The organism is Verrucomicrobiota bacterium (assembly GCA_016200005.1).
Lineage (GTDB): Bacteria > Verrucomicrobiota > Verrucomicrobiia > Limisphaerales > PALSA-1396 > PALSA-1396.
The window spans coordinates 57,672-104,164 of record JACQFP010000066.1; the positions used below are offsets into that span (position 1 = coordinate 57,672).

A 46,493-nucleotide genomic window follows, 5' to 3' on the forward strand; every position below is an offset into this window, starting at 1 on the left:
GTGAGATTGTCACCCGGCACGCGGACCTCGTCTATGCCTCGGCGTTGCGGCAGGTAAGCTCACCGGAGCTGGCGCGCGACATCGCCCAAACCGTTTTCTCCCATCTCGTGCGCAAAGCTCCGGCGCTGGGGAAGACCCTGGCAGACAATGCCTCACTCGTCGGCTGGCTTTACCGCACCACCCGCTACGAGGCGAACACGCAGATGCGGGACAACCGCCGGCGTCAGGCGCGCGAAAGGCAGGCTATGGAAAATTTCGATTCCAATTCCGAAACCGCGACCGAATGGGAACGGATCGCCCCCATGCTTGATGAAGCAATGGCCGACTTAAGCGACGAAGACCGCGACGCGCTGCTGCTGCGCTTCTTCAAGAACCATGATTTCCGCGCCATCGGCGTGACTCTCGGTGTGAGTGATGATGCCGCGCAGAAACGGGTCAGCCGCGCGCTGGAACGGCTGCGCGCCGAGTTCAACCGCCGGGGCGTGACCACCACCGCCGTCGCGCTTGCGACCGCAGTTTCCGCCAATGCGGTTGCCGTGGGACCGGCCGGTCTGGCCACCACACTTTCGACCGCCGCCCTTGCCGGAACCACGATCGCTATCAACACAACTGCAACCGTAACCAAGGCCATCGTTATGACTACACTGCAAAAGACTTTGATCGCGGCAACCGTCGTTGCCGCCGTCGGCACGGGAATCAACGAAGCCCGCCAAGCTTCAACGTTGCGAAGCCAAGTTCAAACGCTCCAGCAACAACGCGCCCCAATCGCGGAGCAAATCCAGCAACTGACCAAAGACCGCGACGACGCCAAACACCAACTCGCTGCGTCGCGCGACGAGAACGAACGCTTGAACCGCAACACCGCCGAACTGTTGCGGCTGCGCGGTCAGGTCGGAGTACTTCGGCAGGCGGAGCAGGAAAACGCTCGCCTGAAAGCGGAGAGAGACAATCTGGCGAAAAGGCTTCAGCAGGCATCAGGTACCACACAAGCCGGGATGCCCCTGGATGTAATCTCATTCAAAGGGAATTCAATATTCACCGAGGCCGAGCTAGCGAGAATCCTTATTTCGAGAGTGGGAGAGACATTGGACCAGCAAAAGCTGGATACGGACGTCTTGGAGATTTCGAAGTTGTATCGGGGAGCTGGTTACCCCGCCATTCAAGTTCTTGCTGTGGAGAAGCCTGAAGAATCATCAGGAAGAACCACGGTCACGTTTGTGGTGAAGGAAACGCCGCCGAAATGAGTCTTCTCCACCGCCGTATCTTACCCATTTGAAACACATCCGTATTCGGGCCTTTAGCCGATCACGCAGATGCTGGTCACGTCGCTCCATTGGCCGACTTGTTCGTTGTTGAGGCGGTAGATGGCTTTGTATTTCCAGACCGCGCTCGTCCCGGCAGCAGGCAATGCTGCGGTGTCCAGATAATCGGGCACGGTGTCGATGGCCAGGCACGCGAACACGCCATCGCCGCGGTCCACGTGGATTTCGAGAATGTCCCTTCCGAATGATCTCGTTGAACTGCGCTTGCATCTCACCTATTAAACGTCCGCGCCCCGCGTAATCCGACAAAGTATTTTCAAAAAGCAGCAGAGGACTGCCGCACTCCACGACGCTTCGCGCGGTTCGTGCGTCGCAGGCAATCGCTTTGCGTTCTGGAGTGCGGCAGTCCTCTGCCGCTATTGGCTGCGACCTGGGTTGCGTTGACCGCCACTTCGTGTCTCACCTGTTTCCCGCCCGCTCGTTGACACTCCTCCATCAGCCGACTAGCCTCCGCGCATGTCACGGTTGCCGTTCGAGTTGCTTTTGGCGCTGCGTTATTTGCGGCCCAAGCGGACGTTCGTCTCAATCATCACGCTCATCTCGATCATCGGCGTCATGCTCGGCGTCGCGGTCCTTATCATCGTCATCAGCGTGATGAGCGGGTTCGACCACGACTTGCGGGAAAAGGTTTTTGGCTTCAGCGCGCATCTGAAGATAACGGATCCCGGTAAAACGATGAAGAACTACGCGCTGACGGCGAGCATCGTGGCTTCGAACCGCAACGTCAAAGGAGTGGCGCCATTCTGTCTCGAGCAGGTCATGGTGAAAACGCAGCCAGCTTCCGGCCAGGCACAGATCGCCGCCCCATACATTCGCGGTGTGGACCCGCAAACGGAAAACCGGGTGAGCCGTCTGCCGACGAGCATCGTCAAAGGCGAATTTGACCTGAGCCACCACAGTTTGATTGTAGGAACTGTTTTTGCCGACCACATGAATTTGCGCGTGGGCGATCGTCTGCTGGTTTATTCGCCCGAAGATTTGCGGAAGATGGATGAGAGCCGCGGCAAGGAGAATGCCGTCGCGGTATTGCCAAATGAATATGACATCCGTGGCATTTTCGACGCAGGCTACTTCGAGTTCAACGCGTCCGTCGTCATCGCTTCGCTGGAAGATGCCCAGGAGCTTTACGATCTCGAAGACAGCGTCCACGGACTGCTCGTGGCGTTGGACGATCCTTTTCAAGCGCAGCGCGTGGCTGGCGAATTGCAACGCACGCTCGGCAGCGAATTGCGGGTGACGACCTGGATGGAGGACAGTCCGGTGATGATGGCCGTGATGGTGGAAAAAAACGTGATGCTCTACATCCTCTTCTTCATCGTGGTCGTCGCCGCCTTCGGCATCACGTGCACGCTCATCACCTTCATCGTGATGAAGACGCGGGAAATCGGTTTGATGAAGGCGCTCGGCGCCACCAACCGACAAGTGATGTGGGTCTTCCTCGGGCAAAGTCTCATCGTCAGCGTGCTGGGCGTGGCGGCGGGTTTGGGAATGGGGATGTTGGCAATTTCATATCGCAACGAATTCCTGGGCCTGATGCGCAATCTCACCGGCTTCGAGCTTTTTCCGGCGTCAATTTATGGATTCAGCCAATTGCCCGCGCTCATTGTGCCCGGCGACATCGCGATCATTTGCGGCGGGTCTCTCTTGATCTGTCTGCTTGCAGCGGCGTTTCCGGCGCGGCACGCCAGCCGGCTGAATCCCGTGGAGGCCTTGCGTCATGAATGAACCACTCCTCTCGGCCCGCCAGGTCACCAAAACCTACGCGATGGGGAGGCGCACGCTCGAAGTGCTGCGCGGCGTGGACCTCGAAGTGTTGCGCGGCGATTTTCTCGCGCTGCGCGGCGCCTCCGGCGCGGGCAAGAGCACGCTGCTCCATTTATTCGGCGGACTGGACGTTCCGAACTCCGGAGAAATCTGGTTTGCCGGCGAAAATCTCGCGCGGCTTCCCGAGAGCGCCCAAACGCGGTTGCGCAACCTGAAAATTGGTTTCATTTTTCAGGCCTACCATCTCCTGTCGGAATTGGACGCGCTGGAAAACGTTTGCCTGCCCGCGCGCATGGCGCGCACGCCGGCGGCGGCGGTTGAAGCGCGTGGACGCGAACTGCTGGAGCACGTCGGATTGAAAGAACGAATGGAGCATCGTCCTTACGAACTGTCCGGCGGCGAACAACAACGCGTCGCCATCGCGCGGGCAATGATCAACGCGCCGGATTTGATTCTCGCTGACGAGCCGACCGGCAATCTTGATTCGCATACTGGCGGTGAGATCATTGATTTGCTTTGCAAGTTGCATGAAGAGAAACACACAACCCTCATCATCGCCACGCACGATGGGCACGTCGCCGCCCGCGCGCCCAAAGTGGTGGAGTTGGTGGATGGCCAAATCCAGTAGATCTTAACCGTAATGATCCAGACCGACGAACCCCTCACCCTCACCCTCTCCCCATCGGATGGGGAGAGGGAACGCTTTCGCGCGTATGGACGACACGCACCGTTCGGTGATTCGCCGCGACGTCGCCGGAGTTTCACCCTCTCCCCGTCGGACGGGGAGAGGGCCGGGGTGAGGGGCGTATTCAACTCGATGGTTCCGGCTTAAATGCTATGCCCACCGATTGGGAAGCCCGCTATCAGACCAACGACATGCCTTGGGAAAAGGGCGAGGCGTCGCCGGGACTGGTCGATTTTCTGGCGGCGCATCCAGCCCTCAAACGCGGCACGGTTTGTGTGCCCGGCTGCGGCACCGGCCACGATGTGCGCGCCTGGGCGCGCGCTGGTTTCACGGCGGTGGGTTACGATCTAGCGCCCAGCGCCATCCGGCTCTCCATCGAGCGCACCAAAGCGGCGGGATTATCGGCGCAATTTCAACTCGTCGATTTTCTGCGCGACTCGCCCCGTGGAATAGGCGACGCATCAAGTTCTCTGCGTGCTGTTGCTGGTATTCCACGGGGCAAGCCGCCACAGTTGTTCGATTGGCTGTTTGAACACACACTGTTTTGCGCGATTGATCCGAGTGAGCGCGACGAGTACGTGCGTGCCGTGCTGCGCTGGCTTAAACCCGATGGTCAATACCTGGCGGTGAATTACCTGATTCCAGACAAGGACGGGCCGCCGTTTGGCACGACGCGGGAAGAATTGTGGCAACGATTCTCGCCGCACTTCGATCTGATGCAGGAATGGGTCCCCCGCTCGTATCCCAATCGCACCGGCTTGGAATTGATGCTGTGGTGGCGACGAAAGAAGTCAGCGTAAGCAGTTAGTGATTTACCCGCCGACGGCTGTATGCTAGGGTTTCATTGTTTTCCATGAAAGCGCATCAACCATCGGCGAGTCGCACCACCTCGGGCGGTTTCACGTTAATCGAGTTGCTCGTCGTCATTGCCATCATTGCGATTCTCGCCGGCCTGTTGCTACCGGCACTCGCGCGCGCGAAAGCCCAGGCGTTGAAAACCAAGTGCATCAGCAATCAGAAGCAAATCGGGGTCGCTTACAAACTATACGCCGATGATCACGATGGCTCGTATCCCGCTCACGACGGTTGGGCGTCGGTCGGCGGCAAGTTTTGGACGAATGCGAACGTGTCCGGCAACGCCGCTTATTACGGCGGGCGCGTGACTGAAACCAATCGTCCGTTGAACCAGTACATCGCCAACGTCGAGGTTTTTCACGACCCAGCCGACAATGGCGATTTTCTCAATCCGCAAGTCAAGACCTGTTGGGAAGGCTGGGGCAACAGCTTCCTGGTCGAGTGGGCCGCTGATGCATTTCGGGTGAAGAAGATTACCGGCGATTCGAAGGCCACTCGCGGCAGCCCTGAGGCCACTCCGATCAAGGATTCAGAAATTGCCCGCAAACCAAGCAACAAGATCATCCAGGGCGACTGGCCGTGGCACGCGAATCGCGACGTTAATGCCAAGCAAACCATCTGGCATAATTTCAAAGGCAAGCGGTACGAAGACATGCTCTTTGGCGACAGTCACGTCGAAAGCTATACTTTTCCCAAGGCAATGGACACGTGGATTTCCGTTAACCCCGATCCGAACTTCAGTTGGTGGTAGCCTGTGGTGCGGCTGCCAGAATAAAGTCGTGATTGGAAGTCGGCATGGCTGAATTTCCGTCGGCAGGCTACAATTTGAAGTGTGCAGAAGGCCATTTACAGCGTCCTGCTTTTGCTGCTGGGAATCGTGAGCGTCGGAGTCGCACATCGCATTCCTCCCGCGCGCGAGCCGGTCTATCAAGACAAACCATTGACCACATGGCTGGAGGATTTGAACAGCACGGCGCTATACACGCAGGATTCGGCGAAAGCGGCGATTCGCGAGATGGGGACAAACGCCGTGCCTTCGCTGACGGAAATGCTTAACGCCCATGATTCGCGTTTCAAATTGCTCTTGATGAAACTGGCTGCCAAGCAGTCGCTGATTCGAGTTCGTTTCCGGACGAAGGACGAAAGCCACCTGATGGCCATCAAAGGTTTTCGGGCAATCGGACCGCTGGCCCGGCCAGCCATCCCCCCGTTGATCGGTTTTCTCAACAATGCCGAAACCGCCAATGAAGCTGCGTACTCGCTCGTTGTCATTGACGAAAGCATTTTCCCGTTGACCCGTGCGACCACCAACCAGAACTATGAAGTTGCGGTGCGCTCCGCCGCCATCGCGCGACTGGCTTCCGGTCAATACGACGAACAAGCGGTGTTGGCCGTCCTCCTCAAAGCATTCGAGGACAAGAATCCTGAAATCAGTTCGCAAGCCGCGCGATCCTTGGGCTTACTCAAAAAAGAACCACGACTTGTTGTGCCATCGCTCATCGAAAAACTGAGTAACGCGAACGCGAACGTTCGCCAAGAGTCGGCGTGGGCGCTCGGCAGATTCGGGGCAGAAGCGGCAACGGCAATTCCGTCGCTTTTGAGAACGAGCGAGGATCAAGATCGCCAAGTCCGAAACGAGGCAATCAACGCGTTGAAGAAAATCGGGTCATCGGCGACCGCGAAGGCAGTTGGCGGATAGAACCCGGCCAAGAAACGTTCCGAAAAAAAGCATGGTAGGACGCGCCGATTCATCGGAAAATCTAGTTTGACCGGCCATCACTCAACAGCTTGCACCGTGTAGCCGCCGGATTTTTCATCAGCCTCCAATTTCAGCAGGCCGCGTTTCTGCGCTTCGAGCAGCAAATCGTTGAACGATCGAAACCCAAACGCCCGCTCGTTGAATCCCGGATTCCTTCGCTTGATGGCCTGCTTGATCATCGAACCCCAGATATGTTCGTCCTCCCCACGTTCGGCGGTCACGGCTTCCAATGTTTCCAACACGAGATCAAACCCCTTCTCGGGGGACAGTGATTTGCTCACACCTTCAGCCGGCTTGGCCGCGGATGTGGTGGTGGCAGCAATCCGGCGCCGCACCTTCGATGGCTCCGCGCGCACCAGGTCATCGTAATAAATAAATTGATCGCAGTTGTTGAGGAACAGGTCGGACGTAGAATTCTTCACGCCCACACCGATGACGGTCTTGGCGTTCTCCCGCAACTTGCTCACGAGCGGCGAGAAGTCCGAATCGCCGCTGATGATGACAAAGGTATCGACGTGGCCCTTGGTGTAACAAAGGTCGAGTGCATCCACCACCATGCGGATGTCGGCGGAGTTCTTGCCGGACTGCCGCACATGGGGAATTTCAATAAGTTCGAACGCGGCCTCGTGCAGGTCGCGCTTGAACGCCTTGTAACGGTCGAAGTCGCAGTAGGCTTTCTTGACGACGATGTGCCCCTTGAGCAGCAGGCGTTCGATGACCTTCTGAATGTCAAACTTGGGATAATGGGCATCCAGCGCGCCAAGCGCAATGTTCTCCAGGTCGAGAAACACCGCCATCGTCGCGTCGGAATCTTTCGTGGTCATTGGGTTCGCCATTTCGATATCTCACAGCTAACCTCCACACGCTGGCGGAAGCGAGAGAAAAAAACTGCCTGCCACAACAAAAATCGTGCAACCACGAACAAACCTTTCATATTTAACGAAATGACGATTCCGAAGAACAAGATCTTGCGTGGCGATTGCCTCAAGCTGCTGCGCACGTTACCCGACGAGTGCGTGGACGTTTGCTTTGCTGATCCGCCGTTCAATCTCGAAAAAAAATACGGCAAGTATAAGGACCGCCTCGAACTGGACGAGTATCTGGCGTGGTGCGAAGCGTGGATCACGGAACTCGTGCGCGTCACCAAACCGACGGGCAGCATCTTTCTGCACAACCTCCCGAAGTGGCTGACCTACTACGCCGCCATCCTTAACCGGCTCGCGCATTTTCGACACTGGATCTCCTGGGATGCGATGAGCATGCCGCTGGGCAAGACCCTTTTACCGGCGCATTACGGAATCATTTTCTACACAAAGGCCGCACGCGGTTACAAATTCTTCGAGATTCGCGCGCCGCACAAACGCTGCCGCCTGTGCAACGGCTTTCTCAAGGACTACGGCGGCAAGAAGGATCAGATGCACGCCTTCGGCAATTTGGTGAGCGATGTCTGGACCGACATTCACCGCATCAAGCACAACAAACGGCGCGACGAACACCCCTGCCAGTTGCCCGTTCATCTGCTCGAACGCGTGATTCTCATGAGCACCGACCCCGGTGATGTGGTTCTCGATCCGTTCCTCGGCACCGGCACGACAGCGATCGCGGCGAAGGCGCTTGGTCGTCATTACATCGGAATGGAACTGGACGAAACTTACGTCCGCATCGCGAAACAAAAGCTCAAGCGCGTCACGCGGAGCAAGCACAAGGGCTTCTTCGTTTCCTATTTTCTCAACAAACTGCAAAGCGTGCGAGATATCGACGCCCGGCAAATCTTCCCCGCCCAATTGACCAAGCAACAGAAACGGCAACGGGAACAATTACTGGAAACTGTTCAACCGACGGAATTGGAATTTGCATTTGAAGCGGAACCAGTCGCCAGGCGCACGAACAAACTCCAGGTCGAAACTCGCCCACCCGCAAACCCGGTTTGACTTTCCAACCTCACCGGCTAGGGTGCCAACGAGGTGTCTGGCATGAAACGATTCATCATAGCGTTGCTGTTGGGAATCATTATTGGCGCGGGCGGTTACTGGTATTTCACCGGCGGCCGCAAACAACCGGTGACCAAACAGGTCGAAACCAGCGTGGCCAACGGCGCGGGCCAGGTCAAAGACGCCATACAGGCCAAATTGGAGGCGTTGAATCTGCGCAGCGATGACATCAAAGCGGACCTGGCGCGAACGGGCACGGTCATTCGCCGCAAAGCCCGCGACCTCGGCGCGGTGGTCGCCGATGCCACCGCTGACGCCCGCATCACCGCGGCCATCAAGGCGAAGTTTGTGGCGGACCGCAACCTCCCCGCCTTGAGTATCTCCGTCAACACCACCGCCGGACATGTGACTCTATCCGGCAAGGTGGCGTCGCCGGAACAAATCGGCAGGGCCATTCTGCTGGCGATGGAAACCGACGGCGTCCACGATGTCGTTTCCACCTTGCAGGTGAAATGACCCGGTTTGCCTGTTGGCGTCACAAACACAAGCAATCTTGCGCTTGCTTGCCTTTGCGCGGATTGGGAGTAAGCTCAAGCTATGCTCGATTGGAGTCAGTGTTCGGCGGTAGAACGCGTGCCCGGCAAGGTCAGCGGCGTGTGGCTGTTTCGCGACACACGCGTCCCGGTGAAGGCGCTCTTCGAGAACCTCGAAGATGGCGCGACAGTCGGCCAGTTTCTTGAATGGTTTCCCGGCGTGACGCAGCAACAGGTCGAAATCGTGCTGGAGTTCGCGGGCCAGAGCCTTGCCGTTGCCGAACCACGCTGACCGGGGATGAAAATCCTCTTTGATCAAGGAACGCCTTCCCCATTACGACACTCGCTGGCCAGTCATTCGGTGGTCACCGCCTTCGAAAAGGGCTGGGACAAGTTGGAGAACGGTGATCTCATCCGCGCGGCGGAAGCCGAGAACTTCGATGTCCTGATCACAACCGACCAGAATCTGAGGCATCAGCAAAACCTTCGCGGGCGAACCCTTGCCATCCTGGTCTTGCCCACAACAAGCTGGCCAAAAATCCACCAACACGTGGAGAAAATCTCTGCCGCTGTGATCTCGCTCAAGCCGGGTGAATATCGGGAACTGGACCTTGGATTTTGACGGGTGGGAAAAGAAAAGCACACGCAAGGTCGCTACCCACCGCCTCCCACGCCCGAACCCTGCCCCGGCTCGGTCTGGCTTTTGGGATCGAGCAATTCGTCCAGCTTGGCCTTGTCGAGACCGGACATTTCCAGCGCGACCTGGCGAATCGTGCGCCCACTTTCGTAAGCGACCTTGGCAATCTTCGCCGCCTTGTCGTAGCCAATGACCGGCGCGAGCGACGTGCACATCGCGAGACTCTGTTCGATGTTGCCTTCGCACTTCGCCGCGTCGGCTTCCAAACCGGTCACACATCGTCGCGCAAAAACGCGGCTGCCGCTGGTCAACAGTTCAATGGATTGCAGAAGGTTGTGGGTCATCACCGGCAGCATCACGTTCAATTCAAAATTCCCGAATGTGCCACAGAAAGTGACCACGGCGTCGTTGCCGATGACTTGTGCGCCCACCTGAATCAGCATCTCGCACATCACGGGATTGACTTTGCCCGGCATGATGGATGAACCGGGTTGGGTGGCCGGCAACTTCAATTCACCCAGCCCACAGCGCGGCCCTGAGCCAAGCAGACGGATGTCGTTGGCGATTTTGATCAAGCTGACGGCCACAGTTTTGAGCGCGCCGCTGGTCTCCACACACGCATCAATGCCGCCCTGCGCTTCGAAGTGATTTGGCGCTTCGCGTAACTTGAGGCCGGTTTCGTCAGCAATGCCTTCGATGGTGCGCCGGGCAAACTCAACATGCGTGTTGATGCCCGTGCCGACGGCGGTGCCGCCCAGCGCCAGTTCGCTCAAATGCTCCTCCACTTTCCAAAGCCGATTGATGCCATGTTCGACCTGGCTCGCGTAACCGCTGAATTCCTGGCCAAGCCGGATCGGCGTGGCGTCCTGTAAGTGCGTGCGGCCTATCTTCAGAATATCGGCAAACTCTTGGGCTTTTTTTAACAACGCGCCGTGCAGTTCGTTCAACGCGGGGATAAGTTGATGCACGATTGCTTCCAGCGCCGCGATGTGAATGGCGGTGGGAATCACATCATTGCTCGATTGGCCGCGATTGACGTGGTCGTTGGGATGCACTGATTTATCGCCCCGCTTGCCGCCCAAGATTTCAGCGGCGCGGTTGGCGATCACCTCATTGGCGTTCATGTTGGTCGAAGTGCCGGAGCCCGTCTGGAAAATATCAATTACGAACTGGTGATCCCATTTTCCGTCCGCCACCTCTTGCGCCGCCTTTTGAACTGCATCGGAAATATTTTTCGGCAGGAGACCGAGCGCCGTGTTGGTGATGGCCGCGTGTTTTTTGATCAACCCCAATGCGCGAATGAACTGCCGAGTGAAACGCAGACTGCTGACCGGGAAATTCTCGACGGCCCGCGCCGTCTGTGCGCCGTAATAAGCGTCTGTCGGTACCTGCATTTGTCCCATCGAATCGGCCTCAGTCCGAAACTCGTTTTTCATGGCAACCAGTTTATTGGATTGGTCTGTCGGTTTCCAAATCAATTAGTTTAATCCGCCGTTGATGCCGCCCGCCCTCGAACGGAGTCGCCAGCCAGACCTGCACAAGCTCCAGCGCGGTCTCAATGGTCATCATGCGCTGACCGAGCGAGAGTACGTTGGCGTCGTTGTGTTGTCGGCTGAGCCGGGCGGATTCAACATTCCAACACAGCGCGCAGCGAACGCCTTTGACGCGGTTTGCCACCATCGCTTCCCCGTTGCCGGAACCGCCGAGGATGACGCCGCGCTCGAATTCGCCGCGCGCAACCGCTTCCGCCACCGGCCGGATGAAGAGCGGGTAATCACATGGCTCTTCCGAATGCGTGCCGAAGTCGGTGACGCTGTGCCCCAACTGTTCCAACAGGTCGCGGATCCTCTCCTTGTATTGAAAACCAGCGTGGTCCGATCCGGTGGCAATCTTCATAGGATGAACGGGTTCAAGCTTTGCCTGGACACTGGCAAAAACCCTTTCGCACCGCCAGTCTGGAGTTCGCGAAAAGAAACCACACCGCCACATTGCCGATATTGCTTTTACGGGCGCGTCGGGAGTATTCTGTTTTTGAGCGCAACCCAATGGTTGTGGCCCATTGCCGTAACGTATGGAAAGAGTTGAGTCGCGTCGCGGTGGAACAGAACCGCCAAGAGTCGATTCCAAAGAAAGGAGAACGATATGGCTTACTATCTTGTGCAGGCAACATACACGTCTGAAGCGTGGAAGAACTTGGTCAAGCACCCGCAGGACCGGACCAAAGCGATCCGGCCCGTCATCGAGAAACTCGGTGGAAGCCTCGAATCAATGTGGTTTGCCTTCGGAGATTATGATCTGGTGCTCATCATGCAAATGCCCGACAACGTCAGTGCCGCCGCCTTTTCGCTGGCGGCTACCGCCGGTGGCGCTCTCAAGGCCCTCAAGACGACCGCTTTACTGGCCATCACCGAGGGACTGGACGCGATGAAGAAAGCTGCCAAAGCCGGCTATCGACCACCCGGCAAATAGTTCGTGAAACTTTCGTCCGTGTGTCACGCTTGAAATCGTTGTCCCGGCGGTCGAGTTAGTCAGCCGGTTCTGTGTTCATTCGTGCAATCGCGATGGGTGGAGATGGCGGCGCCAATCGTGACGCCTTGGAACTTATGGTGAACCTGTTCAAGACATTGCTCTTCACGATTCTGGCGCCGGGGACGCTGACGGTGATCGTGCCTTGGTTGTTATTGCCACCGGGCAGCCGGAGGATGCACGGCGAGCTTGCGGATGTCGTTGGTCTGATCGCCATTGTGTTTGGCGCGGCCATTTATTTCTGGTGCGCCTGGGATTTCGCATTCGCCGGCAAAGGCACACCCGCGCCTTACGACCCGCCCAAGCTGCTGGTGACGCAAGGACTCTATCGCCTGGTCAGAAACCCGATTTATGTCGGCCTCATGTTCGTGTTACTGGGTGAAGCGTTGATGTTTGCGTCGCCGACGTTGCTGGTTTACGCGCCGGGGATGTGGCTGGCATTTCACCTGCGGATCATTCTGTATGAAGAACGGGTGCTGAAAAAACAATTCGGCGAGGAGTATCTGGAGTATTGCCGCAAGGTGCCGCGATGGATTCCGCGTTGGCCAGATCGAAACAGTGAATGAAATCATATCGCGCCGGTAAAATCTTTGGTTGAAACTTGTGGGCTGAACCGCAGAGTAACGGGAATGGTTTGCCACCGATGAACGCCCGTCTTTCGCACCTCAAAGACCTGGATTACTCCGTGGTGCAACAATGCATGCACTGCGGCCTTTGCCTGCCGACCTGCCCGACCTACGACGCCACCAAACTGGAACGCAACAGCCCGCGCGGGCGCATCGCCCTGATGCGCGCCATTGCCGATGACCGGCTCGCTGCGACGAAGGCATTTGGTGACGAGATGTATTTTTGCCTCGGTTGCCTGGCCTGCATGACGGCCTGCCCGGCGGGCGTGAATTATGCCGAGCTGTTCGAGCACGCACGAGCGGAAGCCGAACAAAGCGGCGCGCTAAGTTCGCCAAAACGAAGTTTAATCCGCAGCCTCACCCTGCGCTGGCTGTTCATGGATTTGAGCCGGCTGCATCTGGTTGGTCGCGTGATCCGGCTGTATCAACAACTCGGCTTGCAAACGCTCATTCGGCGCAGTGGCGGATTGAAGTTGTTGCCCAAACGTCTGCGTGAATTGGAGGCTATGACGCCGACGATTCAGGGAAAGTTTTCGGCGGAACTGATCGTGCCCATCACCCCGGCTGTCGGCCAGAAGAAATACCGCGTCGCCGCGCTTACCGGTTGCGCTCAGGATTTGATGTTCAGCGACGTGAACCGCGACACCGTCGAAGTCCTTGCACGCAACGGCTGCGAAGTTGTCACGCCGTCGGAGCAACTGTGCTGCGGTTCGCTCCACGCGCACAACGGCGAATGGGAACTGGCTCAACGACTGGCGCGCAGAAACATCGACCAGTTTCCGCCGGACAAATTCGATGCCATCATCACCAACGCCGCCGGTTGCGGGTCGCACCTCAAGCATTACGCGAAGTTGCTCGCCGATGATCCGGCTTACGAAACGCGCGCGCAATTGTGGGATGCGAAAGTAAAAGACGTTCACGAATGGCTGGCGCACATCGGCATTCAACCGCCGGCGGCGACTGCGCAGCCAGAGCAAACCGTCACTTACCACGAAGCCTGCCATCTTTGTCACGGCCAGAAGATCACGGCGCAACCGCGGGAGGTCTTGCGTGCGGTTCCAAATCTAAAACTGGTCGAGTTGCCTGAAAGCACCTGGTGTTGCGGCAGCGCCGGAATCTACAATCTCATTCAGCCGGAAATGGCCGACGATCTCCTCGACCGCAAACTCCAGCACATCAAGTCAACCAAGGCTGGCGTTGTCGCCACCGGCAATCCCGGTTGTCTGGCGCAAATCATCAACGGCGCGAGAAAGCAAAACCTGTCGCTGCGTGTTGTTCATCCCATTACGCTCCTGGCGGAGGCGTATCGGCGCGGTAGCCAATAGTTTATATGCGTTCCAAAACTGAAATCATTTCCCTCCTGGCCAATCCCGGCATCATCGCCGTGGTTCGCGCGCAAATGGCCGAGCAAGTTCTGCCGTTGTCTGAAGCGTTGATCGCCGGTGGCGTCATCGCGGTTGAAATCACGATGACGACGCCCAATGCGATTGAAGCCATTCGCAAAGCAAGCCAAACAATCGGCGCGCGAGGGTTGATCGGCGTGGGCACGGTGCTGGACGCGCAGACTTGTCACGCCGCCATCGACGCCGGGGCGGAGTTTGTCGTCAGCCCCATCATGCGACCGGAACTGGTCACTGCCGCGCATGCGGCCGATCGGCCCGTCATGGTGGGCGCGTACACACCGACGGAAGCGCAACTGGCGCACGAAGTGGGCGCGGACTTCATCAAGATTTTTCCCGCCGACAAGCTTGGCCCGGAATACATCAAGGCCATTCGCGCGCCCCTGCCGCATCTGCGCATTGTGCCGACCGGCGGCGTGGATTTGTCGAACGCGGCCGCATTTTTGAAAGCAGGTTGTGCGGCGCTCGGCGTCGGGTCGTCGCTTGTTTCCGCGCAGATTTTGCGCGAGGAAAACTGGACGGAGCTGACCCGGTTGGCAGCGGAATTTGTGAGGATCGCGCAAAGTGTGCCGCGATAATCACTCTGCTGGAACCAGCCGCGCGGGCCGCACGAAAATCTTTACCCTCTTCCGACGACTGATTACTATCCAGCGAAATGAGCCAACTGAATTATCGAGTGCGCCGTGCGACGCTGGATGATTTGGACGTGCTCCGCAAACTGTGGCAGTCCATGCGCCTCGACGAGAAAGAACTCGAACGGCGACCCACCGAGTTCCAGGTCGCCGAAGACGCGAACGGCCAGGTGATTGGTGCCGTGGCGCTGCAAATCACCGACCGCCAAGGTCGGCTGCACAGCGAGGCGTTCGACGATTTTGCCCACGCCGACCAGGTGCGTCCGTTGCTGTGGGAGCGACTTCAAGCCGTCGCCAACAATCACGGTCTCCTGCGGGTCTGGTCGCAGGAACGCGCACCGTTTTGGAATCGCTGCCTGCATCCCGCAAAAGCCGGAGAGCTGGAAAAGCTGCCGGCCACTTGGCGCAACATTTCCGGCAAGTGGTTCACCTTGCAATTGCGCGACGAAACCGCGGTCGTGTCGCTCGACAAAGAATTCGCCTTGTTCAAGGAAGCAGAGAGGCAGCAACGGGAGGCATTGCTCCGTCACAAAAAAACTGTCAGCGTCATTGCGACGGTGATCGCCATTATTTTGGCGATCTTTGTGCTGATCGTTGCCCTGCGTCTGATGCAAAATCCCCAACTGCTACGACACTGACGGCCGCGTGAATTCGTCGGCGTGGTAGGAACTGCGCACCATTGGTCCGCTGGCGACGTGAACGAAGCCCATCTGCTCCGCCGCGAGTTTGTATTCGGCGAACTTTGCGGGCGGAATGAAATCCACCACCGGCAGGTGACGCAACGTCGGTTGCAGATATTGTCCCAGCGTGAGGATGTCGCAGTTTGCGCTGCGCAAGTCGCTCATCGCTTGAAACAATTCCTCCTCGGTTTCGCCCAAGCCCAACATCAGGCCGGACTTCGTGTAGATGCTGGCACCGCGTTTGGCCTTCACTTTGCCCAACACCCTTAGAGAACGGTCGTAAGTCGCGCGCGAACGGACGCTCGGCGTCAGTCGCCGCACCGTTTCGAGATTGTGATTGAAAATCTCCGGGTTCGCCGAGAGCACGGCATCGATTGAAGCATCGCGGTCGAGGAAGTCAGGCACAAGCACCTCGATGACGATGCCGGGATTTAGGTTGCGTACCGCGTCGATGGTGTGATGAAAATGTTCCGCCCCGCCGTCCGCCAGATCGTCGCGCGCGACGGCGGTGATGACAACGTGCTTGAGTTTCATGCGGCGCGTCGCTTCGGCTACGCGAGCAGGTTCGTCGGCTTCGAGGGCGAGCGGTTTGGCCGTCGTGACTGCGCAGAAACCGCAGGCGCGCGTGCAGCGGTCGCCGGCGATCATGAACGTCGCCGTGCCTTTGCTCCAACAATCCCAGTGGTTCGGGCATTTGGCGCTCTCGCAGACGGTGTGAAGTTTCAGTTCATCGAGCAAAGCGCGGGTGTGAGCGAACGTGTCGGCGGTTGGCAGTTTGAGCCGCAACCATTCCGGCAGACGCGGGCGTTTGGGTTCGGTGGTCGTCACAATTTGTGAACCGCAGATGAACGCGGATCGACGCAGATGGAACAAAATGAATTCTTATCTGCGTTCATTTGCGTTCCTCTGCGGTTGAAATTCTCTGCCAAAATTCTTCCAGCTCATCCGGGCCGAAATCGGCGAGGACTTGGCCGTCCACTTCGAGGACGGGCGCGAGGTCCTGATCGGAGAGGCGGACCATTTCGTCCCAGGCGGCGTCGCTGGCCATCACGTCAATCGTTTCGTATTCGATCCCGCGCGTGTCGAGCCAGCGCATCGCTTTATGGCACCAGCCGCAATACGGTTTGATGAACAAACGGATTTTCATGATTCAAAACTCAAGCGGCAGGCGCAGGCAATCAATCAGCTTGCGGGTGATGGCGGCGCGCCGCAACCGGCTTACCTCGCCGCGCTTCTCAAGAAAATCATTTTTTGGCAACGCGTAGATAAAGTCGCAGCGAACGGCGGTTTTCCAATCCAGCCCGTCAGCTTCGTCCAAACCGGCCTCGTGACGCTTCAATTCACGATTCAACCGCACCGAGGTGCAAAGCAGGCCGTTGACGTGAGCGATGGCTTCGTTTGCACAGCGTTCGTCACTGGAAAGAATCACCACCGGATGCGGTTGTTCGTCGCGATACGGGAAAAGATAAATCTCCCACTGCCTCATGGCACAATGGCTTTCGGCCCTTGCGCAGCGAACCAGTTGGACTCCTCGATTTCGTCCTTCGTGTAGCAGTCGGCGAAATAGCCCGCCGGCTTGGGCGTCGCCCAGTCGGGTTTCTGGGTGCGCAGGACGAATTCAAAAATGCGTTCGCGCTCCTGCTTCGGCAGGCTCTGAATCTCTTTGATCAACTCGGTTGCACTCATGGTTGAGGTTTAACTCATGGCCGGACGCATTGCAAGGGCGCGTCATCAGTTGAATTGTGGGCGTCGAGGTGACAAGACTCAAATTGAAACAGAAAAGTTAGAGACTCCTCACGTCGTCTCCTACCATTGAAGGCCGCGTGTGTGGAGCCAGCGGATAGCTTTGTGACACCAGCCGCAATACGGTTTGATGAATAGGCGAATGTTATGTGGCGACGCTTTCATGTCGGCCATTCGATACCAGCCAACCAGCCACCGATACACACCATCATCAACCCCGTTGTGGACATTGCAAAGGGCTTGAATGTGGTTTTCAAGTTTAGCAACAAGAAAACAATATCGACTGGTGGCAAGAACAAGCAGCCAAAAAACCACCAAAGGCTACGTTTGTAAGCCACGGTCAAAAACATTACATCTCCGACCAGCGCGGCAAGGAGTCCAAGAAAAAGCAGGATGTATCCTGAAATCACCATCTCGGAATTATTAGCTTATCCACCAATCTGCGCCTTGTAGCTTTCCGGCGTGAGGAGGGAATTGAGCTCCGCCACGTTGCTCAACTTGATTTTGAAAAACCACCCACCGTCGTATGGTTCAGTGTTTACCAAAGCCGGATTGTCCACGACAGCTTTGTTAACTTCAGTGACTTCTCCGCTCAGGGGCGAATAAATATCGCTGGCGGTTTTGACGGATTCAACGACAGCGCAAGCCTCACCGGCCTTGACCTGTCGCCCCACGGTTGGCAGTTCGACGAAGACGACGTCGGTCAGTTCATGCTGCGCGTGGTCGGTGATGCCGACGGTGGCGATGTCGCCGCTGACACGCGCCCATTCGTGGGACTTGGCATATTTCAAATCGGACGGAATATTGCTCATAATATTTTCAACCGCGGATGGCGCGGATGACACGGATTAAAAACTGTTTTCCGCATCTGTGCAATCCGCGAAATCCGTGGTTCAACCTTTTCGGTAGATTGGCTTGGGGACGACGACAGCAGTTGATCGCTTGCTGCGGATTTCAATTTCAATCCCCATCCCTGGTTTAGCCGACTCTGGCGGCACGTAACCCATGCCGATGCCAATACTTAATGACGGACTTTGCGTGCCGCTCGTTACTTCGCCGACTTTTGTATCGTTGATCCAGATCGGATAATGTGGCCGCGGCGGCGCGGATCGACCGGTCATCTTGAACGCAATGAGCTTCTTGCTCACGCCACCAGCCTTTTGTGCTGCTAGAACGGAACGGCCTTTGAATTCGCCTTTATCCAGCGAAACAAAAAAACCAACGCCGGCTTCCATCGGCGTCGTCTTTTCATCCAGTTCATGACCGTAAAGTGGGTAACACACTTCCGTGCGCAACGTGTCGCGCGCTCCGAGGCCGGCTGGCTTGATACCGAACGGCTGACCTTTAGCGAGCACGGTTTCCCAGATTTGAACGATGGTTGCGTCTCCGCCGACAATTTCAAAACCGTCCTCGCCCGTGTAACCGGTGCGCGACACCAGCACGCTGGCGGCGCCGAACTTGAAACCGCCGATCTCGTTTTTCTTCAAGTCCGTCGCGCAGTTGACACGCATGGCCGAGACGGAAGCGCCCGGAACGCAGTCGTTAATGAACTCTTTCACGCGCGGGCCTTGCACCGCGATGGCGGCGTAGTTGTGTGAGGCATCGGTGAGCCGCAGTTCACCCGATCTCGGAAACTTCGCGGCCTGCGCCTGCAACCACGCGACATCGGCCTCGATGCGCGAGGCGTTGATGATGAGCAGATAAACGCCGCCGGAAAGCTGGTAGGCGTAAAGGTCGTCGATCACACCTCCGCGCTCGTTGCACATCAAGGTGTATTGGCCGCCACCAGGTGCGAGTTTGCGGATGTCGTTCGTGAGAACTGAATTCAGGAAGTCGGTTGCGCCCGCGCCGCTCACGGTGACTTCGCCCATGTGCGAGATGTCGAAAATCCCGGCGGCGTTGCGCACGGCCTGGTGTTCGTCAATGATGCTGGTGTATTGCACCGGCATTTCCCAGCCGCCGAAGTCGATGAGCTTGGCGCCCAGTTTTTGGTGAGCGGCGAAAAGGGACGTGCGTTTGAGCATTGATGTGAAAGCGTTGATGCGTTGAGTGTTGAAGCGTCCCTTCGATTCAACTATTCAACGGTTCACGCACGGATGGTCAACCTTTCACCTTTACGATTCCTTCATCTCCCTTGGGGAGATTCAAGGCTTCCTCGACCACGGCGGGATCGGTGGTTTCGATAAAAGCGCCGTGCTCGCGCAGGAAGTAGAACAGCCACGGCTCAAAGTATTCCGTGTTGGTGGCCATGACGAGTTTGAGTTCGGGCGCACCGGAGATCTTGTGGTGCAGGCTCAAGTGGTGCGCTTTTTTTTCACCCTTCTTGTTGAAAACGATGAGTCTGGCTTTCATGGCTTCCTCCGTTGTTGGGGTGCTGGTTCATCCCCATTTTTCTGTGAACATTTGTGTCTTGGGAATTCCCATGTCTGTTACGACCAGGTGTTCGGTGTTCTCCACCAGCTCGGTGGGGCCGCAGGCGTAAAAGACGGTGTTGGGCTGATCGACGATATGCTGCTTCACCCACGCTGCGTCGATGCGTCCGCGCCGGCCCGGCCAGGGATCGGTGGGCGAGAGGCGGGTGCAGGTGACAAGAAATTTGAAGTTCGGATTCTCCTTTTCCAACTGCTGGAATTCGTTGTTGAAAATGATGTCGTTGGTCGTTCGCACGCTGTAAAGAATCGTGATCCTCGTTTCCAGTTTGCGGCGCGTGGCTTCGCGCACAAAACCGCGGAACGGCGTCACTCCCGAACCGCCGGCAATACAGATCAGATGTTTGTTCGGTTCAAGAACGGGCAGAAATTTTCCCGCCGGCGGCAGCACGCCCATTTTGTCGCCGACCTTGGCCCAATCCACGATGCGCGTGCCCATCTTGCCCTCCCGTTTGATGGTCACTTCATAAAAGCCGCGATCGAGCGCGCACGACGAAAGCGAGTACGGACGTTTATAGTTGGGCGTGTCCGGCCAATAGACCGTGATGAACTGGCCGGTCTTGAACTCCACATCGTAACCCTCCGGCCATTTGAGTTTCAGAGTTTTGGTGTCCGGCAGCTCCATGGGTGCAGACTCGATCAACATTTCGGCGATTACTTTGGCCATATCGTCTGGTCAGGTTGCGCGGACAATAGACCGGGCCCGCACCGGCTGTAAAGGAGGCATTAGCGCCAAGATAAGTGCGATCAAGATTTATCTCTGCGATACTTGGGGAGAGACATCGAGGCAGACACCTTCCTTGGTGCTTCGCGCATAGATGCGGCCATTGCTCACAATCGGGGTGCTCCAGCATTTGCCGGTCAGCACCTTGGCGCGCGCGATTTCAGTGTAGGCTTTGGGTGTCGCCTCCACCAACACGAGTTGTCCAGCATCGCCAAGCACCAGGAGGGCGCCGTCCACCAGGATGCAACCCCCTGGTCCGAAGCCTTCTTGCGACCAGATCACCTTGCCGGTAGCCAGCTCGACGCATTTCAGCGGACACTTGCCATGTTCCTTGAAGCCAAACAAACCGTAGAGATATCCGTCTTTATACACCGGCGTACTCCAGTGATTGTTGATGACGTTCGCCGGTTGAAACCAGATTTGCGTCGCAGAAAAAGCGTTCCCCGACTTGCTGATTTTGTACGCGCCCGAACCAACGCCGTAACCCGCCGAACAATAAACAATATCCCCGGCCACGATCGGCGTCATTGCCGTGGAGGTGCTGTATTTGAACGGTTGCTTCCACACCAGGTCGCCGGTTTGCTCGTTGACGGAAACCAACCCGCTTTGCACGAAGAACACGACCTGCCGCACTCCGTGAATCGTGGCGGCCACCGGTGTGGAATGAGTCATTATTTCCGTCTGCCCTTTCCAAACCACGCGGCCATCGGTCTTGTTGAGGGCCAACAACGATTGTTCCGGTCCGCCGCCCGCAACGAAGAGCAAGTCGCCGTCAATCAAGGGCGACGCGGCATTTTGCCAACGGATGTTTTGACCGGCGTGTTCGGCAATCAAGTCCTTCTTCCAAATCGTTTTGCCATCGGCCGCGTCCAGACAATAAAGAACCAATTTACCGGAGAACGCGTAAACCTTGCCCCCGTCAACCGTCGGTGTGGAACGCGGGCCATCGCCGCCGCTGTTGTCTTTGGTGCCGGAGTCTCCGCCGCCGTCATACTTGGCAATCCCCAATGGTACGGCCCAAAGTTCCTTGCCGGTGTCGGCGTCGAGCGCGACGCACACTTCCTGGTTCGCGCCCTCGACGGAACGCTGCACGAGGCTGAACGCCCGCCCATGACTCACGGTGAATGAACTGAAACCGTCGGTGAGCGGCGCTTTCCATAATTGCCGCGGCCCATCGGCGGGCCACTTCTTCAAAATCTTTTCCGGCGAAGTGCTGTCGTGATTCGGCCCGCGAAATTGCGTCCAGTCGGCGGCGAAGCCAACCAGGGCGCCGGCTAAAACGACACAACCAACAAACAGTGACTTGGTTTTCATGCGGATTTTTTACACTAGTTCACAGACCATTGCAACAGTCGGCAACAAGGGCGGTTGCTTTTCTCAGAGCGTGTACTGGTCGTGCTTGCTGGCTGAAGCCGGGATACAAAACGGCTTTCCGTATATGCTCTCAGACCAACCATCATATCTGCAGCCGCCTCAAGAATTCCTGCGTAAACACCTCATACGCCGCCGCGCCACTGCTGTATTTGTCGTAATAAATGATCGGTTTGCCGAAACTGGGCGCTTCGGCCAGACGCGTGCTGCGCGGGATGACGGTCTCAAACACGCGCTCGCCGAAATGCTGGCGCACCTCGCCCACCACCTGGTTCGACAGATTGGTGCGCCCGTCGAACATCGTCATCACAACGCCCAGCAGTTCCAGGCGCGGGTTCACGCCGGTGTCGCGCAACTGATTCATGATCCGGTTGATCATCGAGATGCCTTCCAGCGCGTAATACTCGCATTGCAGCGGCACCAGCAAGCCGTCCGCCGCCGCAAACGCGTTCAGCGTGAGAATCCCCAGCGAAGGCGGACAATCCACCAAAACCAAATCAAACCGTTCGGACTCCAACACGGGTTTCAACGCGCGCACCAACCGTTGCAAATGATTCTCCATGCGCGCCAGTTCAATGTCCGCCCCGCACAAATCAACTTCGCTGGGAATCAGCTCCAACCGTTCGAAGGCAGTCTGTTTTATTTTTTCGAGCAGACTTTCTCCGCCCATCAGCGGCAAATAGGCGCTGGCACCCTCCGTTTTTTCCAGGCCCAGACCGCTGGTCGCGTTTCCTTGCGGATCGAAGTCCAGCAGCAGCACCCGTTTGCCCACCGCCGCCAGGCAGGCCGCGAGGTTGACAGCCGTCGTCGTCTTGCCCACGCCCCCCTTTTGGTTCGCGACCGCGATGACTTTGGTTGACACGCCGGAGATTTAACGGAAGCTGCGGAACAAGTTCAAGGTTTTCACGTTCGCAACGCGTCCGCCAGGCTGGCTTTGATCTGGGCGATTTTCTGCTCGAAACTGAGCACCATCGTCCGTTTGTCCAGGTTCTCGCCGAGCGCCCTCGAGGTGGTCAGCAAGTGAAGCTTGAGTCGCTCCGCAATCAGTTTGTCGATCAGTTCCGCGATTTGTTCCGGTTTCATTGGATTCCTTTGAGACTGGGTTGGCCGTTACTTTCCCGATTTATGCTCCCTTTTCGAGTGGGCTTCAACGCTGACATGAAAATTTCTGCTGTCGGTTGCTTGTTTTTTCGTGCAAGACAGTTTCGCTGGATTTTGTCTCGACGCCAGCGCATGATACAGCCATGAAATTGATTCTATCCACGCACAACGTGACACTGACCAAGGCGATCGAAGACCACATTCTCGCACGAATCGATAAACTGGAGCACCTGGACCGCTTTGCCATCAACGCGCGCGTCACCCTCGAACACGACAACACCAAAGCCGCTGACCGTCAGTTTTCCTGTTCCATGCGCCTGGCGGTGCGCGGCCCGGATCTTTTTGCTGAAGATGCCGAAAGCGACCTTTACGCGGCCATCGACCTGGTGACCAAAAAAATCCAACAACAAATCCGCAAGCGGCATAGCAAACACAAAGCCCGCAAACACACCGAAGCCGCCCGCACCAAGCGTCGCCGTCAGGAATCGGAGATATGAAGTTGGTTGAGGGTTGAGGGTGGATTGTTGAGAGTAAAGACCCCAGACTAGTCTGTGCCGCACAATCCTCAACCTTCAACTCACAACTCTCAACGGATTCTTCGCGCCCGCATCATTCTGCCGGTTGCGCGCCCGCTGATCGAAAATGGCGCCGTCTGCATTTCCGACAATCGTATCACGGCAGTTGGGCGCTGGAGCGATTTCTCACCGCCTGCGCGGGTTCAAGTTGTCGATCTCGGCGAAATGATTTTGCTGCCCGGACTCGTCAATGCCCATTGCCATCTGGATTACACGGACATGGCAGGTCAATTCCGCCCGTCCAAAAGTTTCACCGACTGGATCAAACTCATCACCACGAGCAAGGCTGGCTGGTCCTACGCTGATTTCGCGCAATCCTGGCTGCACGGCGCGCAGATGCTCATCCGCACCGGCACGACCACCGTGGCGGACATCGAAGCGGTGCCGGAACTCCTGCCTGACGTTTGGAATGCCACCCCGCTACGCGTTTTTTCTTTTTTGGAAATGACCGGGATCAAAAGCCGCCGCCTACCGCGCGCCATCTTGCAGGAAGCGGCGAACAAAATCACGTCTCTCGCTGCCGAGCGGGGCCGCGTTGGACTCTCGCCGCACGCTCCTTACTCCACCGTGCCAGAGTTGATGTGGCATTGTGCGGACGTCGCCCGCAAACGGAACTGGCGTTTGACCACCCACGTCGCCGAATCGGCGACCGAGTTTGAAATGTTCATGCACGCTCGCGGGGAAATGTTCGACTGGCTGCGCCGCAACCAGCGCGACATGTCCGACTGCGGCGGCGTTTCGCCCGTGCAACATCTTGAGCGAAATGGTTTGTTGGCTGAAAATCTTCTCGCCGTCCACGCCAACTATCTCGATCAAGAGGACGCGACACTTTTGGCTGAACGACAAGTGAGCGTGGTGCATTGCCCGCGCAGTCATGACTTCTTTGAACATCAAACGTTTCCGCGCCCGGAATTGGCCGCCGCCCGCGTCAACCTTTGCCTCGGCACGGACAGCCTGGCCACTGTGCGCAAACGCCGCGGCCAGTCCTTGGAACTAAACCTGTTTGAGGAAATGCGCGCGTTCTCCGCCCGTGCGCTAGACCAGTCGCCCGAATCCGTTCTGCGAATTGCCACACTCAATGGAGCGCGGGCGCTGGGCATGACGGGCCAAATCGGCGAGCTTTCTGAAAACGCGTTCGCCGATCTGATTGCCATTCCGCACGCCGGAAAAACTGCGACCAGCTATGACACGGTGCTGCAACATACTGGCGGAGCGGCTGCCAGCATGATTGACGGCCAATGGGCGCTTGCCCCGGGTCAATAGCTCCGTCAGTAGCGAAATATTTGTAACCCTGCACGCCAAAAACAATCCAACCCCAGCGGGGCGGTATCTCGATGTCGCTCCGGACGGAGCTTTCAATTCTGATCCGATAACCGCTATAAATATTTCGCCCCGCTGGGGCTTGGACTGCGACGAATTGATGAACGATTTTGACAACGAATTAAATCAGCGCCTCAACGCGATCCGCGAACAAGGACTGTATCGCGAGTTGCGGCGCATCGACTCGCCACAATCCCCGCGCATCGAATTCAACGGCCAATCACTGCTGAACTTTTCTTCCAACGATTACCTCGGTCTGGCCAACGATCCGGCGTTGAAAGAGGCTGCCATCAAAGCCGTTGAAAAATTTGGCGCGGGCAGTGGTGCGTCGCGGCTGGTCTGCGGTTCGCTCGCTCCGCATCACGCATTGGAGGAAGCGCTGGCCACGTTCAAAGGCACCGAAGCCGCCCTGACTTTTTCCTCCGGTTACGCTGCCGCGACCGGCACCATCTGCGCCTTGCTCGGCAAAGAGGACGTCCTTGTCACCGACAAGCAGGTGCATGCCTGTCTCGTCGATGCCGCGCGGCTTTGTGGCGCGCAACGCCGCATCTTCGCCCACAACGATTTGAACGACCTCGAAGATATTCTTCGTTGGAGTTCAAGCTTTAGCTTGTCCGCGGACACGCTGAGACGTGACCTCCAACGACCGCGCGTGCTGATCGTCACCGAAAGTGTCTTTTCCATGGACGGCGATTTCTCGCCGCTCCGCGAAATCGTCGAGTTGAAGGAAAAATACGGCGCGTGGTTGATGGTGGACGAAGCCCACGCCACCGGTGTCCACGGCCCGAATCGACGCGGCCTCGCCGAGGAACTCGGCGTGAGCGATCGCATCGACATCCAGATGGGCACGCTCGGCAAGGCTTTGGGTTCAGCGGGCGGATTCATCTGCGGCTCGCGCGTGCTCATCGACTTTCTGATCAATCGCGCCCGCAGCTTTATTTTCTCCACTGCCCCCGTGCCAGCCGCCGCTGCCGCGGCGAGTGCCGGGATCAAGTTTGTTCAATCCAACGAAGGAGCAAAGCGTGCCGAGACGTTGTGGCGTCACGTTCATCATGTAGGAGACGACGTGAGGAGTCTCAAACTTCTCCGGGAGAAAAGCCAGAGACTCCTCACGTCGTCTCCTGCGAAAAAGGGAAGTGCCATCCTACCGCTCATCATCGGTGATGAAGTCGAAGCCGTCGCAACTGCCGCCGCGTTGCGCGAGCAGGGAATCTTCATCCCCGCCATCCGTTATCCCACCGTCGCGCGCGGCTCCGCCCGCCTGCGGATCACGCTGACCGCGGCGCATTCGAGCGAGGAGGTTGGAGAATTGACGTCCGCGTTGTCTCAAATCGTAAATCGCGATTCGTAAATCAAAAATGAATCGGCTCGCCCAACTCGATCACCAGTTCATTTGGCATCCCTTCACCCAGATGCGCGACTGGCTCAAGCGCGAGCCAATCGTAATCGTGTCTGGCAAGGGCGCAGTGCTGCGCGATGTCCACGGCAAGGAATATCTCGATGCCAACTCGTCCATTTGGACCAACCTGCACGGGCACAACCATCCGAAGATCAACGCGGCGATTCAGCGCCAGTTGAAAAAAATCGCGCACTCCTCGGCGCTTGGCCTGGCGAACGAACCGGCGTCGCTTCTTGCCGCCAAACTCGTCGGTGAAGCCAACCGGATTTACGATTTACGATCTAGGATTTACGATCGGATCTGCAAATCAGCGCGTAAATCACAAATCGAAAATCGTACATTGGCGAAGGTCTTCTTCAGCGACGACGGTTCGACCGCCATGGAAGTCGCGCTCAAACTCGCTTATGAATTCGCCCGTCGCACTCGTGGTTGGAGTTCACGCTTCAGCGTGTCCCCGAACAAGCTGAAGCTTGAACTCCAACCCAAATTTCTTTCGCTCGCGGACGCATATCATGGCGACACGGTAGGCGCGGTTTCGCTCGGCCACATTGACCTGTTTCATAAAGCGTACGCTGGTTTGCTCTTCAAGTCGGACAACGTCATGTCGCCCTACTGCTACCGTTGCCCGTTCAACCGCGCCAAGCCGGAGCGTGCCGACGCGCGCGAATATCGCAAGTGCAACTGGGAATGCGTCGGCAAGGTGGAACAAAAATTCTCGGTGCAAAAGAAAAAGGGCAATCCGTACGCCGCCATGGTCGTCGAGCCGCTGATTCAAGGCGCGGCGGGAATGATACCGCAGCCGAGCGGCTGGTTGCGTCGCGTGGCGGAAATTGTTGGTGGCAACGGCGCGCAGTTGATCGCCGATGAAGTGATGACGGGGTTTGGCCGAACGGGCCAACTCTCAACTCTCAACTCTCAACTCTCAACCTCCCTGTTCGCCTGTCACCATGAAGGCGTTCAACCCGATTTCATGGCGCTCGCCAAAGGGCTGACTGGCGGTTATCTCCCAATGGCCGCGACGCTGACGACACAGAAAGTGTTCGATGCCTTCCTCGGTGAATACGAGGAATTCAAAACCTTCTTTCACGGCCACAGTTTCACCGCCAACCAACTTGGCGCGAGCGCGGCCCTTGCGTCCCTGGACATTCTGACCAGCAAGGAGTCCTTGGTCGCGCGCGCCGCCTTGCAGGCTGGGCTGCGCGGCGAACTAGCGTCCTTGTGGTCCCTTCCGCATGTCGGGGACATCCGCCAAGTGGGACTCATTGTCGGCGTGGAACTGGTCAAGAACTGGCGCATGCGCGAACCGTTCGACCTGCGCGCGCGCGCGGGTATCCGAGTCTGCGAAGCAATGGCAAAGCGCGGCGTGCTGACGCGACCGGTCGGAAACATCATCGTGCTCATGCCGCCATATTGCACGACCGTGAGGCAGGTGCGGAGGATGGTCAGTGCTTTGCGCGAGGCGATTGAAGAAGTGCTTTAGAAAAAGCCCCAAGCACCAATATCCAAGCTCCAGAGAAACACCAAAACAAAGGCTCCAAACACCGTCATGCGTGGCTTGGTGCTTGGAGCTTGAAGTTTCTCTGGATGTTGGAGCTTGGGGCTTGGAGCTTTTCAGTGTCCGTGCTGATGTTCCTGAATGTATTCCTGCTTGAGGCCGAGTTTCTCCGGCGCGTGAAGCACCAGCATCTTCATCCGCACATCGGACGGGATTTCTGTGCGGGTCATTTTGGAAACGACAATCATCAGCGTGATCGCCAGCGGCACGGTCCAGATCGCCGGTTGTTCGCAGAGAATGCGCAACAGCGGATGACCCGCCCAAAATGAATCGAGCGGCAGCCATTTCAAATCGCTGAAGCTGGTCAACGAAATGCCCAGCAACGCGAGACATCCGCCCGCCAACATGCCGGTGGCCGCGCCGCGCATCGTCATGCCGCGCCACCACGCGCTCATGAAGAGCAACGGAAAATAACTCGCCGCCGCAATCGCAAACGCCTGCCCGACCATGAAGTTGATTTGAAATGGTTCGACTTGCATGCCGAGCAGGATGGCGACTGCGCCCACGATCACAGCGCAAATCTTGAACGCGCGCATTCGCTGCTGCGGCGTGGACTTTGGCCGCAGCATCCGGCCATAGACGTCATGCGCCAGCGCGCCGGTCATCGAGACAAGCAAACCGCTGAACGTGCTCATAAACGCGGCGAACGCACCGGCGCAGGTGATGCCGCTCAAGATTGAACCCCAGGGGATACCGCTGGACGGTTTCTGCGTGTTCGTAGCAGCAGAGGAGAAAGGGGGAAAGGGAGCAGAGGAGACTGTTCCCCCGCGCTCCCCTGCTCCTTTTCCCCTCTGCTCCTTTTCTCCTCCACCCCCATGCTCGTTCAGAATGCGCGGCAACTCCAACACCACCTTATCCGTCCCTTTCGCGCCGACACCTTCGTAGAGTTGCGGCATGAGGTTGCGCCCCATCACGCCGAACACGGGCGGAAAGAGATAAAAGACGCCGATGAGAATCATCACCCACATGGTGGTGCGCTTGGCGGCGACGCCATCGGGGTTGGTGTAGAAGCGCACCAGGATGTGCGGCAACCCCGCCGTGCCGCAGACCAGCGCGATGATGAGTGAATAAGTGTAGAGCAAGGCGTAAAGCCGCACTGGACGCGCTTTGGCTTCGAGCACGCGCAAAGCAGATTTGAGCGACGGTGCATCGGCGGATGGCACTGCCCAAACGGAATTGTTCGAGCCGCTTACCAAGGCGACTCCATTGCTGATTGCCAGCGTCTCGAACTCTCGAAAGAGTTGCGTTCGCGACTTCGCCGAGAGGTTGACCGATTGGAAGACAACGTTGGTAAGGGACTTTTCAAAATGGACGCTGCTCTGACTAAATTCAGAGTAAATTCGCATTGCTACTCCGAAAGAAGCGATTCCGCTCGCCGAATACTTCTGACCGGTAATGAGCCGCCCGAACTCGCTGAGTGGCCGCGTCGCGCGTTGTAAAACCGAAGGCCGCCATCCCGTATCCCAGCTTGACGGTTGGTAAATGAAATAGCGATTTGTATTGAGCAATTCAGATTGCCGCGATGACAAATCCAAAGCGAGTCCAGTCTTGGCGGCTTTGGTCGTGAGTGGGCCGAAGGGAGAAAGCCAGGTCGAATCGGCGGGGGCTTTTTCAGGAAGCTCAAACCGCATGATTCCAGCCTTGAGGTCGAAGAAGTCAGATTTTCGCTTTGGAAGTAATTTTGCGGCAACGGTTGATGGTAACGGTAGACTTAATCCCGCCACATCCACAGCCCCGGTGGGTCCAGCAGACGTTACTCTAACCGTGGCGGTGACGGGGCCAAATTTATTCGTCATGGCTGGCGGTTCTATCGCATTTCCATAAGTCATGATTGGCCCAGGTGGCAAAGCCAAGGTTAAGCTGGGCGCGTGTATTCCATCTAAATCCGCGGTTGAAGCAGTCGGGCTTGCTGAGTCTTGAACCTGACTGTCCGACTCGGCCAATGAGGCATTAGTGAGGCTATGACCGCCGGGTGATCGACGACCATCATTCGCCCCGAGTTGCTTCCCATAATGTCCATAGACCGCCATGAGGACGAAGATGGGCACGGAGATGGCGAACATCTTGGCCCAGTATTGAAACGCCTGCACCAGCGTGATGCCTTTCATGCCGCCGAGCGCGACGTTAAGCGTGATGACCGCGCCCACCAGCACCACGCCCGCCCAATACGGCAGGCCGGGGAAAATGTAGGCCAGCGTCGTCCCTGCGCCTTTCATCTGCGGCATCGTGTAAAAAAATCCGATGAACAGCACGAACACGACGGCGATCTTGCGGAACAGCGGCGAGTCGAATCGGCCTTCGGCGAAATCGGGAATCGTATAAGCCCCGAAGCGCCGCAGCGGCCCGGCGATGAACAGCAGCAGGAACAAATATCCGCACGCGTAACAAACCGGATACCACAGCGCATCGTAGCCACTGCTCATCACCATCCCGGCCACGCCCATGAAGCTGGCGGCGCTGAGGTATTCGCCGGAGATGGCGCTGGCATTCCAACCCACGCTGACGCTGCGTCCAGCCACATAAAAATCGTGGGCCGTCTTCGATCTCCGTGCCGACCAAAAACCGACCCAGACCGTGGCGATGACGGTGATGGCGCTGAAGGCGAGTATCCACGGGTCGATGGTGGCGAAGTTCATGCTGGCAGAGGGGAAAAGGTGAAAGGGAGAAAAGGAGATTATGCGCGTCTGCTTGGTCTGGGCAAAAGCCAAACGTCCGGGTTGTTCTGCATCTTCACTAGTTTGCCGAGGATGCGGTCGTAGGCGCGATGGAGTTCGCGACCATCTTTGGCGGTCACGTAGCCGCAGCGAACAGAGTATTCAATCCACGATAGGGTTTCGGCCGCCTCAGCTTCGCCGCCGTTCAGTTTATCGCAGAACGCGGCTTCGTATCGGCGCCGCCGCCAGCCCTCAGCAATGTGACCGGAAACTGACTGCGACGAGCGTCGCATCTGATCCGTGAGTGAATACATTTCCTCGCGAGGGAATCGCTTCGAGAGTTCAAACAGCCGCATTGCTGCTTCCACCGAAAGTTTGTAAACGTCCAATTGCCAATGGTGCGTAATCTTCACAGTTGATTTCATAGGTTTGTATTCTCCTTTTCTCCTTTTCCCCTTTTCACCTCTTCCACTTCACTTTCTTCCAGCGCAATCGAACGTTTGATGAAAATCCACGCGATGATCCACACGAGCGGAAAGAACAACACGCCGAGAATGAACCACGTCAGCGTGAACCCAAACACGCGCGTGGCCATCACTTCGGGAAAGAAATAGTTCAGCAACGGCAGGCCGAGCAGCGCGAGGAGGAACGTGGCAGCACAGGCGATGGAGAGCTTGAGTTGCCGCCGCATCAGCGTGTGCAGGAATTCCTCGCTGTGCATGTCCGGCTTTTCAGATGTTGGCTTTTGCATGGGTCGTGCGGTGTTGTAGCGGACAGGGGTGCCAATTCCAAGCTCCATCCTTCAAGCTCCAGACGAATCGTTGATGTGCCTGGAAGCCTTTTGGCGCAACCGTCGCTGGCAACTTTTGTTCTCCCACATCACGCACGGCGACCTCTGTAAAAACTGAGAGTCGCCCGGCTTCGTTTCACTTCGCATAGCGCCGCAGATACTTTACCGCCACGGTCAAATCCCGGGGCCACGGCGCGGTGATGGCAACGGTCGCGCCGGTGACGGGATGCGGGAACGTCATCTCGCCGGCGTGCAGCGCCACACGCGAGATCAGCGGACGCTCGGTTTGATTGGGCTTCAATCGATAGGTCGATTTCAGACGCGACAACAACAGCGGACTGCCGCCGTAAAGGGAGTCGGCGACAACGGGCCGGCCGACATGCCGCAGATGCACCCGAATCTGGTGCGTGCGCCGGGTTGCGGGCCGGCAATTCAACAGCGCGTAGCCGGAGAATTGTTCCAGGACTTCAAACTGCGTTTGCGCGTGTTTGCCGCGTTTTTCATCGACCCGGATCAAACCGGCGTTCGCCGGATGCGGCGCCAATTTCGCTTCGACGGTGAACGTGGCTTCTGGCGGCGTACCGTGAACCAGCGCAACGTAATTGCTTACCGGCTTGTCCGTGCCGAAAAGATTCGCGAGGGCTATCAACGTGGGTTTGCTTTTGGCAAGCAACAGGACGCCGCCGGTTTCGAAATCAAGCCGGTGTGCGTTCATGAGGTAGGACAACCCGCGTTGTCTGGCCCATGCCGCGCCGCGCTCGATGCCGGCGTGAAGCAATGTCATCAGGTTTGGCCGGTGCGCGTCGAAGCGATCCGGCGACGTCAGCAGATGGCCCGGCTTGTCGATCGCGAGCAGGTGTGCGTCCTCGAACAGCACGGGGATTTCCCAAAACTCGCGGGTGGCCGGCGAAGAAAGTTTGATGGGGTTGTTCACAGAATTCCTCCCGCCTTCCAATTCGGTCAACGCGCCGAGGTCGCTGTTATTGCTGACTCACCTGGCCTCTGGGGATTTGCAGGTAACCCAGTTCCATCTGTTTGCGAAACCAATCGTTGAAGATCTCGAGTTGTCGCGACTGGCGGACCGATCTGAGATAGTTAGGCAAATCGGCTTTCAATCTGGATTCGTCCACCGGCAGTTGCGACATGACATGAAGCACCATCCCTCCTTCGCTCGTGGGAACGAAGCCGCTGGTCTTGCCCACGGGCGTCTTGAAAGCGATTTCCTTGAGAAAGGACAAATTGATCCGCTCCTCGAACCCGGGCAACGTGCGCGACGCCAGCGAAAAGGACGGCAAGGTCACCGGTTTGACTTTCGCTTCTTCGCACACGGCGGCAAAGGTTTTCCCCGCCGCCAGACCAGCGGTCAACGCGGTCGAAAAGTTGGTGCCGGCCTGGCGCGCCAGTTGGATCGCCTGAACAAACCGGTAATCGGCCGTCACCTGCTCGCGAATCTTGTCCAGCGGCTGGATCTCGCTGGGAATTTTTTTCTGGAAGGCGATGACATAAACACCGTCCTCACCGGCGATGGGATTGGCGAACGGTTCCTGTTCCGTGAGAGAAAAGGCGGCCTTGGTGAAATTCGGCGGGGACAGGAACTCCACCGGACCGTCCTGAATGTCGAACGGCGCGGTGACTTTGACCTCCAGTTTCTTTTGCGCGGCGAGCTTGTCCAGATTGTCGGCGCGCTGGGGCGAGAGGTCGGACAGCTCGGTGGCAAATACAGCGGCCGCTTTTCGGGCACCCAGCAAAGCTAGTTCATTGTGCATCTCCACCTTGATCTTCTCCTTGGCCTCTTCCGGTGATTTGGCCTCCCGATAATAATTGGTGCCGCGTTTCTGATAGATGTATTCCAATCGCTCATTGAGGTTGGTCAGCTTCGCCATCTCCACATCGGCTTCCACAAAAAAATTGGTCATCGCAAACTTCACGTAACGGACCTGCACGCGGTCGGGCAGGCGGTAGCGCGGCATTTGATTGGTATAAAACCGGCCGACCGCTTCGGGCGTCACGACGACGGACGCCAGGTGATTCGAGCTGGTGAAGAACACCGCTTCCGTGGCCATCTCCTGCTGCTCACGGCGGTAGAGCGTTTCCCCCTCGTGCGGTGTGATCAACTGGCCGCTCAGTCCCAACACGGAAATCATCTGTTGGATGCCCAATTCATGACGGATGAAACGGGCGAAATCGCTTTCGCGAAAGCCGGCGGGCCGCAGGACCCGCTCCAAAAAAGTTTCATAAGACGAAGAGCGCAACACTTCCGCCGCCAGGCGGGCAACCGCCTCGCTGCTCACCTGGATATTCAGGTCCTTCATCTTCTCGTTCAGCAGCACCTGATTGTAGGTTTCGCGATTGACGTTGAAACTCGTTCGTTTGGCCTCGGCATCCCGGTCCGGCCAGTCGCCATGCGTCACGAAATAGCGCAGATAAACATCGCGTTGGGCGGCCAGAAACTCCTCCTCGCTGATGGGATGGCCGTTGACCATGCCATAATCCGCTCTACCGCGGGTGGGGCCGGACATCTTGGAATACGGGGAAAAGAAAACCACAAAGCTGATCACGATGATCACAATGATGGCCCACCACAACCAGGTTTGATGACGTCGAATCGTGCCGAACATAAAGTTATCTCAAAAAATTAGAGGGCGCACCCTAGCCGTCTTTACCATCACGGGTCAAACGCAAAAAGCGGTGGTGCGCGGCGTTAAATCCAACTTTACAAGCCCTGGCGGATTGTGCGACGCTCGCAGCCCTATGTTAAACATCAGGAAATTCTTTCCGCTCGTGCTGCTGCCCTTGCTGTTGGCGGGTTGCTCTTCCATCACCAACCTCACCCCGTTGCAGCAGACCCGAAATGCCACCGGGTTGTATCCCGTGGAGGTCGCCCTGGCGTCACGACAGCAAACTCTGCGCTGGGACAGCATCAAGCCATACGTGGTGGTCGGCGTCGATTTCTACCCGATGCGCCCCACCCCGCTGATGAAAAATCGCTGGGAAACGCTGGTGCCCGTGGCCGCCACGACCAACGCGGCCTACTACAAGTTCAAATTTGATTTCCAATACAACAGCATTCCCCATCCGCGCAACGACAGCAAATTGTCCGGCGAATACAAGCTGACCATCCTGGACAAATAGCAGCTTGTTCAAAAATCTTGAACTGCAACGTAGCCACCGACGTGAGGAGGTGGATTTCCCAGCCAGTCGAAGCGAATTGTCCGCCTCGTTACCTCGGCGGCTACTGTTTGAACGGGCAGTCAGGTCGCTTCATCCGGCGTTGCCGTCGCCATTGCCGCGCGGCTTGAACGCCGCCAGATAAAGCGACTCAAAATCCCTTGCCGTGATCGGTCGCGGGTTGAAAGATGCCGTCCATTGTTGAGCGGCTTCACGCGCGAGCAGTTTGATTTTGGATTTTTCCACATCACATTCCGCCAGCGAACGGGCGATTTGCGCCGCGTTCAACAGCGTTTCCAACCGTGCGATCAGTGCATTCACCGCCTTCTCCAAACCGTCGCTGACACAAGCGATCTCCGGCGCCGAAGCCAGTTCCGCATACGCCCGGCGCGCGTGCGGCTCGCGTGAGTTGAACCGAACCACGAGCGGCAACAGGATGCCGACCGCCTCGCCGTGCACCACACCGTAATGCGCTGTGAGCGGATTCGCCGCGGCGTGCGCCGCGCCCAGCATGCTGTTCTCGATTGCCGTGCCCGCAAACGCCGCGCCGAGCAACATCCTGCCGCGCGCAGCGAGATCGTTCGGGTTTTTCAGGACGCGCGGCAAATTCGGCACCGTCAGCTTGAACGCCTCGTGCGAATACATCAGCGAGAGTTCATTTCGATTCCTCGCGACAGCGGTTTCCACGGCGTGAGCGATGGCGTCGATGCCGGTATGCGCGGTCACCGCCAACGGCTGTGAAATCGTGAGTGCCGGATCGAGAATGGCGATGCGCGCCGCCGCTTTCGAGTCACCACAAGCCATCTTCTGATGCGTCTTTTCATCGGCGATGAGCGCGAAGGACTGGCATTCGCTGCCGGTGCCGGCAGTGGTCGGAATCGCGATCAACGGCAGCATGGGCTTCGTCGCTTTGCCTCGACCCAAGTAATCCCGCATACGCCCGCCGTTGGTCAGAATGAAATTGCAACCCTTCGCCGTGTCCATTGCGCTGCCGCCGCCCAACCCGACGATGGTGTCGATGCCCGCGTTTCTGGCGACCGCCGTGCAATTATCGACGCAAGCCGTCGTCGGATTTTCCCGCGCCTCATCAAAGATCGTCACCTTCAAACCGGCGGCCCTGAGAAAGCGATGCACCCGTCCCGCATGGCCGGCGGCAACAATGCCGGGATCGGTGACGAGTAAGACTCTTTTCGCGCCGAGGCCGCGCGCCAGTTCGCCGACGCGCGCGACGCTGTTGACGCCAAAGACCAGGCGTGTGCGCGGTTGGTGGTCGAACGCCCTCAGATCGAATTCCCGGAAAGCAGCCCGTGCCCGCGATATTTTTGTCTTTGATTTCAAAACAATTCGGAACGCTTCAAACCCTACCCGCAATCAGACGCGACAATTCCCGCTTCTGTTCAATGCGCGCGCTGAAATGGTCAACCCGAAATGGTCAGGCCTGTTCCATCGAACGCCCCTTGTAAAGAAACTCAAACCGGTTGTCGAGCGTGTGGTGAATCCTGTGGTCGTTGCGCAAATGTTCCAATTCAAACCCGCGTGTGCCTTCAACGAAGGCCCTCTCCGCGATAGCGATGTGCCGCGCGAATCAAGGTCAAACCTGTGCGAGCCGAACTTTCGCAAATGCAGCTCAAACGAAAGCCGCGCGCAATGAATAGGCTCTACTCATCTACTGCCACGCTTGCCAATGCTTCTTCCGATCGCTCTAGTTCGCGGGTTTTCATCATCTGTCGCGGGCGACTTCTTTCAGCAATCTTTGACAGATTTCATACGCGGCGGCCAGACGAATCGCACGTACAACTTTGATGCCTCTGATTTGCGCAACTTCGTCCAGCGGCCGGTTCATCAATCCGGCGAGCGTGCCGTATTTATCGAGGAGAGCGTTTGCGCTGTCCATCGCCGAGTAACCGCGCCCGCCGCTTCCAATGAGGATCGCCAGAAGTTCGGCGTCCGAGCAATTCGCCGCGCCCAGCTCGAGAAGTGTTCGTCCCGGTTTCACAGGCGAATGAAAGGACAAGCGATGCAGTTCCGCAAGAGGGATTACCGGAGCGGGACTTGATACCTACCCGTACTTCAGTACACTCCCTCCACAATCGTTTTCTCCATCGCACCGGACCGTTACTTTTTTGTGCGCCCTTTGGATTTTCCGTTGGCCGGCAGCACTTCCAACTCGGTAACGAGGTCGAGGTCCAGGATCGAAAACGTGTGGTCATTTCGCAACGCAACGATGGTCGCGCCTTTCTGGTCGTAGGCCAGAAACTCGTTGTGCGGGATCGGGAACGTGCGTCCATCAGCGGTGTGAATGGCAAATGGACGGAACGGCCGCGCTTGATGCATCGTTCGCAACTCTTCGATTTTCATGGCTTAACCTTAGCAAATCCTCCTGCGGCTTCAACTGGTTTCAATAAGCCCCTTTCCAGAATCGTCTGCTCCATCGCGCCGAACGAGCGCACTTCAGCCACCTCGTCCCAGGCGTAGGGCGCGCGCGGTTCGCGGCGGATAGCTTCTCCGCGTTCGAGGAAACGCATCGTCCTCCCAAGTCACGCAAGGAACAAGTCGGCGGATACGCCGAAATGCTTCGCAAGGATGCGGACGTGGTTGAGGGTCAGTTGTCGTTCGCCGCGCAGGATCATTGCGCCCAACGTGCGGTGAACGTCCAGCAAGCGCGCCAAATCCGCTGCGGTCATGTCGTGGGTATCCAGCAGGTGTTGCAGGGCCTCCCGGCCGCTGACTTTTGGGGCGGTGAGTTGCGCGTGTTCCTTTTCGTAGTCCTCGATCAAGCGACAGAGCAGATCGAAGTAATCTTCCTGGTCGGCGGTCAGTTTGTGCCCGGCCATCGAGTCGGTGATTTCGGTCACGTTGTCGAAATCCACCTTGTCAGAAATAGGGCGAGGCAGGAGCAGCCGGCAAAGTCCAGCGTAGTCCTTGGGCAGGCGGGCAAAATCATTTTTTGAGCGTGTCGTCTTCATAAAGTCTCTCTCCAACGGTCTTTGCTGTATTCGGCGTGCGTCAGGAAGCGCAGCATGTAAACGATCTGCCGGTTGAAGTGCATCGCCACGATCAACCGATAGTCGTTACGGCGCACATTGAACACCAGCACCTGTCGTCCGCTGCGGACTTTCACCGAGTCGGTATCGGGATAAGTCTGCCGCACATCAACGGGGTTTCGCCAGGATGCGGCTCTAACAATCTTGCGCCACGTTTCCAATTGCCGAGCGGCGGGCGGATGCATCTGTCCAGCCTGCACCAGAAGCGCCTCTTTGATGATGCGCACGGAGACAATTTGTATCCAGCAGGAAAATCTGTCAATGCCGGGCTTTTTAGCAAGGCCGTCCGCCTCAATACACCTCTTCCACGACATTCTTCTCCATCGCGCCGGGGCGCACCAAAGCCGCGATTCGGGAAGGCGGCACGTCTTCAACGGCCCGTTAGTGCAAGTAAAGGCCAGGGCTGATGGTTTCGACTTCGAAGAGAATGCCTTGTTTCCCTTCGATGGCCTGAAGCTTGCCGTCCGTGCGCACGATCACGTCGCCGTTGGCCGTGGCCGTGTCGAAGACCTCCGCGTACTGTGCGAGACGACCGCGAACGTCCTGTTCCAGCCGATGATCGGCATCCGTGGTGGAAGTGGCGACGGCGATGCGCGGCTTGACAACATCCAAAAATTCCTGACACGAACCGCCTGAGCTGCAGTGATGCGTGATCTTCAGCACGTGCGCGGGCAGGTCGGCCCGGTTCGGCGATTGCAAAAGGTGTTTCTCGTATTCGTCGTAACCGTCTCCGGTGAACAGAAACCGGGCGTTCCTGAATTTCATCGCCATGAACACCGACTGGTAATTCGTGCCGTGCGAGGAGGGCGGACAGGTGAACGGTTTGACGGTGACACTGGAACCCAGTTGGAATGTCGTCGGATTTCTGCCGCCGCCCACATGGACGACGGCGAGGTGGTGCCCGCCCAGTTCCGCAACCTCCAACGCGAGGCTGCTGGGGTTACCACCGTTGAGATAATCTGGCGCTGTATCACAACGCCACTCTTCTGGAAATTAGCGTGGGCGATCCGGCCAAAATTCAGGTCGAGCCGTGGCGTTGATCGAAAAACGAACCTTGGCGACTGGTTAAAGGGCAGCACCGGAGACTGGCAATAAGGTCGTGAAAGTGTCCCTCAGCGCGCCGATCACGGCGTTTCCACCGCGCGGAAGAACCTGACCGACGGATTGGCGGCGTTCACGCCATCCACCCGGATCAGTCCGTTGGTAAACACCAGTGGATTCGCCAGCAATGTCCAGTTGCTCAATGGCAGCGACACGTTGGTCGTGGCATAGACCTGAACATGCGACACGAGCTCAGCCGTCAGCGAACAATTGTCCACGCCCCCAAGGAACAACGTCAGGCCCCCGCCAGACGGGGCGCTGAGCGGAAGGAAACGAAGTGGCGGATTCAGGGCAGCACTCGCGCTGAGGGCCTTACCGTAGGGATTCGAGACGGCCACATTGTAGTTGCCCCCGCTGCAGGGCTGCATGACAAATGTCAACGTGCTGTTGGTTTCTCCCGGAAGGTTGACCCCGTCCTTGCGCCATTGATAACTCAAAGGCGCGCTCCCCACGGCGCTCACACTGAACGCCACCGTCCCACCCAACACGACCACCTGGTTGGCCGGGTTGGTGACAATGGTCGGCGGAACTTTACCGGCCCAGAGGAGTGCATTGGCCATGAGACGTGCGCCGTCAGTGCTGGCAACCCAGAAATCGCTGCGGGCGTCGCTGGAGGGCGGGAAGAAATTCAAACCCGCGGTTCGGCCCGGCGCAATTTCTTTAGCCCCCACGAGCGGTTGACCATTGCTCCAATGGGCAACGAGGGCAGCCCCTGAAGCAATGCTGATCGGATTGTTGTGAAAGCTTGACGATCCGCCATTGAACAAATTAACGCCATCGAGGATCGGATGAAGCGGCAGGTCTGCTGCCAACGTTAGATTACCGGGTTGCGCCTGACCCCCAGTCGTGAAGGGCAGATAACCGCCGGTGACAAATCGACCTTGGAGACCTGGACCGCTGGAATCGTAGAAGCCAAAGGTTGCCAGCACCACTCCACCATCCAGATCGACGTAATCAGCGAGCGCATTGCCCACGTTCGTGTTGTTGTTGAATCCAATGTCCGAATAGACCAGCACAGCCTGATAACGCCGCAAATCGGCGAGCGTCGGCACGGGGTTGCCGGCATCGACGCGGATGACGTCCACCTGCGAAATCGAGCCGACACCAAGGAGTTTGTTTTTCACGTCGGCGTTCCAGGTGTCCACACCCTCCGCCGCAAAAATCGCCGCGCGTGATCCGTTGCAAACGTCATAACCTCGCCACAGTCCGCCTAGGTCGTCCACGATGAAGACCTTGCCGTTGCAGTAGCTGAAACTATAGGCCGAGTCGAAACTGGTGCCGGCGCCAGACAAGACTGCCTGGGTAACGCGGTTGCCGGCACCGTCCCAAATCGACAGGATGCCGCCGCCGTTGTAAGTCAACCAGAAGCCGCCGACCGCGGCAATGCCACGGCTTTGCGGAGAGTTGGTTTCCCCGGCGACCGACCCGAACCCCTGGAGGTTGACGCTGCCCAAATATGCGCCGTTCGTGCTCCAGCGCGAAACCACTCCGTCCGCCATCGCGATGTATTCCGTGCCAGCCCCGTTCAACACCACCGACGATTGTGAGTCGAGGCTGCCGCCGGTCAGCGTGACGCCGGAATTGGTGAAAACTCCCGGCGACACCTGCCGGTAAATGATCGGGTCGGCATACGCCCGCGCCAGAACCTGCCCGCTCGCATTGGTAAATACGGAACGGAAATCCAGTCCCGGCTGGTACGTGGCAATCAATGTTCCCGACGCGCTGTAGCGGGCAAGATTCGTCACGCTCGCAGCGCCGCCATGCGCGCACCAGTAGTTGGTCCCGTCAAACGCCATTGTCATGACGGTGTACTGAAGCGGAGTGTCGGCAAACAGGAGATTGGCAAAATAATTGGTCTTGAACGAGCAACCTTCACTGATGAAGGCGGGCGGCGGTGCGAAAAAGATCGGGACGTTGACGGAAGTGCCGGCACTGCAACCGGAGGCATTGAACACGGTCAATCCAAGCGTCACGTTGCCCGAGGCGCCGGCGGTGTAGGAGATGGTCTGAACATTCGCCGCACTGGTGATGGTGCCGTTCACGATGGTCCACGCGTAGCCGGCATAACCACTCGGAGCGCCGGCCTGGTTGCCGAAGGAATTCGCACTAACACTCGCCGGCGACGGTGTAATTGTTGGCGTTGCAACCGGGCTGACCAAGGTGACCGTGGCGTCATTCAAAGTGGTTGTCGTGGGATCGTCCGTCACGACGTTGATGCCGCCGTCGGCGGTAACCACACCTTGATTGGTGACCTGACAGACGCCTGATGGCAAAGGACTGTTGATCGTCACCTGGAAAACGATCGTGACCCCTTTCCCCGAGGGAAGCGTGCCGAGGTTGATCGGCGTGAACAAATAATGTGCGCCGCTCTGGCTGCCCGGTTGAGCGCCGGAAGCCTGACCTGAAACCGGCAATCGCCTTTCGCCCGTGGTGAGAAAGCCGTACATGACGTTGTCTCTGGCTTCTGAAGCGTAGCTGTCCGCCAAACCCGCGGCGTGACCCATCTCGTGCATCACGGCGGTGAGCAGATCGATCCGACCGGCCGGTAGGCTGTGCGGATCAGCGTAGAGTCGAGTCGCTATAGCCGCGTTTGCGAACTCAGAATCATCCAAGGGTGTGGGATCAATGAACCAGCCGTGACCGGCGGCATTCGGACTCAGCGTCACTTGGTTCAACGTGGAAGAACCGAGATACCAACCGGCCAGGTCGGTTACTTTGAATTCTACCTGCTGCAATGCGGCGACCTGCTCACTCGTCAACCCGGCGGCCCGCCAGCGTTGCTCGGCGGCTGCGACGATGTCTTCCAACCTGGCGTCGTTCAGAATCGTGTCGTCCTCTGCTGTGTCGAAGTCATTCGGACTCGCAACGGTCAGCGTCGCGGTAGAGGCGGACGGCTCCGATGAAGTGCGCGGCTTGATCTCCGCGAGGATAGCCGCTTGCACACCGCCGGGCGCAGCAATCAGCGGTGTGCTGCAAGCCGCGCCACCCACGAAACCGCCGCCGGGTGGAACGTTCACCGTCGCGCTGCCGGTCGGGATTCCGCTCCCGCTGTTGTTGCCTTGAGCAAAGGCAATGACCGCAGCGGTATCGGCGGCGGCGCCGGCGTAGCCGGGCAATCGTACCGTGGTGCTGTTTCGCTGGCGGAGCCGGAAGTCGGTCGCGCCGTTGGCGCCACTGCCGGCAATCGAATTGGCCAGCGCGCCCGCGCCACCGAACTGGAGGCAGACCGCATTGGCGTTGCCGACCAGCGTGCCGGCGTTCAACAAGACGCCGTTGATGGCGAAGGTGCCCGGATTGGTGACCGTATTGCCGGTAATCTTGACGTTGAGCGCTGCGGTGCCGGCACCTTCGCCCGTGATCATTTCGATGCCAACATTGTTGTATTGATAGACACGGTTGCTGCTGATCGTTACCGAATGACTGCCGGCATCGTGCGACTCCACATCAATGCCATCACCCTGGGCCGAGCCGGAATCGGCGACGCCCTGGAGGCCGACGACGTTGTTCGAGATGGTGCCGGTCACCACGCTGGTGCCGATGCCTTTGTTGGCGGTGATGGCACCGCCTTGCACGGTGCCGGAAATGGTGTTGCCGGCGATCATGTAATTGAGCGAACCGGGCGCGTTGTGGTTGCCAGTCGAAACCACAATGTTCCCGCCCACCAGCGATGAGTGTCCATAGGTCAGTGTGTTGTTGGAAAAAGTAATGCTCATCACCGCGGTGTCCTGGGCGTTCGCGTGGAAGTGGCTGTTGGCGTTTGTGCGGAAAGTGCAGCCGGTGACGCTTGCAGTGAGATTGGCGGTGCCCTGGCCCTGGATTTGAATGCCGTCGTTCCCGGTGGCTTGATTGTTCTGGATCGTGCAGGCACTGATGGTCAGGTTCAGGGAGTTGGAAGAATTCAATACGCGCAGGTTGTCTTTGACGCCGCCGCTGATGGTGCTTCCGGTGATTGAAGCGGTGCCATAGAGTCCGTTGAGGATCACCGCGCCTTCGTCCGGCGTCTGCAACGTGCTGTTGCCATTGAGGCCGGTGATCGAGTTGCTGATGATCGTCAGGTTCGTCACGCCGCTGCCAAAGATGCCGAAATTCGGATGGTCATTGAGTTGCATCGAGGCGAGCGAAACATTCTGAGCATTGATCAGGCGGACGCCGATGCCAGCGCTCGCGCCATCGCCGCCAATCGTTTTTTGGATCCTTCCGCCGCTGCTGGCCACGCCGGTCCCGGTGACGGCGAAGCTGCCGGCGGTGTTGTTCAGCACAATGCCATTGGGACCGTTGGTCGCTGAAACGCTGATGAGGAAAACGTTAAGGGTTCCGTTCTCGAGGTCCACGGCCGTGGCATTCGTGGCCGACACAAGGACGTTGCTGATGGTGAGCGTTCCAACAATGGTTCCGAAAATTCCGCGCCCTGCGCTGCCGGTTGCGCTCAGTCCCAACACCGAATTCCCACTGGCAAGTGCGATTGCGTCTGTACCCGAACTGCTGATGGCAGGCCGGCTGGTTGCGGTGACCAGCGTGTAACCGTTGACCACCAAGTTGACGCCCTGACCGATGAGTTGTTGGTTGTTCTTCAGAGTAATGCCGCCGGTATAGGCGCCGCTGCCCTGGTAAACGAAAATGATGTCGGCAGCGAAGGACGCGGCCTGTGCGGAAGCGAGGTTGTCGAACGGCGACGAGGAGCGACCGGTGCCATTGGTGCCAGTGTTGTTCACGTACCAAACGCGATTACTCACATTGAGGGTTACAGTCGCCAAGCCCGTCAGCCCTCCGGTGTCCGTGATGGTGTAATTGAAAGTGTCTGTGCCTACAAAGCCCGCCCCCGGCAGATACGTAAACGTGCCATTGGCGGCCAGATTGACCGTGCCGCCATTGGCAGTGAGGCCATTGACGATGGGCGTCAGGGTGAACGAATCGCCGAGAAACTCGGCGTCGTTATTCGTCACGCTGCCTCCCGGCACAAATAGCTCCGGCCCGGCGCCCGCGCCGCCGCCCACGCGCAGCAAGGTGTTGCCGATGGCGGTGTAGGCGTCGTCCTTCGCCAGCGGCGAGACATTCACCGAACCGTTCACCAAGGTTACGTTGGGGTCGAGTGGGTCGCTGAACACCGCGTTCGTGACGCCGATCGGGCCGCTGTTCGTGATCACGACGGTGTATTTTAGCGTGTCCCCCGCGTCGGCATTGCCGTTGCTATTATTGTCCACGGCCAACTGCGCTGTCTTGGTCGCGGAAATGGAAACCACTCCAGAGGCGTTGCCAGCCATCAAAACTGCGGCAATAAACATCAGGAAGCACGTCGTTTTCATCGTAGAAAGTTCTCTTCTGAATTCGGCAACCACTTCATCAGGTTGTAAACACCGTTGCTGGCAATCTTCTTAAATCCAAGTCGTTCGTACAAACCGCGCGCCCGGTTAAAACTTTCCACGTAGATTGTCGCCTGTTTGCCCAGCCGCGCGGCCTCCGCGAGAATATCTCCGAGCAATTTGGTTCCGATACCTTGGTTGCGGTACTGAGGCAACAGCGCGATGTCCATGATCCGAATCTCGTGCTCCCGCCGATGAACGTATAACCGGCCCGCCGGTTGTCCTTCGACAAGGATGATTTGAAAGTTAGCGCCGGGATAATCGGATTCATAAGAGCGACGTTGCGCCTCGAACTGCATCCGCAAGAATCTTTCGCGCTGCGGTTCTCCCCAGCCGATCTGGGCCAGTTCTTCCTGACGCGTGCTGGCGTAAACCTCGAAGAGAAACGCCTCGTCCCCTTCGCGCACCGCGCGAAGACTCACGCGATCTTGCAGGGTTGTTTTGGAGAGGAGCATAAGCAACGGACAATCTGTCGCGTTAGTGCCGGCCAGTTTACGTTCGCGGTGGAAACACTCCTTGTAGAGCGATGCAAAAATTCAGGGTGAGGTAGGGCATCAGGTTGTTGTGCGGCTGACTGCCGCCAGCCACAGCCATCATCGCACTGGACATTTGAGTGGGTGAATTGGCCGTGGTGCGATACGCGAATCCATTCGCGGACCTCGCGAGTGAGACGGTTGGGTCGGGCGCCTGGACGTCGGCGGGATCCGTCGCGGCTTGAACAATGTGAGTATGCGCGGGAATCTCCGAATCCAGCAACGTGACAATGTCGGAGCCGCCGGTTTCTCCCAAATCGTGATTGGAAAGACCGGGACCCTGTCCCGGGTGCATCGGTGCGGCACCTTGAAGATCGGGCAAGGCAAACGTGCTCCTTCCATCGCCACCATAAGTAGTACCGAGAAGCGAGAAGAGAGCGGTATTCTGCGAGAGGGGCAGGAGCTGCCCGTTGCAAAAAGCCCAACCTTTGGGCGCAAAGTTGAACGGGAAGATTCGGATTTCAGCGACAAATGGATCGGCCATGATTTTTCTTAGGTTGGAGACGGGAAGATCCCGAACAGACTGATGATAAAACTTACGCAAAGGTAGGGCTGGAAGTTGGTGTGCGGCTGGCTGCCGCCGACGCTCGGCAGAACCGCGGTGTTCAAGGCCACAGCGGGCGGGCCTTGCGTGAACATTTTAATGGTCGGTGACGCCGCAATCACATTGTTCCCTGGGTTCGCCTGATTGCCGGCGTTCGTCGAAGCCAGCAATGGATGAGCGTGAATGGGAATCTGTTGAACAGTGAGCGTCACTTCTTCAACTCCGCCGGTTTCAGCCAGAACAAAACCGTTGCCTTGATGGATTGGCAACCGACCGCGCAGGTCGGGCAGCGCAAAGGTGCTTTGTCCGTCGCCGCCGTAGGTAGTGCCGATTAGGTTGAACAACGTCTCGTTTTCCGAGATGGGCAGCAACTGTCCTTCGCAAAACATCCAGCCGGCCGGCGCGAAGTTGCCGCCGAACATTCTAATTTCTCCGACGTAGGGTTGTGCCATGGTTTTGTCCTCAGTTCTGGGATGGAAAGATTCCCTGCAACGCGATGCAAAAGCTGATGGTCAGGAACGGCTGCATGTTGAGGTGAGCCTGGCTGCCACCAACATTGGTCACCGCGTCCGGGCGCAACGTGGTCAGGTTGGCAGGCCCGGCATAAACATTGTTGGCCCCGCCGAGAAAGTTGTTTCCCGGATTCGGAGTGAAGGGCGGCTGACTCGGATTCGCTCCAGTGTCCAGCGAGGCAGTTGGAACATGTGTGTGCGCCGGCATTTCGTCAATGGTCAGTGTATGCGACTGCTCGCCGCCGTTTTCGCCCAACGTGTGACCGTTGCCGACGTGGATAGGTACGCGGCCTTGAAGATTGGGCAAGGCAAAGTTTACACGACCATCGCCGCCGTAGGTGGTTCCCAACAACGAGAACAGCGCCTGATTCTGGTTGATCGGCAGGAGCTGGCCGTTGCACAAAGCCCAACCTTTCGGCGCAAATCCGAAACTCATCAACCTGATTTCACTTAGAAACGGTTCGGCCATAAGCTTCTGATTCGGTTTCTTCTCTCATCCTATCGCAGGTGGCGGCTGGAGCGTTGTCCTGAATCGTGCGTCACCGGACGATTAAAAATGGCCTCGTAGTCACAATAGTTCCGGTGCTGGATGCCAACCGGCACGATGAACATGGTGAAAAGTCCCAAGTCGGCGTGCTCAAACCAGTAGGTGTCCTGCGGCAACGGTCTGGTTGGTGGCCCGATGAAGCGCAACGCAAACTTTTCGTTCTGCGCATCCTCCGCAATCGGTGCCGAAGGATCCCCGGGCGACGGACGCCACCGCGCTTCGGCGAGTTCGAGTTGCACCGGGGCACCCGCGTGGTCATAAACACGGAATCGGCCACCGACGCGCGCGGCGAACGCCGCGAAGCTGATGTCTTCAAGCGGTACGGTTCTCCTGCTGGCTGAGGCGTTGAGTACCAGCACAGGGGCCAACACGGCGCCGGCTGCCAGCCTGGCAGAGTCACTCAAGAATTCACGACGAGTATGCAAAGTGTAACGCCGATCCAACAGCATACGACCCAACGTTGTTCATCAGGTCGGCAACCACATCAACTGTTACCGTAACCGCAAGGAGAGGTCAATGTTTTAGTACGCAACTGTCGTGTAGCAAACAAAGTTGGAAAAGAGTGTGCGATCAAAGTTGGAATGGATTCAGAACACTGGGCAATGGAGCAGAACGATGGGTTTGGCTTCTGGGTCTGGAGCGTGGCGGAGGTAGTAAATGTCTCCATCGGGGC

General features: G+C 57.7%; 55 protein-coding genes (1 of these 55 only partly in view). 20 read left to right on the top strand and 35 right to left on the bottom strand.

Annotated features, from left to right (window positions below):
• A protein-coding gene (locus HY298_22540; protein ID MBI3853038.1) for a sigma-70 family RNA polymerase sigma factor crosses the window boundary here: on the top strand, window positions 1-1,244 show its 3' portion. The gene continues 67 nt to the left of window position 1, outside the view; the window shows 1,244 of its 1,311 coding nt (coding positions 68-1,311); its start codon lies off the left edge, out of view; its stop codon occupies window positions 1,242-1,244.
• A gap of 53 nt (window positions 1,245-1,297) precedes the next feature.
• Here HY298_22540 and HY298_22545 read toward each other — a convergent pair whose 3' ends face one another.
• Window positions 1,298-1,480, bottom strand: coding sequence for a hypothetical protein (locus HY298_22545; protein ID MBI3853039.1), 183 nt, complete (start codon window positions 1,478-1,480; stop codon window positions 1,298-1,300).
• 298 nt (window positions 1,481-1,778) lie between these two features.
• Here HY298_22545 and HY298_22550 point away from each other — a divergent pair, with 298 nt between their 5' ends.
• The 5 genes from HY298_22550 (at window position 1,779) to HY298_22570 (ending at window position 6,325) form a co-directional block, all read left to right on the top strand.
• Window positions 1,779-3,047, top strand: a complete 1,269-nt coding sequence (locus HY298_22550; protein ID MBI3853040.1) for an FtsX-like permease family protein — start codon at window positions 1,779-1,781, stop codon at window positions 3,045-3,047.
• Window positions 3,040-3,714, top strand: a complete 675-nt coding sequence (locus HY298_22555) for an ABC transporter ATP-binding protein (protein MBI3853041.1) — start codon at window positions 3,040-3,042, stop codon at window positions 3,712-3,714. The genes HY298_22550 and HY298_22555 overlap by 8 nt, the downstream gene beginning before the upstream one ends.
• Before the next feature lie 209 nt (window positions 3,715-3,923).
• Window positions 3,924-4,571, top strand: coding sequence for a methyltransferase domain-containing protein (locus HY298_22560; GenBank protein MBI3853042.1), 648 nt, complete (start codon window positions 3,924-3,926; stop codon window positions 4,569-4,571).
• Between the two features lie 53 nt (window positions 4,572-4,624).
• Window positions 4,625-5,377 (top strand): prepilin-type N-terminal cleavage/methylation domain-containing protein, encoded by a 753-nt coding sequence (locus HY298_22565; protein MBI3853043.1) that lies wholly within the window; start codon window positions 4,625-4,627, stop codon window positions 5,375-5,377.
• 81 nt (window positions 5,378-5,458) lie between these two features.
• Window positions 5,459-6,325, top strand: a complete 867-nt coding sequence (locus tag HY298_22570; protein MBI3853044.1) for a HEAT repeat domain-containing protein — start codon at window positions 5,459-5,461, stop codon at window positions 6,323-6,325.
• A gap of 77 nt (window positions 6,326-6,402) precedes the next feature.
• Here HY298_22570 and HY298_22575 read toward each other — a convergent pair whose 3' ends face one another.
• Window positions 6,403-7,209: an NYN domain-containing protein gene (locus HY298_22575; GenBank protein MBI3853045.1), complete on the bottom strand. Its 807-nt coding sequence runs from the start codon at window positions 7,207-7,209 to the stop codon at window positions 6,403-6,405.
• Window positions 7,210-7,329: 120 nt separating this feature from the next.
• On the opposite strand from HY298_22575, the gene HY298_22580 reads away from it, so the two are divergent.
• The 4 genes from HY298_22580 to HY298_22595 all read left to right on the top strand — a co-directional run bounded on the left by HY298_22580 (window position 7,330) and on the right by HY298_22595 (window position 9,471).
• Window positions 7,330-8,316, top strand: a complete 987-nt coding sequence (locus HY298_22580; protein MBI3853046.1) for a site-specific DNA-methyltransferase — start codon at window positions 7,330-7,332, stop codon at window positions 8,314-8,316.
• 42 nt (window positions 8,317-8,358) lie between these two features.
• Window positions 8,359-8,832, top strand: a complete 474-nt coding sequence (locus HY298_22585) for a BON domain-containing protein (protein MBI3853047.1) — start codon at window positions 8,359-8,361, stop codon at window positions 8,830-8,832.
• A gap of 81 nt (window positions 8,833-8,913) precedes the next feature.
• A complete protein-coding gene (locus HY298_22590) occupies window positions 8,914-9,141 on the top strand; it encodes a DUF433 domain-containing protein (GenBank protein ID MBI3853048.1) in 228 nt (75 codons plus the stop codon).
• A gap of 6 nt (window positions 9,142-9,147) precedes the next feature.
• Window positions 9,148-9,471 (top strand): hypothetical protein, encoded by a 324-nt coding sequence (locus tag HY298_22595; GenBank protein MBI3853049.1) that lies wholly within the window; start codon window positions 9,148-9,150, stop codon window positions 9,469-9,471.
• Window positions 9,472-9,503: 32 nt separating this feature from the next.
• Here HY298_22595 and HY298_22600 read toward each other — a convergent pair whose 3' ends face one another.
• Window positions 9,504-10,922: a class II fumarate hydratase gene (locus HY298_22600; GenBank protein MBI3853050.1), complete on the bottom strand. Its 1,419-nt coding sequence runs from the start codon at window positions 10,920-10,922 to the stop codon at window positions 9,504-9,506.
• 10 nt (window positions 10,923-10,932) lie between these two features.
• Window positions 10,933-11,382, bottom strand: coding sequence for a ribose 5-phosphate isomerase B (rpiB, locus tag HY298_22605; protein MBI3853051.1), 450 nt, complete (start codon window positions 11,380-11,382; stop codon window positions 10,933-10,935).
• A 246-nt stretch (window positions 11,383-11,628) separates the two neighbouring features.
• On the opposite strand from rpiB, the gene HY298_22610 reads away from it, so the two are divergent.
• From HY298_22610 to HY298_22630, 5 genes are all read left to right on the top strand, one after another.
• Window positions 11,629-11,955, top strand: a complete 327-nt coding sequence (locus HY298_22610; GenBank protein MBI3853052.1) for a GYD domain-containing protein — start codon at window positions 11,629-11,631, stop codon at window positions 11,953-11,955.
• Window positions 11,956-12,026: 71 nt separating this feature from the next.
• The gene (locus HY298_22615; protein ID MBI3853053.1) at window positions 12,027-12,578 is read left to right on the top strand and encodes an isoprenylcysteine carboxylmethyltransferase family protein; all 552 of its coding nucleotides are present in this window, start codon (window positions 12,027-12,029) and stop codon (window positions 12,576-12,578) included.
• 77 nt (window positions 12,579-12,655) lie between these two features.
• Window positions 12,656-13,963 carry a (Fe-S)-binding protein gene (locus tag HY298_22620; GenBank protein MBI3853054.1) on the top strand — a complete coding sequence of 436 codons (1,308 nt, stop codon included), beginning with the start codon at window positions 12,656-12,658 and terminating at the stop codon, window positions 13,961-13,963.
• Between the two features lie 5 nt (window positions 13,964-13,968).
• Complete coding sequence (locus HY298_22625) at window positions 13,969-14,616, top strand: bifunctional 4-hydroxy-2-oxoglutarate aldolase/2-dehydro-3-deoxy-phosphogluconate aldolase (protein ID MBI3853055.1); 648 nt, start codon at window positions 13,969-13,971, stop codon at window positions 14,614-14,616.
• 77 nt (window positions 14,617-14,693) lie between these two features.
• A complete protein-coding gene (locus tag HY298_22630) occupies window positions 14,694-15,308 on the top strand; it encodes a hypothetical protein (protein MBI3853056.1) in 615 nt (204 codons plus the stop codon).
• On the opposite strand, the gene lipA is transcribed toward HY298_22630, so the two are convergent.
• From lipA to HY298_22695, 13 genes are all read right to left on the bottom strand, one after another.
• Window positions 15,297-16,181: a lipoyl synthase gene (gene lipA, locus HY298_22635; protein MBI3853057.1), complete on the bottom strand. Its 885-nt coding sequence runs from the start codon at window positions 16,179-16,181 to the stop codon at window positions 15,297-15,299. The genes HY298_22630 and lipA overlap by 12 nt on opposite strands.
• A 61-nt stretch (window positions 16,182-16,242) precedes the next feature.
• Entirely contained in the window at window positions 16,243-16,497 is a 255-nt protein-coding gene (locus HY298_22640; GenBank protein MBI3853058.1) for a glutaredoxin family protein, read from the bottom strand.
• 3 nt (window positions 16,498-16,500) lie between these two features.
• The gene (locus HY298_22645) at window positions 16,501-16,836 is read right to left on the bottom strand and encodes a type II toxin-antitoxin system PemK/MazF family toxin (GenBank protein MBI3853059.1); all 336 of its coding nucleotides are present in this window, start codon (window positions 16,834-16,836) and stop codon (window positions 16,501-16,503) included.
• Entirely contained in the window at window positions 16,833-17,036 is a 204-nt protein-coding gene (locus tag HY298_22650; protein MBI3853060.1) for a hypothetical protein, read from the bottom strand. Before HY298_22650 ends, HY298_22645 begins: the two co-directional genes overlap by 4 nt.
• A gap of 120 nt (window positions 17,037-17,156) precedes the next feature.
• Window positions 17,157-17,258, bottom strand: coding sequence for a hypothetical protein (locus HY298_22655; protein MBI3853061.1), 102 nt, complete (start codon window positions 17,256-17,258; stop codon window positions 17,157-17,159).
• A complete protein-coding gene (locus HY298_22660; GenBank protein ID MBI3853062.1) occupies window positions 17,255-17,506 on the bottom strand; it encodes a hypothetical protein in 252 nt (83 codons plus the stop codon). Before HY298_22660 ends, HY298_22655 begins: the two co-directional genes overlap by 4 nt.
• Before the next feature lie 15 nt (window positions 17,507-17,521).
• Window positions 17,522-17,905, bottom strand: coding sequence for a glycine cleavage system protein GcvH (gene gcvH, locus HY298_22665; protein MBI3853063.1), 384 nt, complete (start codon window positions 17,903-17,905; stop codon window positions 17,522-17,524).
• An 81-nt stretch (window positions 17,906-17,986) separates the two neighbouring features.
• Window positions 17,987-19,117, bottom strand: a complete 1,131-nt coding sequence (gcvT, locus tag HY298_22670) for a glycine cleavage system aminomethyltransferase GcvT (protein MBI3853064.1) — start codon at window positions 19,115-19,117, stop codon at window positions 17,987-17,989.
• 76 nt (window positions 19,118-19,193) lie between these two features.
• Window positions 19,194-19,445, bottom strand: a complete 252-nt coding sequence (locus HY298_22675) for a hypothetical protein (GenBank protein ID MBI3853065.1) — start codon at window positions 19,443-19,445, stop codon at window positions 19,194-19,196.
• 27 nt (window positions 19,446-19,472) lie between these two features.
• Window positions 19,473-20,189, bottom strand: coding sequence for an FAD-dependent oxidoreductase (locus HY298_22680; GenBank protein ID MBI3853066.1), 717 nt, complete (start codon window positions 20,187-20,189; stop codon window positions 19,473-19,475).
• 87 nt (window positions 20,190-20,276) lie between these two features.
• Window positions 20,277-21,560 carry a PQQ-like beta-propeller repeat protein gene (locus HY298_22685; protein ID MBI3853067.1) on the bottom strand — a complete coding sequence of 428 codons (1,284 nt, stop codon included), beginning with the start codon at window positions 21,558-21,560 and terminating at the stop codon, window positions 20,277-20,279.
• Between the two features lie 142 nt (window positions 21,561-21,702).
• Window positions 21,703-22,479, bottom strand: a complete 777-nt coding sequence (locus HY298_22690; protein ID MBI3853068.1) for a ParA family protein — start codon at window positions 22,477-22,479, stop codon at window positions 21,703-21,705.
• Between the two features lie 41 nt (window positions 22,480-22,520).
• Window positions 22,521-22,700: a hypothetical protein gene (locus HY298_22695; protein ID MBI3853069.1), complete on the bottom strand. Its 180-nt coding sequence runs from the start codon at window positions 22,698-22,700 to the stop codon at window positions 22,521-22,523.
• A 161-nt stretch (window positions 22,701-22,861) separates the two neighbouring features.
• Here HY298_22695 and raiA point away from each other — a divergent pair, with 161 nt between their 5' ends.
• The 4 genes from raiA (at window position 22,862) to HY298_22715 (ending at window position 27,492) form a co-directional block, all read left to right on the top strand.
• Window positions 22,862-23,215, top strand: coding sequence for a ribosome-associated translation inhibitor RaiA (gene raiA / locus HY298_22700; GenBank protein MBI3853070.1), 354 nt, complete (start codon window positions 22,862-22,864; stop codon window positions 23,213-23,215).
• Window positions 23,216-23,269: 54 nt separating this feature from the next.
• Window positions 23,270-24,556, top strand: coding sequence for an amidohydrolase family protein (locus HY298_22705; GenBank protein ID MBI3853071.1), 1,287 nt, complete (start codon window positions 23,270-23,272; stop codon window positions 24,554-24,556).
• Between the two features lie 157 nt (window positions 24,557-24,713).
• Window positions 24,714-25,964 (top strand): 8-amino-7-oxononanoate synthase, encoded by a 1,251-nt coding sequence (locus tag HY298_22710; GenBank protein ID MBI3853072.1) that lies wholly within the window; start codon window positions 24,714-24,716, stop codon window positions 25,962-25,964.
• 7 nt (window positions 25,965-25,971) lie between these two features.
• Window positions 25,972-27,492, top strand: a complete 1,521-nt coding sequence (locus HY298_22715; GenBank protein ID MBI3853073.1) for an aminotransferase class III-fold pyridoxal phosphate-dependent enzyme — start codon at window positions 25,972-25,974, stop codon at window positions 27,490-27,492.
• 131 nt (window positions 27,493-27,623) lie between these two features.
• Here HY298_22715 and HY298_22720 read toward each other — a convergent pair whose 3' ends face one another.
• The 5 genes from HY298_22720 to HY298_22740 form a co-directional block, all read right to left on the bottom strand.
• Window positions 27,624-30,203 carry a cation acetate symporter gene (locus HY298_22720; GenBank protein ID MBI3853074.1) on the bottom strand — a complete coding sequence of 860 codons (2,580 nt, stop codon included), beginning with the start codon at window positions 30,201-30,203 and terminating at the stop codon, window positions 27,624-27,626.
• A 38-nt stretch (window positions 30,204-30,241) separates the two neighbouring features.
• Window positions 30,242-30,646, bottom strand: a complete 405-nt coding sequence (locus HY298_22725) for a four helix bundle protein (GenBank protein MBI3853075.1) — start codon at window positions 30,644-30,646, stop codon at window positions 30,242-30,244.
• Window positions 30,643-30,972 (bottom strand): DUF485 domain-containing protein, encoded by a 330-nt coding sequence (locus tag HY298_22730; protein MBI3853076.1) that lies wholly within the window; start codon window positions 30,970-30,972, stop codon window positions 30,643-30,645. The genes HY298_22725 and HY298_22730 overlap by 4 nt, the downstream gene beginning before the upstream one ends.
• Window positions 30,973-31,147: 175 nt before the next feature.
• On the bottom strand, window positions 31,148-31,945 hold the full coding sequence (locus tag HY298_22735; protein MBI3853077.1) for an RluA family pseudouridine synthase: 798 nt from the start codon (window positions 31,943-31,945) through the stop codon (window positions 31,148-31,150).
• 46 nt (window positions 31,946-31,991) lie between these two features.
• A complete protein-coding gene (locus HY298_22740; protein ID MBI3853078.1) occupies window positions 31,992-33,629 on the bottom strand; it encodes a peptidyl-prolyl cis-trans isomerase in 1,638 nt (545 codons plus the stop codon).
• A gap of 133 nt (window positions 33,630-33,762) precedes the next feature.
• Between HY298_22740 and HY298_22745 the strand changes: the two genes are divergently transcribed.
• Window positions 33,763-34,143 (top strand): hypothetical protein, encoded by a 381-nt coding sequence (locus HY298_22745; GenBank protein MBI3853079.1) that lies wholly within the window; start codon window positions 33,763-33,765, stop codon window positions 34,141-34,143.
• Between the two features lie 129 nt (window positions 34,144-34,272).
• Here HY298_22745 and HY298_22750 read toward each other — a convergent pair whose 3' ends face one another.
• From HY298_22750 to HY298_22810, 13 genes are all read right to left on the bottom strand, one after another.
• A complete protein-coding gene (locus tag HY298_22750) occupies window positions 34,273-35,463 on the bottom strand; it encodes an iron-containing alcohol dehydrogenase (protein ID MBI3853080.1) in 1,191 nt (396 codons plus the stop codon).
• A gap of 436 nt (window positions 35,464-35,899) precedes the next feature.
• Window positions 35,900-36,175, bottom strand: a complete 276-nt coding sequence (locus HY298_22755) for a hypothetical protein (GenBank protein MBI3853081.1) — start codon at window positions 36,173-36,175, stop codon at window positions 35,900-35,902.
• 119 nt (window positions 36,176-36,294) lie between these two features.
• Entirely contained in the window at window positions 36,295-36,537 is a 243-nt protein-coding gene (locus HY298_22760) for a hypothetical protein (protein ID MBI3853082.1), read from the bottom strand.
• Window positions 36,534-36,704, bottom strand: coding sequence for a hypothetical protein (locus tag HY298_22765; protein ID MBI3853083.1), 171 nt, complete (start codon window positions 36,702-36,704; stop codon window positions 36,534-36,536). Before HY298_22765 ends, HY298_22760 begins: the two co-directional genes overlap by 4 nt.
• A gap of 12 nt (window positions 36,705-36,716) precedes the next feature.
• Window positions 36,717-37,145 (bottom strand): helix-turn-helix domain-containing protein, encoded by a 429-nt coding sequence (locus HY298_22770; GenBank protein ID MBI3853084.1) that lies wholly within the window; start codon window positions 37,143-37,145, stop codon window positions 36,717-36,719.
• Window positions 37,142-37,450: a type II toxin-antitoxin system HigB family toxin gene (locus tag HY298_22775; GenBank protein ID MBI3853085.1), complete on the bottom strand. Its 309-nt coding sequence runs from the start codon at window positions 37,448-37,450 to the stop codon at window positions 37,142-37,144. The genes HY298_22770 and HY298_22775 overlap by 4 nt, the downstream gene beginning before the upstream one ends.
• Window positions 37,451-37,604: 154 nt before the next feature.
• Entirely contained in the window at window positions 37,605-38,147 is a 543-nt protein-coding gene (locus HY298_22780) for a hypothetical protein (GenBank protein ID MBI3853086.1), read from the bottom strand.
• Window positions 38,148-38,347: 200 nt separating this feature from the next.
• Window positions 38,348-43,627 (bottom strand): cadherin-like domain-containing protein, encoded by a 5,280-nt coding sequence (locus HY298_22785; protein ID MBI3853087.1) that lies wholly within the window; start codon window positions 43,625-43,627, stop codon window positions 38,348-38,350.
• Complete coding sequence (locus HY298_22790) at window positions 43,624-44,139, bottom strand: GNAT family N-acetyltransferase (protein ID MBI3853088.1); 516 nt, start codon at window positions 44,137-44,139, stop codon at window positions 43,624-43,626. Before HY298_22790 ends, HY298_22785 begins: the two co-directional genes overlap by 4 nt.
• Before the next feature lie 37 nt (window positions 44,140-44,176).
• A complete protein-coding gene (locus tag HY298_22795) occupies window positions 44,177-44,701 on the bottom strand; it encodes a phage tail protein (protein ID MBI3853089.1) in 525 nt (174 codons plus the stop codon).
• A gap of 8 nt (window positions 44,702-44,709) precedes the next feature.
• On the bottom strand, window positions 44,710-45,213 hold the full coding sequence (locus tag HY298_22800; protein MBI3853090.1) for a phage tail protein: 504 nt from the start codon (window positions 45,211-45,213) through the stop codon (window positions 44,710-44,712).
• A 10-nt stretch (window positions 45,214-45,223) separates the two neighbouring features.
• Entirely contained in the window at window positions 45,224-45,742 is a 519-nt protein-coding gene (locus tag HY298_22805; protein ID MBI3853091.1) for a phage tail protein, read from the bottom strand.
• Window positions 45,743-45,771: 29 nt separating this feature from the next.
• Window positions 45,772-46,224 (bottom strand): hypothetical protein, encoded by a 453-nt coding sequence (locus tag HY298_22810; protein MBI3853092.1) that lies wholly within the window; start codon window positions 46,222-46,224, stop codon window positions 45,772-45,774.
• Window positions 46,225-46,493 lie beyond the last annotated feature (269 nt).

Bases quoted from the DNA above. Each gene is read 5' to 3' on its own strand.
- HY298_22680 (MBI3853066.1), bottom strand. From the start codon at position 20,189: ATGGCCAAAGTAATCGCCGAAATGTTGATCGAGTCTGCACCCATGGAG.
- gcvT (MBI3853064.1), bottom strand. From the start codon at position 19,117: ATGCTCAAACGCACGTCCCTTTTCGCCGCTCACCAAAAACTGGGCGCC.
- HY298_22725 (MBI3853075.1), bottom strand. From the start codon at position 30,646: ATGAAATCAACTGTGAAGATTACGCACCATTGGCAATTGGACGTTTAC.
- HY298_22610 (MBI3853052.1), top strand. From the start codon at position 11,629: ATGGCTTACTATCTTGTGCAGGCAACATACACGTCTGAAGCGTGGAAG.
- HY298_22650 (MBI3853060.1), bottom strand. From the start codon at position 17,036: ATGAGTGCAACCGAGTTGATCAAAGAGATTCAGAGCCTGCCGAAGCAG.
- rpiB (MBI3853051.1), bottom strand. From the start codon at position 11,382: ATGAAGATTGCCACCGGATCGGACCACGCTGGTTTTCAATACAAGGAG.
- HY298_22685 (MBI3853067.1), bottom strand. From the start codon at position 21,560: ATGAAAACCAAGTCACTGTTTGTTGGTTGTGTCGTTTTAGCCGGCGCC.
- raiA (MBI3853070.1), top strand. From the start codon at position 22,862: ATGAAATTGATTCTATCCACGCACAACGTGACACTGACCAAGGCGATC.
- HY298_22640 (MBI3853058.1), bottom strand. From the start codon at position 16,497: ATGAAAATCCGTTTGTTCATCAAACCGTATTGCGGCTGGTGCCATAAA.
- HY298_22745 (MBI3853079.1), top strand. From the start codon at position 33,763: ATGTTAAACATCAGGAAATTCTTTCCGCTCGTGCTGCTGCCCTTGCTG.
- HY298_22760 (MBI3853082.1), bottom strand. From the start codon at position 36,537: ATGAAAATCGAAGAGTTGCGAACGATGCATCAAGCGCGGCCGTTCCGT.
- HY298_22715 (MBI3853073.1), top strand. From the start codon at position 25,972: ATGAATCGGCTCGCCCAACTCGATCACCAGTTCATTTGGCATCCCTTC.
- HY298_22630 (MBI3853056.1), top strand. From the start codon at position 14,694: ATGAGCCAACTGAATTATCGAGTGCGCCGTGCGACGCTGGATGATTTG.
- HY298_22785 (MBI3853087.1), bottom strand. From the start codon at position 43,627: ATGAAAACGACGTGCTTCCTGATGTTTATTGCCGCAGTTTTGATGGCT.
- HY298_22600 (MBI3853050.1), bottom strand. From the start codon at position 10,922: ATGAAAAACGAGTTTCGGACTGAGGCCGATTCGATGGGACAAATGCAG.
- HY298_22555 (MBI3853041.1), top strand. From the start codon at position 3,040: ATGAATGAACCACTCCTCTCGGCCCGCCAGGTCACCAAAACCTACGCG.
- HY298_22560 (MBI3853042.1), top strand. From the start codon at position 3,924: ATGCCCACCGATTGGGAAGCCCGCTATCAGACCAACGACATGCCTTGG.
- HY298_22710 (MBI3853072.1), top strand. From the start codon at position 24,714: ATGAACGATTTTGACAACGAATTAAATCAGCGCCTCAACGCGATCCGC.
- HY298_22590 (MBI3853048.1), top strand. From the start codon at position 8,914: ATGCTCGATTGGAGTCAGTGTTCGGCGGTAGAACGCGTGCCCGGCAAG.
- HY298_22655 (MBI3853061.1), bottom strand. From the start codon at position 17,258: ATGAAAGCGTCGCCACATAACATTCGCCTATTCATCAAACCGTATTGC.
- HY298_22575 (MBI3853045.1), bottom strand. From the start codon at position 7,209: ATGACCACGAAAGATTCCGACGCGACGATGGCGGTGTTTCTCGACCTG.
- HY298_22675 (MBI3853065.1), bottom strand. From the start codon at position 19,445: ATGAAAGCCAGACTCATCGTTTTCAACAAGAAGGGTGAAAAAAAAGCG.
- HY298_22660 (MBI3853062.1), bottom strand. From the start codon at position 17,506: ATGGTGATTTCAGGATACATCCTGCTTTTTCTTGGACTCCTTGCCGCG.
- HY298_22740 (MBI3853078.1), bottom strand. From the start codon at position 33,629: ATGTTCGGCACGATTCGACGTCATCAAACCTGGTTGTGGTGGGCCATC.
- HY298_22565 (MBI3853043.1), top strand. From the start codon at position 4,625: ATGAAAGCGCATCAACCATCGGCGAGTCGCACCACCTCGGGCGGTTTC.
- gcvH (MBI3853063.1), bottom strand. From the start codon at position 17,905: ATGAGCAATATTCCGTCCGATTTGAAATATGCCAAGTCCCACGAATGG.
- HY298_22580 (MBI3853046.1), top strand. From the start codon at position 7,330: ATGACGATTCCGAAGAACAAGATCTTGCGTGGCGATTGCCTCAAGCTG.
- HY298_22720 (MBI3853074.1), bottom strand. From the start codon at position 30,203: ATGAACTTCGCCACCATCGACCCGTGGATACTCGCCTTCAGCGCCATC.
- HY298_22625 (MBI3853055.1), top strand. From the start codon at position 13,969: ATGCGTTCCAAAACTGAAATCATTTCCCTCCTGGCCAATCCCGGCATC.
- HY298_22585 (MBI3853047.1), top strand. From the start codon at position 8,359: ATGAAACGATTCATCATAGCGTTGCTGTTGGGAATCATTATTGGCGCG.
- HY298_22800 (MBI3853090.1), bottom strand. From the start codon at position 45,213: ATGGCACAACCCTACGTCGGAGAAATTAGAATGTTCGGCGGCAACTTC.
- HY298_22595 (MBI3853049.1), top strand. From the start codon at position 9,148: ATGAAAATCCTCTTTGATCAAGGAACGCCTTCCCCATTACGACACTCG.
- HY298_22620 (MBI3853054.1), top strand. From the start codon at position 12,656: ATGAACGCCCGTCTTTCGCACCTCAAAGACCTGGATTACTCCGTGGTG.
- HY298_22765 (MBI3853083.1), bottom strand. From the start codon at position 36,704: ATGCGTTTCCTCGAACGCGGAGAAGCTATCCGCCGCGAACCGCGCGCG.
- HY298_22790 (MBI3853088.1), bottom strand. From the start codon at position 44,139: ATGCTCCTCTCCAAAACAACCCTGCAAGATCGCGTGAGTCTTCGCGCG.
- HY298_22695 (MBI3853069.1), bottom strand. From the start codon at position 22,700: ATGAAACCGGAACAAATCGCGGAACTGATCGACAAACTGATTGCGGAG.
- HY298_22805 (MBI3853091.1), bottom strand. From the start codon at position 45,742: ATGGCCGAACCGTTTCTAAGTGAAATCAGGTTGATGAGTTTCGGATTT.
- HY298_22770 (MBI3853084.1), bottom strand. From the start codon at position 37,145: ATGAAGACGACACGCTCAAAAAATGATTTTGCCCGCCTGCCCAAGGAC.
- HY298_22550 (MBI3853040.1), top strand. From the start codon at position 1,779: ATGTCACGGTTGCCGTTCGAGTTGCTTTTGGCGCTGCGTTATTTGCGG.
- HY298_22730 (MBI3853076.1), bottom strand. From the start codon at position 30,972: ATGCAAAAGCCAACATCTGAAAAGCCGGACATGCACAGCGAGGAATTC.
- HY298_22645 (MBI3853059.1), bottom strand. From the start codon at position 16,836: ATGAGGCAGTGGGAGATTTATCTTTTCCCGTATCGCGACGAACAACCG.
- HY298_22795 (MBI3853089.1), bottom strand. From the start codon at position 44,701: ATGGCCGATCCATTTGTCGCTGAAATCCGAATCTTCCCGTTCAACTTT.